At 69.8% G+C, this 54095-nt stretch carries 57 protein-coding genes and 1 tRNA gene (2 of these 58 cut by a window edge); 20 read left to right on the forward strand and 38 right to left on the reverse strand.

The window, feature by feature from the left end; translation table 11 throughout:
• The 7 genes from ACQHIV_RS20565 to ACQHIV_RS20595 form a co-directional block, all read right to left on the reverse strand.
• On the reverse strand, positions 1 to 312 hold the 5' portion of the coding sequence (locus tag ACQHIV_RS20565) for a lytic murein transglycosylase (RefSeq protein ID WP_427896328.1). 216 nt of this gene lie to the left of the window's left edge; only the first 312 of its 528 coding nucleotides appear in the window; it begins with the start codon at positions 310 to 312; its stop codon lies beyond the left edge, outside the window.
• 227 nt (positions 313 to 539) lie between these two features.
• Positions 540 to 2249: a PPC domain-containing protein gene (locus ACQHIV_RS20570; RefSeq protein ID WP_427896329.1), complete on the reverse strand. Its 1710-nt coding sequence runs from the start codon at positions 2247 to 2249 to the stop codon at positions 540 to 542.
• 73 nt (positions 2250 to 2322) lie between these two features.
• Positions 2323 to 3216, reverse strand: a complete 894-nt coding sequence (locus ACQHIV_RS20575; protein WP_427896330.1) for a sortase domain-containing protein — start codon at positions 3214 to 3216, stop codon at positions 2323 to 2325.
• Positions 3213 to 4949, reverse strand: coding sequence for a phosphate ABC transporter substrate-binding protein PstS (locus ACQHIV_RS20580; RefSeq protein ID WP_427896332.1), 1737 nt, complete (start codon positions 4947 to 4949; stop codon positions 3213 to 3215). The genes ACQHIV_RS20575 and ACQHIV_RS20580 overlap by 4 nt, the downstream gene beginning before the upstream one ends.
• An 11-nt stretch (positions 4950 to 4960) precedes the next feature.
• Complete coding sequence (gene pstA, locus ACQHIV_RS20585; protein ID WP_427896333.1) at positions 4961 to 6028, reverse strand: phosphate ABC transporter permease PstA; 1068 nt, start codon at positions 6026 to 6028, stop codon at positions 4961 to 4963.
• A complete protein-coding gene (gene pstC, locus ACQHIV_RS20590; RefSeq protein ID WP_427896335.1) occupies positions 6028 to 7014 on the reverse strand; it encodes a phosphate ABC transporter permease subunit PstC in 987 nt (328 codons plus the stop codon). The genes pstA and pstC overlap by 1 nt, the downstream gene beginning before the upstream one ends.
• The gene (locus tag ACQHIV_RS20595; RefSeq protein ID WP_427896336.1) at positions 7011 to 7358 is read right to left on the reverse strand and encodes a hypothetical protein; all 348 of its coding nucleotides are present in this window, start codon (positions 7356 to 7358) and stop codon (positions 7011 to 7013) included. The genes pstC and ACQHIV_RS20595 overlap by 4 nt, the downstream gene beginning before the upstream one ends.
• A 196-nt stretch (positions 7359 to 7554) precedes the next feature.
• On the opposite strand from ACQHIV_RS20595, the gene ACQHIV_RS20600 reads away from it, so the two are divergent.
• Positions 7555 to 8376 (forward strand): NAD(P)H-binding protein, encoded by an 822-nt coding sequence (locus tag ACQHIV_RS20600; RefSeq protein WP_427896337.1) that lies wholly within the window; start codon positions 7555 to 7557, stop codon positions 8374 to 8376.
• On the opposite strand, the gene ACQHIV_RS20605 is transcribed toward ACQHIV_RS20600, so the two are convergent.
• The 3 genes from ACQHIV_RS20605 to ACQHIV_RS20615 are packed head-to-tail and all read right to left on the reverse strand — an operon-like array spanning position 8365 to position 12499.
• A complete protein-coding gene (locus ACQHIV_RS20605; protein WP_427896338.1) occupies positions 8365 to 8844 on the reverse strand; it encodes a DinB family protein in 480 nt (159 codons plus the stop codon). The two genes, ACQHIV_RS20600 and ACQHIV_RS20605, sit on opposite strands and share 12 nt — an antisense overlap.
• Entirely contained in the window at positions 8844 to 9368 is a 525-nt protein-coding gene (locus ACQHIV_RS20610) for an isochorismatase family protein (RefSeq protein ID WP_427896339.1), read from the reverse strand. The genes ACQHIV_RS20605 and ACQHIV_RS20610 overlap by 1 nt, the downstream gene beginning before the upstream one ends.
• Positions 9365 to 12499 carry a DUF2961 domain-containing protein gene (locus tag ACQHIV_RS20615; RefSeq protein ID WP_427896341.1) on the reverse strand — a complete coding sequence of 1045 codons (3135 nt, stop codon included), beginning with the start codon at positions 12497 to 12499 and terminating at the stop codon, positions 9365 to 9367. The genes ACQHIV_RS20610 and ACQHIV_RS20615 overlap by 4 nt, the downstream gene beginning before the upstream one ends.
• A 119-nt stretch (positions 12500 to 12618) precedes the next feature.
• Here ACQHIV_RS20615 and gndA point away from each other — a divergent pair, with 119 nt between their 5' ends.
• Positions 12619 to 14058 (forward strand): NADP-dependent phosphogluconate dehydrogenase, encoded by a 1440-nt coding sequence (gndA, locus tag ACQHIV_RS20620; protein ID WP_427896343.1) that lies wholly within the window; start codon positions 12619 to 12621, stop codon positions 14056 to 14058.
• On the opposite strand, the gene ACQHIV_RS20625 is transcribed toward gndA, so the two are convergent.
• Together ACQHIV_RS20625 and ACQHIV_RS20630 are read right to left on the reverse strand one after the other, a co-directional pair.
• Positions 13986 to 15371 (reverse strand): MFS transporter, encoded by a 1386-nt coding sequence (locus tag ACQHIV_RS20625; protein WP_427896345.1) that lies wholly within the window; start codon positions 15369 to 15371, stop codon positions 13986 to 13988. The genes gndA and ACQHIV_RS20625 overlap by 73 nt on opposite strands.
• The gene (locus ACQHIV_RS20630) at positions 15371 to 15748 is read right to left on the reverse strand and encodes a nuclear transport factor 2 family protein (RefSeq protein WP_427896347.1); all 378 of its coding nucleotides are present in this window, start codon (positions 15746 to 15748) and stop codon (positions 15371 to 15373) included. The genes ACQHIV_RS20625 and ACQHIV_RS20630 overlap by 1 nt, the downstream gene beginning before the upstream one ends.
• A gap of 71 nt (positions 15749 to 15819) precedes the next feature.
• Between ACQHIV_RS20630 and ACQHIV_RS20635 the strand changes: the two genes are divergently transcribed.
• From ACQHIV_RS20635 to ACQHIV_RS20655, 5 genes are all read left to right on the forward strand, one after another.
• Entirely contained in the window at positions 15820 to 16437 is a 618-nt protein-coding gene (locus ACQHIV_RS20635; RefSeq protein WP_427896349.1) for a TetR family transcriptional regulator, read from the forward strand.
• 37 nt (positions 16438 to 16474) lie between these two features.
• Entirely contained in the window at positions 16475 to 16897 is a 423-nt protein-coding gene (locus ACQHIV_RS20640) for a DUF6319 family protein (protein WP_427896351.1), read from the forward strand.
• 540 nt (positions 16898 to 17437) lie between these two features.
• Complete coding sequence (locus tag ACQHIV_RS20645) at positions 17438 to 17974, forward strand: DUF6817 domain-containing protein (protein ID WP_427896353.1); 537 nt, start codon at positions 17438 to 17440, stop codon at positions 17972 to 17974.
• A gap of 10 nt (positions 17975 to 17984) precedes the next feature.
• Positions 17985 to 18914 (forward strand): alpha/beta fold hydrolase, encoded by a 930-nt coding sequence (locus ACQHIV_RS20650; protein ID WP_427896354.1) that lies wholly within the window; start codon positions 17985 to 17987, stop codon positions 18912 to 18914.
• A 46-nt stretch (positions 18915 to 18960) separates the two neighbouring features.
• Entirely contained in the window at positions 18961 to 19374 is a 414-nt protein-coding gene (locus ACQHIV_RS20655; protein WP_427896356.1) for a hypothetical protein, read from the forward strand.
• On the opposite strand, the gene ACQHIV_RS20660 is transcribed toward ACQHIV_RS20655, so the two are convergent.
• The 3 genes from ACQHIV_RS20660 to ACQHIV_RS20670 are packed head-to-tail and all read right to left on the reverse strand — an operon-like array spanning position 19364 to position 22533.
• Positions 19364 to 20071: a PIG-L deacetylase family protein gene (locus ACQHIV_RS20660; RefSeq protein WP_427896358.1), complete on the reverse strand. Its 708-nt coding sequence runs from the start codon at positions 20069 to 20071 to the stop codon at positions 19364 to 19366. The two genes, ACQHIV_RS20655 and ACQHIV_RS20660, sit on opposite strands and share 11 nt — an antisense overlap.
• 9 nt (positions 20072 to 20080) lie before the next feature.
• Positions 20081 to 21382, reverse strand: coding sequence for a D-arabinono-1,4-lactone oxidase (locus ACQHIV_RS20665; RefSeq protein ID WP_427896360.1), 1302 nt, complete (start codon positions 21380 to 21382; stop codon positions 20081 to 20083).
• Positions 21379 to 22533, reverse strand: coding sequence for an amino acid deaminase/aldolase (locus ACQHIV_RS20670; RefSeq protein WP_427896362.1), 1155 nt, complete (start codon positions 22531 to 22533; stop codon positions 21379 to 21381). The genes ACQHIV_RS20665 and ACQHIV_RS20670 overlap by 4 nt, the downstream gene beginning before the upstream one ends.
• Positions 22534 to 22661: 128 nt before the next feature.
• On the opposite strand from ACQHIV_RS20670, the gene ACQHIV_RS20675 reads away from it, so the two are divergent.
• Positions 22662 to 23639, forward strand: coding sequence for an alpha/beta fold hydrolase (locus ACQHIV_RS20675; RefSeq protein WP_427896363.1), 978 nt, complete (start codon positions 22662 to 22664; stop codon positions 23637 to 23639).
• On the opposite strand, the gene ACQHIV_RS20680 is transcribed toward ACQHIV_RS20675, so the two are convergent.
• The 3 genes from ACQHIV_RS20680 to dapC all read right to left on the reverse strand — a co-directional run bounded on the left by ACQHIV_RS20680 (position 23629) and on the right by dapC (position 26874).
• Positions 23629 to 24273 (reverse strand): hypothetical protein, encoded by a 645-nt coding sequence (locus tag ACQHIV_RS20680; RefSeq protein ID WP_427896364.1) that lies wholly within the window; start codon positions 24271 to 24273, stop codon positions 23629 to 23631. The two genes, ACQHIV_RS20675 and ACQHIV_RS20680, sit on opposite strands and share 11 nt — an antisense overlap.
• Before the next feature lie 128 nt (positions 24274 to 24401).
• Positions 24402 to 25691 carry a M15 family metallopeptidase gene (locus ACQHIV_RS20685; protein WP_427896367.1) on the reverse strand — a complete coding sequence of 430 codons (1290 nt, stop codon included), beginning with the start codon at positions 25689 to 25691 and terminating at the stop codon, positions 24402 to 24404.
• An 82-nt stretch (positions 25692 to 25773) separates the two neighbouring features.
• Positions 25774 to 26874, reverse strand: coding sequence for a succinyldiaminopimelate transaminase (gene dapC / locus ACQHIV_RS20690; protein ID WP_427896534.1), 1101 nt, complete (start codon positions 26872 to 26874; stop codon positions 25774 to 25776).
• Between the two features lie 45 nt (positions 26875 to 26919).
• Here dapC and ACQHIV_RS20695 point away from each other — a divergent pair, with 45 nt between their 5' ends.
• On the forward strand, positions 26920 to 27984 hold the full coding sequence (locus tag ACQHIV_RS20695) for an FAD-dependent oxidoreductase (RefSeq protein WP_427896369.1): 1065 nt from the start codon (positions 26920 to 26922) through the stop codon (positions 27982 to 27984).
• Here the strand turns inward: ACQHIV_RS20695 and ACQHIV_RS20700 are convergent.
• The 3 genes from ACQHIV_RS20700 to ACQHIV_RS20710 form a co-directional block, all read right to left on the reverse strand.
• A complete protein-coding gene (locus tag ACQHIV_RS20700; RefSeq protein WP_427896371.1) occupies positions 27975 to 28313 on the reverse strand; it encodes a GroES family chaperonin in 339 nt (112 codons plus the stop codon). The two genes, ACQHIV_RS20695 and ACQHIV_RS20700, sit on opposite strands and share 10 nt — an antisense overlap.
• The gene (locus tag ACQHIV_RS20705) at positions 28310 to 28573 is read right to left on the reverse strand and encodes a DUF3618 domain-containing protein (protein WP_380191319.1); all 264 of its coding nucleotides are present in this window, start codon (positions 28571 to 28573) and stop codon (positions 28310 to 28312) included. Before ACQHIV_RS20705 ends, ACQHIV_RS20700 begins: the two co-directional genes overlap by 4 nt.
• Before the next feature lie 66 nt (positions 28574 to 28639).
• A complete protein-coding gene (locus ACQHIV_RS20710) occupies positions 28640 to 29683 on the reverse strand; it encodes a glucose 1-dehydrogenase (RefSeq protein WP_427896373.1) in 1044 nt (347 codons plus the stop codon).
• A 61-nt stretch (positions 29684 to 29744) separates the two neighbouring features.
• Between ACQHIV_RS20710 and bcp the strand changes: the two genes are divergently transcribed.
• From bcp to ACQHIV_RS20725, 3 genes are all read left to right on the forward strand, one after another.
• Complete coding sequence (gene bcp, locus ACQHIV_RS20715; protein WP_380191323.1) at positions 29745 to 30212, forward strand: thioredoxin-dependent thiol peroxidase; 468 nt, start codon at positions 29745 to 29747, stop codon at positions 30210 to 30212.
• A gap of 302 nt (positions 30213 to 30514) precedes the next feature.
• Positions 30515 to 32146 (forward strand): substrate-binding domain-containing protein, encoded by a 1632-nt coding sequence (locus ACQHIV_RS20720; protein WP_427884619.1) that lies wholly within the window; start codon positions 30515 to 30517, stop codon positions 32144 to 32146.
• A gap of 52 nt (positions 32147 to 32198) precedes the next feature.
• Positions 32199 to 32279, forward strand: a tRNA-Leu gene (locus ACQHIV_RS20725).
• Positions 32280 to 32283: 4 nt separating this feature from the next.
• Here ACQHIV_RS20725 and ACQHIV_RS20730 read toward each other — a convergent pair.
• The 4 genes from ACQHIV_RS20730 to ACQHIV_RS20745 form a co-directional block, all read right to left on the reverse strand.
• Positions 32284 to 32679 carry an arsenate reductase ArsC gene (locus ACQHIV_RS20730; RefSeq protein ID WP_427884620.1) on the reverse strand — a complete coding sequence of 132 codons (396 nt, stop codon included), beginning with the start codon at positions 32677 to 32679 and terminating at the stop codon, positions 32284 to 32286.
• On the reverse strand, positions 32676 to 33395 hold the full coding sequence (locus ACQHIV_RS20735) for an MIP/aquaporin family protein (protein WP_427884621.1): 720 nt from the start codon (positions 33393 to 33395) through the stop codon (positions 32676 to 32678). The genes ACQHIV_RS20730 and ACQHIV_RS20735 overlap by 4 nt, the downstream gene beginning before the upstream one ends.
• Positions 33392 to 34084: a helix-turn-helix domain-containing protein gene (locus tag ACQHIV_RS20740; RefSeq protein ID WP_427884622.1), complete on the reverse strand. Its 693-nt coding sequence runs from the start codon at positions 34082 to 34084 to the stop codon at positions 33392 to 33394. The genes ACQHIV_RS20735 and ACQHIV_RS20740 overlap by 4 nt, the downstream gene beginning before the upstream one ends.
• Before the next feature lie 254 nt (positions 34085 to 34338).
• On the reverse strand, positions 34339 to 34698 hold the full coding sequence (locus ACQHIV_RS20745) for a metalloregulator ArsR/SmtB family transcription factor (RefSeq protein ID WP_427884623.1): 360 nt from the start codon (positions 34696 to 34698) through the stop codon (positions 34339 to 34341).
• Between the two features lie 78 nt (positions 34699 to 34776).
• On the opposite strand from ACQHIV_RS20745, the gene ACQHIV_RS20750 reads away from it, so the two are divergent.
• Entirely contained in the window at positions 34777 to 36315 is a 1539-nt protein-coding gene (locus ACQHIV_RS20750; RefSeq protein ID WP_427884624.1) for an FAD-dependent oxidoreductase, read from the forward strand.
• 706 nt (positions 36316 to 37021) lie between these two features.
• Here the strand turns inward: ACQHIV_RS20750 and ACQHIV_RS20755 are convergent.
• Entirely contained in the window at positions 37022 to 39193 is a 2172-nt protein-coding gene (locus tag ACQHIV_RS20755; protein WP_427884625.1) for a DUF222 domain-containing protein, read from the reverse strand.
• Positions 39194 to 39368: 175 nt separating this feature from the next.
• On the opposite strand from ACQHIV_RS20755, the gene ACQHIV_RS20760 reads away from it, so the two are divergent.
• Positions 39369 to 39536, forward strand: coding sequence for a hypothetical protein (locus tag ACQHIV_RS20760; protein WP_427884626.1), 168 nt, complete (start codon positions 39369 to 39371; stop codon positions 39534 to 39536).
• Here ACQHIV_RS20760 and ACQHIV_RS20765 read toward each other — a convergent pair.
• Positions 39514 to 40617, reverse strand: a complete 1104-nt coding sequence (locus ACQHIV_RS20765; RefSeq protein WP_427884627.1) for a PEP/pyruvate-binding domain-containing protein — start codon at positions 40615 to 40617, stop codon at positions 39514 to 39516. The genes ACQHIV_RS20760 and ACQHIV_RS20765 overlap by 23 nt on opposite strands.
• A 115-nt stretch (positions 40618 to 40732) precedes the next feature.
• Between ACQHIV_RS20765 and ACQHIV_RS20770 the strand changes: the two genes are divergently transcribed.
• Genes ACQHIV_RS20770 through ACQHIV_RS20780 form a run of 3 tightly spaced genes read left to right on the forward strand, consistent with a single transcriptional unit; the run spans position 40733 to position 42611 of the window.
• Positions 40733 to 41647, forward strand: coding sequence for a hypothetical protein (locus ACQHIV_RS20770; protein WP_427884628.1), 915 nt, complete (start codon positions 40733 to 40735; stop codon positions 41645 to 41647).
• An 11-nt stretch (positions 41648 to 41658) separates the two neighbouring features.
• Positions 41659 to 42042, forward strand: a complete 384-nt coding sequence (locus ACQHIV_RS20775; RefSeq protein ID WP_427884629.1) for a hypothetical protein — start codon at positions 41659 to 41661, stop codon at positions 42040 to 42042.
• On the forward strand, positions 42042 to 42611 hold the full coding sequence (locus tag ACQHIV_RS20780) for a transcriptional regulator (RefSeq protein WP_427884630.1): 570 nt from the start codon (positions 42042 to 42044) through the stop codon (positions 42609 to 42611). Before ACQHIV_RS20775 ends, ACQHIV_RS20780 begins: the two co-directional genes overlap by 1 nt.
• Here ACQHIV_RS20780 and ACQHIV_RS20785 read toward each other — a convergent pair.
• The 4 genes from ACQHIV_RS20785 to ACQHIV_RS20800 are packed head-to-tail and all read right to left on the reverse strand — an operon-like array spanning position 42598 to position 45388.
• Positions 42598 to 43191 carry a hypothetical protein gene (locus tag ACQHIV_RS20785; protein ID WP_427884631.1) on the reverse strand — a complete coding sequence of 198 codons (594 nt, stop codon included), beginning with the start codon at positions 43189 to 43191 and terminating at the stop codon, positions 42598 to 42600. The genes ACQHIV_RS20780 and ACQHIV_RS20785 overlap by 14 nt on opposite strands.
• A gap of 2 nt (positions 43192 to 43193) precedes the next feature.
• A complete protein-coding gene (rdgB, locus tag ACQHIV_RS20790) occupies positions 43194 to 43799 on the reverse strand; it encodes an RdgB/HAM1 family non-canonical purine NTP pyrophosphatase (protein ID WP_427884632.1) in 606 nt (201 codons plus the stop codon).
• Positions 43796 to 44512 carry a ribonuclease PH gene (gene rph / locus ACQHIV_RS20795; RefSeq protein WP_427884633.1) on the reverse strand — a complete coding sequence of 239 codons (717 nt, stop codon included), beginning with the start codon at positions 44510 to 44512 and terminating at the stop codon, positions 43796 to 43798. The genes rdgB and rph overlap by 4 nt, the downstream gene beginning before the upstream one ends.
• A gap of 9 nt (positions 44513 to 44521) precedes the next feature.
• The gene (locus tag ACQHIV_RS20800; protein ID WP_427884634.1) at positions 44522 to 45388 is read right to left on the reverse strand and encodes an SGNH/GDSL hydrolase family protein; all 867 of its coding nucleotides are present in this window, start codon (positions 45386 to 45388) and stop codon (positions 44522 to 44524) included.
• Positions 45389 to 45534: 146 nt separating this feature from the next.
• Here ACQHIV_RS20800 and ACQHIV_RS20805 point away from each other — a divergent pair, with 146 nt between their 5' ends.
• Together ACQHIV_RS20805 and ACQHIV_RS20810 are read left to right on the forward strand one after the other, a co-directional pair.
• Positions 45535 to 46707 carry a Gfo/Idh/MocA family protein gene (locus ACQHIV_RS20805; protein ID WP_427884635.1) on the forward strand — a complete coding sequence of 391 codons (1173 nt, stop codon included), beginning with the start codon at positions 45535 to 45537 and terminating at the stop codon, positions 46705 to 46707.
• Between the two features lie 172 nt (positions 46708 to 46879).
• Positions 46880 to 47698, forward strand: a complete 819-nt coding sequence (locus ACQHIV_RS20810; protein WP_427884636.1) for a hypothetical protein — start codon at positions 46880 to 46882, stop codon at positions 47696 to 47698.
• On the opposite strand, the gene ACQHIV_RS20815 is transcribed toward ACQHIV_RS20810, so the two are convergent.
• The 5 genes from ACQHIV_RS20815 to murI are packed head-to-tail and all read right to left on the reverse strand — an operon-like array spanning position 47686 to position 52245.
• A complete protein-coding gene (locus ACQHIV_RS20815; protein ID WP_427884637.1) occupies positions 47686 to 48279 on the reverse strand; it encodes a TetR family transcriptional regulator in 594 nt (197 codons plus the stop codon). The genes ACQHIV_RS20810 and ACQHIV_RS20815 overlap by 13 nt on opposite strands.
• Positions 48276 to 49772, reverse strand: coding sequence for a DHA2 family efflux MFS transporter permease subunit (locus tag ACQHIV_RS20820; RefSeq protein ID WP_427884638.1), 1497 nt, complete (start codon positions 49770 to 49772; stop codon positions 48276 to 48278). Before ACQHIV_RS20820 ends, ACQHIV_RS20815 begins: the two co-directional genes overlap by 4 nt.
• Before the next feature lie 60 nt (positions 49773 to 49832).
• Positions 49833 to 50660, reverse strand: a complete 828-nt coding sequence (locus tag ACQHIV_RS20825; protein ID WP_427884639.1) for an alpha/beta fold hydrolase — start codon at positions 50658 to 50660, stop codon at positions 49833 to 49835.
• On the reverse strand, positions 50641 to 51387 hold the full coding sequence (locus ACQHIV_RS20830; protein WP_427884640.1) for an MBL fold metallo-hydrolase: 747 nt from the start codon (positions 51385 to 51387) through the stop codon (positions 50641 to 50643). Before ACQHIV_RS20830 ends, ACQHIV_RS20825 begins: the two co-directional genes overlap by 20 nt.
• Positions 51388 to 51441: 54 nt before the next feature.
• Positions 51442 to 52245, reverse strand: a complete 804-nt coding sequence (gene murI / locus ACQHIV_RS20835; RefSeq protein ID WP_427884641.1) for a glutamate racemase — start codon at positions 52243 to 52245, stop codon at positions 51442 to 51444.
• Between the two features lie 167 nt (positions 52246 to 52412).
• Between murI and ACQHIV_RS20840 the strand changes: the two genes are divergently transcribed.
• Positions 52413 to 52775 carry a hypothetical protein gene (locus tag ACQHIV_RS20840; protein WP_427884642.1) on the forward strand — a complete coding sequence of 121 codons (363 nt, stop codon included), beginning with the start codon at positions 52413 to 52415 and terminating at the stop codon, positions 52773 to 52775.
• Positions 52776 to 52871: 96 nt separating this feature from the next.
• On the opposite strand, the gene ACQHIV_RS20845 is transcribed toward ACQHIV_RS20840, so the two are convergent.
• Both ACQHIV_RS20845 and ACQHIV_RS20850 read right to left on the reverse strand, forming a co-directional pair.
• On the reverse strand, positions 52872 to 53819 hold the full coding sequence (locus ACQHIV_RS20845) for a PLP-dependent cysteine synthase family protein (RefSeq protein ID WP_427884643.1): 948 nt from the start codon (positions 53817 to 53819) through the stop codon (positions 52872 to 52874).
• On the reverse strand, positions 53819 to 54095 hold the 3' portion of the coding sequence (locus ACQHIV_RS20850) for a MoaD/ThiS family protein (RefSeq protein WP_427884644.1). It continues 8 nt past the right edge of the window; 277 of the gene's 285 nt are visible here — the last part of the coding sequence; the start codon falls outside the window, past its right edge — the gene reads right to left on this strand; its stop codon occupies positions 53819 to 53821. Before ACQHIV_RS20850 ends, ACQHIV_RS20845 begins: the two co-directional genes overlap by 1 nt.

Below are 54095 nucleotides of genomic sequence, written 5' to 3' on the forward strand. Positions count from 1 at the left end.
CCGCCAGGTGCTCGGCAGGAACTGCATCGGCCCGACGGCACGGTCCCAGACCCGGTCGCGGTCGTACTGACCGTCGTCGGTGTCCGGAATCGCTTGTACGCCGGGACTCCCGTCGAGGGGTGGTCCAACGATGGCCGGCGTACTCGTCCCGTCGTCGCCGACGACCGCGCCGCGGAACGAGCCGTGCGCGGACTCGACCGCGCCGATCGCGGCGAGCGTCACCCAGCTCACGCCGCAGGACGGTGGGGCGGACTGTTCCCCGAGTGCGTACGCCGCGAGTACGCGCGGGGCGATCGGGATGCGCAGGCTCATCCGCGTGGCCCACGCGCGATATCGGCCGGCCAGGCCCCACGGGTCGGAGGCTGCCGGCGCACCGGGTTCAGTCGGAGGCCTGGCGGCCGTCGGCGGGGCGGCGGGCGGGGTGCCTCCGGAGACGACCAGTGGTCCGTCCGTGGCGCGCCCGGAGGGTGAGCGCGCCACGGTGGTCGCCACGGCCGTGATCAGCAAGAGTGCTGCCGCGGCCGTGGCGAGTTTCGCTTTCAGTTGCACGGCTCCGTGAGGCCCCAGGCCGCGACGTTCAGGGTGTCCTGGGTGCCGGTGAGGCCGAGGGCCGGGTTGTACGCGTCCTTGCCGAAGTCCACGTCGACGTCGTCGGCGGTGCCACCGATCCCGTCCGCGCCGACGCCGTACAGGCCGGGGAAGTTGCCGTCGGCATCCATCAGGTTCGCGGCCGGGCTCGCCGGGTCGGTGTCGTAGGCGCCGGCCAGGTGGCCGAGCTCGCGGGACACCAGGTTGCCGATCGCCTGGCCGACGAACGCGACCCGGTTGCTGTCCGCGGTCAGGTACCGGTTGAGGCTGACCACACCGCCCGCGGCGCTGATCCGGTCGAGCTGTACGAGCGCGGTCTCCTCCTGGGCGAAGTTGCCCGGGTCGATCGACTCCGCCGACCCGATCCGGCCGATGCCGGACTGTGCCGTACCGCCGCCGATCACGATGCGCGAAACGCCCGTACTGCCGAAGGTGTCGGCGTCGTCCCGGCTGTTCCGGATCCGTACGTCGACGTTCGGGTTGCTGCTGCGAGCCTTCAGGTCGGACTTCACGTTCTCGGTGACGACGGCAACGACCTTGTCGATCACCGCCGACTCGTCGGCGTCCGTGAGACCCCAGTTCGGCAGGTACGCCGCCAGCCCGGACAGCTGCTTGACCCCGGATCCGCCGAGCGGCGTGGTGTCGACCTGGCCGCCGTCGAAGTCCAGGAAGAACGTCTGCGGAGCGGCCGCCGACTCGGTTCCCGGCCGGAAGGCGCCGAGCGACAGGTCGTACGGGCCGAAGCCGTCGGTCACCGACACCGAGTACCAGCCGGACCGGTCGGCGACGTACGCGAAGTCGACCGCGCCGCGCGGCAGCGGTGACGAGGCCGGCAGCTTCGTGCTGGTGACCAGGCCGGAGCTCACCGCGGCTGTCCCGTCCGGCTTCACCACCGTCAGCCGCTTGCCACCGGTCGCGAGGCTGCCGCCGAGTACGTCGCCCTTCGCGAGCTGGACGGCGTAGAAGTCCTTGTCGACCGGGGCCGAGGCGATCAGCAGCTGGTACGCACCGGTGTCGGCGCCACCGTGGCCGCTGCCCGAGTCGTGCGGATCCGCGGGCAGGCTGCCGGCCGCGCTCTCGCCGGCGACCACCGCGTAGTACTCCCCGGTGGCGGTCAGTGTGTAGGTGAGCTTGCCGGCCAGGCCGCCGCCGCTGTTGTCGTCGGAGGCGAGCAGTACGCCGGACCCGTCGTACAGGCCGACCACGGTGTTGGTGCTGGCGGCCGAGCCGGTGGTGCTGACGGTCACGGTCTGCCCCGCCGTACCGGAGAGCTTGTAGAAGTCGATGTCGCCGGTCTTGTCGCCGAGGTTGCCGTGCGGGCCGTCGCCGAGCTGCCCGGATGCGGTGATCGCGTTGGCCCCGGACCCGATCCCGGTCGCGGTCGCGAGGTCGATCGAACCGTTGTCCTCGGCACCGGTCGTGAGGGTGACCGGCGTCGGGGAGAGCGTGCCGTGCACGGTCGCGGTGGACTGCTGCCAGCCGGCGGTCCCCAGCGCGTAGAGCCGCTGGGCGGCGGCCGGGCTGTCGTTGCGGCCGACGGCGGTGGCCGGCTCGGACTCGGTGTACGAGAGTCCGGCGGCCGAGGCGGCCGGTACCCAGATGAGCGAGGCGAAGGTGACCGCCGATACGGCGACCAGCCCGCGGCGAATCATCGAATTCATGACGCATTTCCTCCCAGAAAGCTCCACAGCCGCCGGCGGAATTGCCTGCGGCCCACCGCTCCCCCGAGCCATTTCAGATCAGGTTCGGCAACATTCCCGCCACCAGTTCGAAGATCCGCCAGACCAGCGCGAGCAGGATCGGCGCGCCGACCAGGTACGACTCCCAGCGGCCGATCCGGCTGCGGAACCAGATCACGCCGGCGCCGGCCGCGAGCAACGCCTCGAGCCAGAGCACCAGCGGCCAGATCGCGGACAGGTCGTCCCCGAACGCCTTCTGGCTGCCGGGTACCTGCGCGCGGCCGCCCGGGTCGGGCTGCACCTGACCGTCGGCGAGGTCCGCGTCGACGTACACCGTTGTGCTCGGCAACAGCTTGCCCTCGGCCGTGACCAGGGTCAGCCGGGAGGTACCGTCGGCGGGCGCCGCCGGCAGCGGATCGCCGCCCCGGCGGATGCCGATCACCCGGTAGGAGAAGGTGCCCTGGCCGGTGACGACCTGGAACTGGGTGCCGACGTTGAGCCTCGGCACACTCCGGAACGGCGCGCCGAAGGTCAGCCCGCGTCCGTAGATCACCGAGATGCCGGCCTGGCCCGGCAGCACCGTGTCGGACCGGTGGCCGGGCCCGTCGCGAAGGATCGCGCCCGTGGTCCCTTCCTTGATCACCTGCCGCAACTGCAGACCCGGTACGTCGAGCACCGCGACCGGATCCCCCGGCGTGATGCCGGGACCCAGCGGGGCGGTCGCTTCGGCGAGTTCGCCGCGGATCTTGTCGTAGGCCACGTCCTGCGCACGGTTGAACTGGAGCGCCCCGAGCAGCGTCACGTAGACCAGGAAGCTCAGGATGCCGAGCGCGAACAGCCGCAGCGCGTCCGCGGTGAGCTGTGGGCGCAGGTTCAGCTCGGCCTCGACACGGGCCTTGACCTTCGCCGGAGCGGTCCGCAGCGCGGGCGCCGTACCGATTGCCGTCACTTGCCTGCCCGCTTCTGCTGCAGGTAGCGGGAGACGAGCGTCGGGACGAGCAGGATCAGCAGGACCTCGACCGCGGTCAGGATGCCGAGGTTGCGGAGCATGCTGCCGCCGCCGCGGTTGCCGTTCAGCTCGGTGACGCTGCCGGTCGGCGTGTACGTGTTGTTGTTGCCCGAGGCATTGACCACCTGACCGGTCTCCGGATCGATCGACTGCCCGGACGTCGGGCCGCCGCTGGGCAGGACCGCGCCGGGCGTGGTGCTCGTCGTACCGGCTCCCGGCTGGTTCGGGTTGCCGGTGTTTTGATTCCCGGTGTTGTTGTTGGAGCCGTTGTTGTTGGTCCCATTGTTGTTCGACCCCGTGTTGTTGTTGGACCCGGTGTTGTTCCCGCCGTTGTTGTTGCCGGTGTTGTTGTTCGACCCGTTGTTGTTGCCCCCGTTGTTCCCCGGCTTGTTCGGCTGGTTCGGGCCGGTCGGGCACTGGCCGTTGACGGAAGGGCCGGCGCCGTCCTTGTCGCACGGCAGCGGCTGCGGCGCCTGCTCGGCGAGCAGGTTGCGGCTGAGGTTCTTGCCGTCGAACGTCGGGTTGCCGCACTTCTTGATGTCGGTCGCCGACGACGGGCTGCCCGGAACCTTCGCCACCTGGCTGAAGGCGGCCTGCACCAGGTTCAGTGGCAGCGGCGAGTACCCCAGCGCCTGGGCCTTCTGCTGACCTTGGCAGAGGAAGTACGACGCGAAGTCGGCGAGCGTCTGGCCCTTGTCCGCACTCAGATTCGTGGTCGGCAGGATCATGTACGAGTACGACGACAGCGGGTAGGTCCGCGGATCCGGGTTGTTGTAGACCCCGGTGAGCTTCTGGGTCAGGTACAGCGGCCCGGGCTTGGTCTCGATCTGTGCCTTGGTCAGCGCAACCGCGGTGTTGAACGCGGTCGGCGCCGTGTAGTAGCCGTTGCTGTTCTTGACCTTGACCACCGGGTAGTTCTTGCCCAGCGCGTACGAGTACTCGACGTACCCGATCGCGCCGTCGGCGTAGCTCGCGGAGATGTACCCGGCCATCTGGCTCGAGCCGCCCTGGGACTTCACCCCGGGGAAGTTCGTCGTCGGATAGTACGACGTCTGTCCGCACTTGCGGCCCTGCGTCGACTGGCAGAAGCCGTCCCAGAGCGCCTTGTACTGGGTCGCCATCCAGAGCGTGAACTGCGCCGTCGTACCGGAGCCGTCCGAGCGCACCACCGGGATGATCTTCTTGCTCGGCAGCACCTTGCCGTTGTTGTCCCTGGTGATCTGCGCGTCGTTCCAGTTGGTGATCTTGCCGGTGAAGATCTTCGTGATCGTGTCGCCGGACAGCCGCAGGTCCTTGTACAGCTGGCCGCCGACCCTGATCTGGTACATGAACGACGTACCGCCGGCGACGATCGGCATGTACGCGTACGGCCGGTTCGAGGTGTCGTTGGCACCGGTCAGCGGATCGGTGCCCTGGTACGGGATCTCGCTGATCGCGAAGTCCACCAGGTTGAACGCGAAGTCCTGCCGGCCGCGGGACGATCCGCCGCCGCCGTACTCGACCCGCATGCCGCGCGGTTCGACGTCCCGGATCCACTGGTCCAGGGCGTTCTGCGACCAGGTGGACCCCGTCCCGTAGATCGGCACGTACGCCGTACTCCGCGCGCCGGCCGGCAGTGCGGCGAACGCGCAGGACAGCAGCAGGGCGAGCACGAAGGCGCTGAGCCGTCGCATCAGGGATCCTCTCATCGGGTTCCGGACCGGCCACGGGCGGCGATCCAGCGGGAGAACACGAACAGCAGCAGGACCAGGACGAGCAGCAGCGCCGCGGCACCGAACGCGCGGCTGATGTAGTTGCCCTCGGGCGACTGCGACATCTTGAAGGTGAACAGCGGCAGCGAGACCATCGGCCCGGAGAACGGGTTCAGGTTCATGTACGTCGTGAAGCCCGCGGTCAGCAGCACCGGCGACGTCTCGCCGACGCCCCGCGCCGTACCGAGGACGAGCGCGGTCGCGAGACCGGGGCGGGCCGTGGGCAGCACCACCGACCAGACCGTGCGCCACTGGGTCGCGCCGAGGGCGAGCGACGCCTCCCGCAACCCGCTCGGGACGAGCCGCAGGACGACCTCCGACGAGCGCGCGATGATCGGCAGCATCATCACCGAGATCGCCATCGCGGCGACGAAGCCGGACAGCCGGAACCCGAGCCCGATCAGCAGGACGACGTACGCGAACAAACCGGCCACGATCGACGGCAGCGCGGTCATCGCCTCGACCACCGAACGGACCAGGCGCGAGCCGCGGCCGCCGATCTCGGTCAGGTAGACCGCGCAGAGGATGCCGAGCGGCAGCGTGACCGCGATCGCCATCGAGATCTGGATCACCGTACCGGCCAGAGCGTGCAGGGCGCCGCCGGTGGTGAGCGGTTCGAGGGGTCCCGCCGTCCGCAGGTCCTGGGTGAAGAAGTTCTTGTGCACCAGGGACTTCGAGCCGCGGGCGAGCGTGTAGCCGATGACGGTCGCGAGCGCGAAGCCGACCAGGCTCGCGGCGCTGTGGGCGAGCAGTACGGCGAGCCGGTCGGCAAGTGCCACGCGGCCGCGGCGCAGGCCGGTCAGCAGCAGGTAGAGGGCCGTGAACGACAGCCACCAGCACACGACGAAGCCGAGCGTTCCCTCGGTGGGCAGGATCCGGCTGTAGAGCACCCAGGTCAGCGACAGGCCGGCGACGGCGGCACCGAACAGGCACGCGCGGTCCTCGACGTCGACGACCCGCAGCTTGCGGCGTTCGGGTTCCGGCAGGGCGGCAGTAGTCATCAGATCTCCGTTCCGGCGCCGCTGCGGCTGCGGGCGACCACGAAGCCCGCGATCAGGTTGACGATCAGCGTGATCACGAACAGCACCAGGCCGGCCGCCATCAGCGCGTTCAGCTGGGAGCCCGAGGCCTCGCCGTACCGGAGCGCGATCATCGACGAGATCGTGATCGATCCGGACTGCACCACGTGCCAGTTGATCTCGAACAACGGCGACACGATCATCACCACCGCGATCGTCTCGCCGAGCGCGCGGCCGAGGCCGAGCATCGTGCCGCCGATGATGCCGCCGCGGCCGAACGGCAGCACGACCGCCTGGACCACGCCCCAACTGGTCGACCCCAGCGCCAGCGCGGCCTCGCGTTCGCCCTGCGGGGTCTGGTCGAACACCTCGCGCATCACCGCGCAGGCGATCGGCATCACCATCATCGCGACCACGATCCCGGCGATGAAGGCCGAGGACGCGTACGTCGCGCCGTCGAAGACCGCCGCCCGCGGGTCGGTGTCGACCTTGAAGACCGGGATCCAGCCGAACCAGGTGGTGATCCACCTCGACAGGTGGATGACCCACGGCTGCAGCAGGAAGAACCCCCACAGCCCGTAGACGATCGACGGCACCGCGACCATCAGGTCGACCACGGCGACGAGCGTCTTCTTCAGCCCGCGCGGCGCCCATTCGCTGATGTACAGCGCGGTCCCGAGCGCGAGCGGGAACGCGATCAGGATCGCGATCGTCGCGATCACCACGGTCCCGAACAGCACCGCGGCGACGCCGATCCGGTTCGCCTCCGGGTTCCAGGCCTGCTCGGTGAAGAACTTCCAGCCGTAGCGCTGCAGGGTCGGCTTCGCCTGGTAGGCGAGGAAGACGCCGATGCCGCCGGTGATCAGCAGCACCAGCCCGCCGCCACTTCGGGCGATCACCCGGAACGCGAAGTCGGACGGGGACAACGACGACCGGAGCCGTCTCGGGGTGAGGGTCTGTTCGCTCACTGCTCCGGCTCTCGCTGGACGATGACTGGGGACAGGTACGCCGTCGTGACGACGGCGTGCTCAACCGCTTGCGTGAATCGATGGAAAGCACGCCGCGCGTCGATCCGGCGGGCGAACACGACCGGGCACTGGACGTCGGTCCCGTCGGCGGTGATCTCCCACCGCCAGCGGCCGTCCGGATCCCGGCGCAGCGTCGGCTCGGCCTCCCGGGCCAGCCGGCGGACGGCAGCCAGCACCTCGAGCGGGGACCGGAGGTCGCCACGGCCGATCGCCAACGGGCGGTTGTTCCCGGACAGCAGCCGCCAGATCCGGTCGCCACCTCGTGGGTCCTCGAGGAACTGCATGCGCACCCCCACCGATTTCCTCCAACCTCTCCCCCAGCGCGGTCGGTATGGAGCGTCACCAGATGCGGACAACGCGTAGTGAACTAGACCGAAGCGGGACATGAACACGATCGATAACGGATCGACATTCCGCTGTAATGTACGGACAAAAGATTCCTGCTATTACCGGTCCGGCTTTTTGTGTCAGGGTTGGGCAATGACGATCCTGATTACGGGCGCGACCGGAAACGCCGGCGGCGCGGTGGCGCGATCGCTGGCCGCACAGGGCATCCCGGGCCGCGGGTTGGTCCGGACCACGACACAGCTCCCGCCCGGGATCGAGCCGGTGACGGGCGACCTCAACCGGCCGGAATCCTTCGCCGGCGCATTAGCCGGGGCCACCGGGATTTTCCTGCTCAGCGGTTACGAACGGCTCGCCGAATTACTCGCGAACGCGGTGCGGGCCGGGGTCCGGAAGGTCGTCGTACTGTCCAGCAGCTCGCTCGACGGCGAGCTGACGAACGCGGTCGCGGCGTACCACCACGCCACCGAGGAGGCCGTCCGGGCGTCCGGGCTGGCGTGGACGTTCCTGCGGCCGAACTCGTTCATGTCGAACACGCTGCGCTGGCGCGACCAGCTCCGCGCGGGCGACGAGATCCGCGTGCAGTTCCCCGGCGTACCGGTGTCGACGATCCATCCGCTCGACATCGGGGACGTCGCGGTCCGGGCGCTGCACGGGGCGCACGATTCGGAGGTACTGCGGCTCACCGGGCCGGTCGCGCTGACGCCGGTCGAGCAGGTCGCGGTCCTCGCGGAGGGCCTCGGCCGGCCGTTGACGGCGTACCCGATGAGTCGTGCGGAGACGCACGCGGAGCTGCGGGCCACGATGCCCGGGCCGTACGCCGCCGCGATCGAGTCGTTCTTCGGCGACGGCACGATCGACGAGACCTCGGTGACCACGACCGTTGCCGACGTCACCGGTCACCCGGGCCGCACGTTGCAGGAATGGGTGCGGGAGAACGGTCGGCTATTCGGCTAGGAGTTGTTCGCGCAGGATGTCGGCGTGGCCGCGGTGCTGGGCGAACTCGCGCAGGACCTGCAGGTACACCCAGCGGAGGGTGCGCGGGCCTCTCGGGTGCCCGGTGACGACCGTGTCCAGCGGCAAGCCGGCGGCGATCTCCCGCGCGGTCGCGCACGCCTGCTGGTGCGCGGCCGTCAGCGACGCGATCGTCTCGTCGTCGGCCAGCCGGAACGAGCCGTCCGGGTTCTGCCCCATCCCGAGCTCCCGCCGAGACTTGCCGCCGACGCACTCCTCGAACCACACCCGCTGCATCCACGTGAGGTGCTTCAGCAGCCCGAGCAGCGTCGTCGCCGACGGCACCAGCCGGCGGCGGACCTGCTCCTCGGTCAGCCCGTCCAGCGTCGCCTCGATCGCACTGCGATGCTCCTCGAGGAACGCCTCCAGCTGGGTCCGTTCGTCGTCCAGCAGTACGTCGAACGAACTCATCAGACTCCCAACGCTTCCAGATACTCCGCCGCGGTACAGGTGCTGCCCAACCGGGGGAAAGCGTAGCTGACCGCGAAAGCGTGCGCGTCGCCGTCGAGACCGGTCATCGCGTCGGTGAGGAAGACTGTCTCGTAGCCGAGGTCGGACGCCGCGCGCCCGGTCGACTCGACGCCGAAGTTCGTGGCGATCCCGGCCAGGACGACGTTCGCGATGCCGCGGGACTGGAGCTCGGCGTCGAGCGCCGTCCGGCCGAAGGCGCCGATCGTGCGTTTCACGATCTCCAGGTCACCCGGCCGCGGCTCGGCGCCGGGCGCGAAGCCGCTGCCGTCGGGCTGGACCTCGACGCCCGGGCGTTCGACCCGGACGTTCACCACCAGCCCGCCGGCTTCCCGGGTCGCCGCGGCCAGCGCCACGGACCGTTCCAGTACGTCGGGACCGCTCAGCGGCGCGGTCTCCAACCCGACGATCCGTGGCATCAGGTCGATCAGGACGAGCGCGGTACGGCGTCCTTCCAAAGGGTTCACGCGCCGAGCTTAAGGTTGAGCACGTCGACCCCGGCGAGGTAGCCGATAGCTGCCGCGTTCTTGCCGGTAACTGTCACGGTGAACTGGTGCGTGCCCGCGTTCAGCTGAACGGTGCCGAAGTCAACGGTCTGCGTACCGACACCCGAGGCCTGGTACCCGTCGAACGACACCGGACTGCCGCCGTCCACCTGGACGTCGACGGTGGCGTAGTCCGCGGCCTTCGTCAGTACGGTCGACAACTGGTAGCTGCCGGTCGTCGGGACGGTGAACGCGAACACGGCCTTGTCGCCGGCCTTCGCCCCGTGGATCCACGCCTGCGCGCCGCCCGACCAGCTGACGCCACAACAGTTCCCCTGCGGGTCAACGGCAACCGTCGAGGACACGGGCGGCAGCATCGACTCGCCTTCGACCCGCAAGGTCCGCCCGCTGGTCCCAGCTACAGCGGCCGACTTGACCCCCACATTCCCCGCCAGATCAACAGCCGCCACCCGATAGCTCCAGCTCTCACCCAGTCCTAGGCCTCGGTGCAGGAAGCCGGGTAGCGGACTCGTCCCCAGCAACTTCTCGGTCCCGCCTGCCTTCGTCCCGTACACGGTGTAGTACGCGATCCCACTCTCGTCCGGCACGTCCGACCACGTCACGTTGATCGCGTTGTCGGGTCGGCCGGTGGCGGTGAGCCCGGAGACGGCCGCTGGGGCTTTGTGGTCGGCGTACGGCTGGGTGAGGGACTGGACGACGTACGACGACGCCGTCCACGCCGGGCCGGTGGGTCGGAGTTCGATGTCCAGGTGGTCGCGGCCGGCCGTGAGTGCTGCCGGGAGCTGGTAGTTGTCGTCGAGCCAACGTTGGTGGGTGTTGCCGAGCGGTTGCAGCCAGGTGCCCGAATCCTTGCCGTTGACAAGCACCTGTACTGATTGCCCAGGACTGCTCTGGTCACTGGTTCGGCGCAGGGTGACGCCGCGGTTGGCTGGGTCCGTGTGGACGGTGAAGTGGATCGGTTGGGTGGTGGAGCGGACCTGGTCGGTGAGGGTGATGTCGTCGTGGTCGCCTTCGTAGACCGAGGTGAGGTCGGCTTGCGTGGCGTTGTCGGTGTAAGCGTGCTGATCGCGGCTTGTGGCGGAGCCTACGTCGATGCGGTCGGTCTCGCGGGCGCCGAAGCCGGCGGCCTTGTAGAGGAACGCGGTCGAGCCGTAGATCGCCGGATGGTCGTCCTGCTGACCGTGTTCGATGCCGAAGTCGAGCTGGTTCTCGAACGCGACCGAGTCGGTGATGTGCAGCCGCCACGCGCCGTCGCACTCGTTCGTGCAGAACCCGGCCCGGACCTCGTGCGCGGAGTTCCCGTGGAACGGCGTCGAGTACGTGCCCGCGTTGAAGTACCAGCCGGACTCGTAGAAGTCCTCGGTCCCGGTGCCGTGGATGGCCGGCGTCCGCTCGCCGTCGGCGTACACCCGCTCGTCACCCTCGAGGTACCCGCGGGTGTTGCCGTCGGCAAGCAAACCCTCCATGGTCTGCGAGACGCCGACGAACTTCCCGCGGCCGGCCACGTCCGCGAACGTCCAGTCGCTGCCCTGGGTGGTCTCGCCGCGCTTCGAGATCGCGGTGAAGTACCCGATCTTCCCGGTCGCCAGCTCGGCCGCCTTGCTCCCGTCGCGTGCGGCGGTCACCTCGGCCTGGCCCTTCAGCGGGTACGCCGTCGGGTTCACCAGCGTCACGGTCGCGCGGGCGGCGTACGGCATCGGCCACCAGGAGGAGTACCAGCCGTTCGGGTCCATCGCGAAGAAGAGCGCGCGGACCGGGTTCTCGCCTAGGCCGGAGCCGAAGAACTCGCCGAGCGGGGCGTCGACGCGCAGCTGGCCGTCGATCGTGACCTGGACGCGGACGCCGGCGAGCAGCGTGTCGGAGGGCTTCACGCGGGCCGCGTCGGCGTCGGTCGCGGCGTACGTCATCGCGTGCTCGCCGCTCCAGTTCTGCTGGGTGATCGTGTAGTTGTGGGCCTGCTCGTCGGCGACGTGGTTGGGGCCGACGTCCAGCTTGTCGCCGGAGTCCACCCAGTAGGCGAACTCGTTGAAGTCCAGGTCGGACGAGACGAACTGGTTGGTGATCGTGATCTGCGACTTGCCCGCGGTCAGCGCGGCCGGCAGGTCGACGGTCTGGTCGTACCACTGCGCGCCCTGTGCCTTCAGCGGCGCCCACTCTCCGGCCGGTGCGCCGTCGACGAGGATCTTCGCGCGCTGGTTGCCGATCCGGAGGTCCATCCGCCGGGTCAGCCTCACGCCGGTGTTGTTCGGGTCGATCTTCATCGTGAACGAGCTGCCGCCGAGGAACGCCCGGCCGTCGTCCGCGAGGCTCTTCAGGTCCAGGCCGACGATGTCGGGCAGCTTCAGCCGGAGCGCGCTCAGCTCACCGGGACCGTACGTGTCGGCCAGTGTCACTTGCTTGCCCGGGGCAAGGTTCAGCGGGGTGGCGGTGGCCCGCGCGCCGGGCTGGGCCGGCTTCGGGTCCTTCGTGCCGGCGGCGTTCAGCAGGCTGAGGACGTCCGCGGCCTTGTCGGTCGGGTCGAACGTCCGGATGCCGTTCGCGTCCGGGAACTGGCGGTAGTCGACGTGGTAGAAGAGCGGGTTGTTCTGGGTGGTGATCCGCATCGAGGACCGGTACGGCATCGGCACCCGGATGTACACACCGCCGCTGGACTGCACGCCGTTCGCGACCAGCGGGTAGCTGAACGGGGCGCCGAGCTTGCCGTCGACGATGTCCTGCAGCGAACCGTGCAGCACCTGCTTCCCGTCCAGCTCGACCGTGATCGTCCCGGTCTTCGTCACGTTGCCGTCGTCGCGGGTGAACCAGATCGACGCGACCTCGCCGGCGCCGCTCGCCTCGGCGATCACGCAGCCGGCGGACGTCGTACGCAGGCAGGAGTAGGTGCCGTCGAAGCCGTCGTTGTTGGTGCCGTCGCGGCCGAAGCTGGAGAACTGCTTGGTGCGGACGCCGGTCTGCAGCTCGGGCAACCGGTCCAGATTCCGGTACACGTCCCAGCCGACCGGGCCGTTGTCGTTTCCCGGTGGAGCTGCCGACGCGGTGGTGGGCAAGGCCAGCAGTGCGCAGGCGATGAGGGCGATGGCACGACGGAGCATGGGCGGGTTCCTTCGTGATGGGAAATCGATTTCTGAGATGTTTACCACCGATGTTTCCCGATGAGAAGGCCTCAGGCAGACTGGACCCCGCACACAACTTCAGACTTGCGGGAGATTCGATGAGCTCTGCCAAAGCCCAGATCGGCGTCACCGGCCTCGCGGTGATGGGCCGGAACCTGGCCCGGAACCTCGCGCGCAACGGGTTCCGTGTCGCCCTGCACAACCGGTCCCAGGCGCGGACCGACTCGCTGGTCGCGGAGTTCGGCTCCGAGGGCGAGTTCGTCCCGTCCACCGACCTGGCCGGCTTCGTCGAGTCGCTGGAGCCGCCGCGCCGGGTGATCGTGATGGTCAAGGCCGGCGCCCCGACCGACGCGGTCATCGACGAACTGGTGCCGCTGCTCGACGAGGGCGACATCGTCGTCGACGCCGGCAACGCGCACTTCCTGGACACCCGGCGGCGCGAGGCCGCGCTCAAGGAGAAGGGGCTGCACTTCGTCGGCTCCGGCGTCTCCGGCGGCGAGGAGGGCGCGCTGAACGGCCCGAGCATCATGCCCGGCGGCTCCCCCGAGTCGTACGCCGCGCTCGAGCCGATGCTGACCAAGATCTCCGCCCACGTGAACGGCGAGCCGTGCTGCGTGCACGTCGGCCCGGACGGCGCCGGCCACTTCGTCAAGATGCTGCACAACGGCATCGAGTACGCCGACATGCAGCTGATCGCGGAGGCGTACGACCTGCTCCGGCACGTGCTCGGGCTGTCCCCGGCCGAGCTCGCGGACGTGTTCCGGGACTGGAACACCGGCGACCTCGAGTCGTTCCTGATCGAGATCACCGCCGAGGTGCTGAGCCAGACCGACCCGGCCACCGGCGGCCCGTTCGTGGACGTCGTCCTCGACCAGGCCGAACAGAAGGGCACCGGCCGCTGGACGGTCCAGTCCGCGCTCGACCTGGGCATCCCGGTCAGTGGCATGGCCGAGGCCGTCTTCGCCCGCTCGCTGTCGGGTGACGTCGTACGGCGGGAAGCGGCCGCCGGCGTCCTGCCCGGGCCGGGTGACGTGAAGGCCGATGTCGATCGGGACCAGTTCATCGAGGACGTGCGGCACGCGCTGTACTCGTCGAAGCTGGTCGCGTACGCGCAGGGCTTCGACGCGATCCGGGCCGCCAGCGACGAGTACGGCTGGGACATCGACCTCGGCGCGATGGCGAAGATCTGGCGCGGCGGGTGCATCATCCGGGCCCGGTTCCTGGACCGGATCAAGGAGGCGTACGACCGGAACCCGGAGCTGCCGTCGCTGCTCGTCGACGACTACTTCCGGGACGCGGTCGGCAGCGGCCAGGAGGCGTGGCGCCGGGTGGTCGCGACCGCGGCCACGGTCGGCGTACCGGCTCCCGGCTTCTCCGCGGCACTGTCGTACTACGACGGCCTGCGGGCGGAGCGCCTCCCGGCCGCGCTGATCCAGGGTCTGCGCGACTTGTTCGGCGCGCACACCTACAAGCGCATCGACCGGGAGGGCAGCTTCCACCTGGAGTGGTCGGGCGACCGTTCCGAGAGCACCCAGTAGACGACGACCGCAGCAACACACAGGAAGGCCGCAGCGCCACGGCTGGCCACGTTGAACCCGTGACCGGCCGCGACGGTGCTGAGCAACGCAGTACCGAGTGATGCACCAACCTGTTGCGACGTCATCACCATGGCGCCGGCTACCGCACTGTCGGAGCCGGCGCCGAGGGTGGCGGTGCTGTTGGCGGTCACCAGCACCCAGCCGGTCCCAAGACCGACCAGCAGGAACACGGGCATCACATGGAGCCAGTAACTGCTGTCTGGTTGCAGCCACCCCAAGAGCGCGAGCCCTGCTGCGATGGTGAGCAGGCCGGGGCAGATGAGCGCTCTTACGCTGGCTTTCGCAAGCAGCCGACTCACCGCGCGTACGCCGACCATCAGGCCGACTGTCAACGGCAGGAAGCTCAGCCCGGCCTTGATCGGTGAGTAGTGGCGGACGGTCTGCAGGTAGAACGTCAGGAAGAACAACGCGGCGAACATGCCGATGGCCAGGCTGAACACGGCCAGGTACGAGCCGCCGCGCTTGCGGTCTTGTAGGACCCTCAGTGGCAACAGCGGGTTGCTCACCCGAGCCTGCACTGCCAAGAACGCCGCCAGCAGGGCAACGCCCGCGTCTAGCGACGCGTAGGTCACCTGTGCGCCCCAGCCGTCCGACTCCGCTCGGGCGAACCCGAACACGACGGCCATCAGTCCCGCGGTCGCCAGCAGTGCACCCAGTACGTCGACACGCACTCCGCTGGTGCGTGGCGCCGGGCGGACGGCGTACAGGATGCCTGCCGCCGCCAGAACGGCGATCGGGACGTTCACGTACATGGACCACCGCCAGTCCAGGTACTGCGTGAGCACGCCGCCGGCCAGGACGCCCAGGCCCGAGGCGCTGCCCATGACCGCGCCGTAGATGCCGAACGCCTTGCCACGCTCGGCCGGCAGCGGGAACGAGGCCGCCAGCGTGGCGAGCACAGCCGGGGTCAGGAGCGCGCCGAAGACGCCCTGCAACGCTCGTCCGGCCAGGAGCATGGATCCGCTCGTGGCGGCGCCGCCCAGCGCGGAAGCGGCCGCGAAACCGGTCAGTCCGATCAGGAGCGCTCGCCGCCGGCCGATCAGGTCGCTCATCCGGCCCCCGAGCAGCAGGAACCCGCCGTACCCGAGCGCGAACAGCGTGATCACCCACTGCCGTGCCGGGTCCGACATCCCCAGGTCCTGCTGCATCGACGGCAGCGCGATGTTCACGATCGTCAGGTCGATCCCGACCATCAACTGAGCGGCCGCAACCGCCCCCAACGCCCACCACCGGCGCGTGCCGGCCTGCGTCATCAGAACATTCCGTTCGGATTCGCGGAGGCGTCCGGGACGGGCTGCATGACGTCCCAGTGCTCGACGATCCGGCCGTTCGCGTCCAGCCGGAAGATGTCGACGATCGCGGTCGCCGGCTGCCCGGGCACCCGGACGCCGCGGACGTGCGCGATCACGTGGTCGCCGTCGGCGAAGATCCGCCTGACCTCCGCCGTCAGCTCCGGGAAGTCCCGGCGGAGCGTGCCGACGAACTCCTCGAACCCCTCGATCCCGTCCGCGATCCGCGGGTTGTGCTGCACGTAGTGGTCGCCGAGCAGCTCGGCGGCGGCGTGGAAGTCCTTCTGGTTCAGGCCCACCTCGTAGAAGTCGAGGACGGTCTGCTTGTTGCGTTCGCTCATCGTCGATCCTTAAGTGAACAGCTGTAGTGCTACGACTGTAGGGCAACGTGCGTTGCAATACAATCGGATTCATGGACGGTGCGACGACGCGGAGCCGGAACCGGCGTGGGCAGGGTGAGCTGCTGCGGCGCGAGATCATCGACGCGGCGCTGCGGATGCTGAACGAGCTCGGCGACGACGAGGCACTGTCGCTGCGGGCGGTCGCCCGTGAGGTCGGGATCGCGGCAACGTCGGTCTACATCCACTTCGCCGACCGCGACGAGCTGGTGTTCTCGGCGCTCGAGCGGAGCACCGTCGACCTGCTGCGCGACCTCGAACAGGCCGAGGACAGCGCCGGCGAGGATCCGGTACGGCGGCTACGCGCGCGGCTGCTGTTCCTCGGCAGCTGGACGCGGGAGTACGCCGGGCTCTACAAGGTGCTGCACGAGAGCACCCTGAACCGGCGCATGCACCTGATCTTCAAGGAGGAGCTGTCGGTCCGCGCGATCGCCGCCGTCCAGGCGTGCATGGACGCGGGACTCGCGCCGGCGGACGACGCGGCGGCCGTGGCGCTCGACCTGCGCTCGGCGGTGCACGGAGCGGTGTCGATCCGGATCAACGAGCCGGAGGCCTCGTTGCCGCCACTGGACGAGCAGGTCGATCGCTTCCTTCGCAAGCTGGTTGGCGTGCCTGTCGAACATATGTTCTAATAGGCGTCCAGCCAGTCAGAAGGAGATCGCCGCAACGATGACTGTAGACACCTTTGCAGTAGAAGCGCCCTCGGACCTCGCCGACACTCCCGAGATTGCCGAGACTCCGGTCGAGACCCCCGTCGAAACCGCCGAGATCACCGAGGCGCCGAAGCCGAGGAAGGCTCCGGCGAAGAAGGCGGCCGGCAAGAAGACCAAGACCATCGAGCTCACGCTGACCGTCACCGGTACGGCCGACGGCGAGTGGCACGCCGAGCTCAAGCAGGGCACGACGTACCTGGCGCGTGACCTGGCCGTCGCCGCGGCCGCGGTGTCGCGGGCCGCCAAGGAGCTGCACGAGGACCTGTCGACCCCGATCGACGAGGTGATCGAGGAGGCCCGCTCGCAGCAGGCCGCCAAGGTCGCCGCGCTCGAGGCGGAGCTCGAGGCGGCCCGCAAGGCCCTCGCCGACCTGGACTGACCTCAGCACCCTCCCGACAAGAAGACTCCCCGTGGTAGTCACCTTCCCTGACCACTACGGGGGATGCTGGGTACAGGACCCGTCCGCAACTGTGTGAGGTGGTTGCGGGCGGGTTCTGGGACCACTTACCGGGCCTGGGGTGGTCAGCACGCTCCGTAGGTTCGTCTCGGGCTGGCGACGCGCTTGAGCCCGGACGTGCGGACGCGGCGTTCCTGTAGCCGCAGATCGGGGACGACTCGCAGGCGATACGCCCGAGGAGCGCCTGCACCGGGAGCGTGTTCTCGACCCACTCGGCGCGGCTCCTGGTCGCGGCCGGTCACGGCTGCTGGATCGCGTCCGCGTCCGCGGCACGCGGCGAACCTGATGCTCCTCGAGCGGACCCGTCGTACCCTCGCTCCTTGCCGACGGCAACGACTGGGGAACGGGGCATGAACACGGTGTGACCGGAACGGCACGCCGAAGTGGTGGGCAGGGCGCGGGCGGAGGCCTTACCGTAGGTGACCTGCGGGATTTGGCCGCTCCGGGGTGAGAAGGGGTCAGATGGGCACTCTCGAGGACCTGGGTTCGCTGCTGCTGGTGCGCGGCGCCGACGAGCTCGACCATGCGGGCGGCACGCTGTACGTGCACCTGCACCGGGTTGCCAAGCGCCTCGGGTCGCTCGGCGCCTCCGACACGCTGGCGCTGGCCGGGCTGGCGCACGCGGCGTACGGCACCGACGGCTACCCGACACACCTGTTCGACTGGCAGACCGAGCGGCCGGTGCTGGAGTCCGTGATCGGCCCGGAGGCCGAGGCGATCGTCTATCGGTACGGCGCCTGCGACCGGGAGACGACCTGGCGGGACCTCGCCGAGCACCGCACGGTCACCGACCGTTTCACCGGCACGTCGGAGGAGCTCGGCGCCGCGGACCTGCGGGACTTCGTCGACCTGACCATCGTCAACGAGCTCGACGTCCTCGACAACGACGCGAAACGCGCCGTGACGCTGCGCCCCTTCCTCCAGGAACAACTCCCCCGCTGGCAGTCCCTGGCCTCCCCCACGGTATTCGCCGAGGCCGGACGGATCGTGCACCTGTAACACTGGGGCGGTGAAACGGTTCCTGTGGCGGGGGTTTCTGGGACTCCTGGGGCTCTGGCTGATCGTCACCGTCGCGTCGTTCGGCTACAACTTCGCCACCAACGGAACGGCCGCGCCTCCGCCTGGGCTGAAGTACGTCGAGGCCGGCGGCATCAACACCCGGTACGAGACCTGGGGTACGTCGGGCTCGCCCGTGGTGCTCGTCCACGGTGCCGCGGAGTCCGTCGACACGTGGTCACGACTGGTGCCGCTGCTCGCGAAGACCCACCGCGTGTACGCGTACGACATCACCGGCTACGGGTACTCCGAGCGCAAGGCGCCGTACACGATCGAGCATCTCGCGGGGCAGCTGCTCGGGTTCCTGGACGCGATGCACCTCGGCGGGCCCGGTGAGCCGCGGCCGATCCTGGTCGGGCACTCGCTCGGCGCCGGGGTCGCGGCCGAGGCGACGCTGGAGGCGCCGGGCCGGGTCGGCGGGATCATGTTCCTGGACGGCGACGGCCTGCCGCTGCCGGGCGGGAAGGCAGGACCGCCACGCTGGCTGATCATCCCGCCGTACCGGACGTCGCTCTTCCGGCTGGTGCTCGACCAGGGCTGGCTGTTGCAGAAGATCTACAACAGCGTCTGCTCCCCGAACTGCCCGCGGATGGACGTCGACGAGTGGACCCGTCCGTTCCGGCAGCCCGGTGCCGAGCAGGCCGTCTGGCAGATGACCGCGAACGGGATCCCCGCGGTCGCGCCCGACCGGCTGGCCAAGCTGAAGGACCTGAAGCTCCCCAAGTCGGTGGTGTTCGGCGCGAACGACACCAACGGCGGCAACGCGGCCGAGACCGCGACCCGGATCGGCGCACCCGCCCCGACGCTGATCCCGAACGCGAACCATCTGACGCCGATTTCCGACCCGGAACAGGTCGCGGCGGCGATCGACGCACTTCGCTGACGGCAGATTCCTGGAAATCCCGGCGCTGCCGACGGATGATCGGGACATGGCCCGATACGAAGTGGTGGCGCGTGCGAAGCCTGATCGGCGACTCTCCAACGCCGACTACGTCAACCTGGCCCTGCACTCCTGGTCGCTGGACAAGGGGATGCGGTTCCAGCGGATCGAGGACCTGCCGGACGGCTCGATCGCGATCGTCCTGCAGCAGAAGCTGTCGCCGCGCAAGCACGACGCGGCCTGCGCGATGGCGAACCGCAGCCTCGCCCAGCTCGGCATCCCGGCCGGCCAGGTCCAGCGGATCGACCTGGTCCGGATGACCCGCAAGGGCGGCCGGGAGCTGGTCCGCTCCTGGGCCGGCCCGAACAACCCACCCGGCCCGGGCACCGCCGGCGACCGCGAGCCGCGCCGGCCGAAGCCGACGCCGCCGCACCTGCAGGAGCACCGGCCGCTCACAGACTGAAGACCTCGAACCGCGCCGCGTACTTCGTGCCGAGCAGCGTGCCGGCCGGACGCGCGGCGCCTTCGAGGAACTCCTCCGGATCGAAGGTCTGGTCGAGCCCGTCGATGTAAGCCCGGTGCGCCTCGAGCGACCGCAGCCCGAGGTCGAACGTCGCGGTCGTGTCCACCCCGTGCCGCGCGTCGGGCGAGCCGGCCGCCCAGACCTGCCGTACGCCGCCCCACTTCTCGCCGGCGTCCGGGAAGATCCACCGGTTCGCGGCGTCCCGGGCCGCGTCCAGCGTCGCCCGGCCGGTGGTGATGTGGTCGGCCTGGTTCAGCACCGCGTCGCCGTCCCAGGTGTCGCGGAAGTTGTTCGTGATGACGATCTCCGGCTGGTGCCGGCGGATCGCCGCGGTGATCACGCGGCGGAGCGCGACGCCGTACTCGAGGGTGCCGTCCGGCTGTCCGAGGAACTCGACCGCGGACACCCCGACGATCCGGGACGACTCGAGCTGCTCGGCCTCCCGGAGCGGGCCGCACTCGGCCGGGTCGACGCCGTCGATGCCGGCCTCGCCCGAGGTGAGCAGGCTGTACACGACCTGCTTGCCCTGCTGGGTCCAGCGCGCGATCGCCGCCGCGAACCCCCACTCCAGGTCGTCCGGGTGCGCGACGACCGCGAGCGCCTGCTGCCAATCCTCGACCACCGGTGCGAGCTCCATGCCCGCAGGTTAAGCGCCGAAGACCTGCCTCGTGTAGGCGTTCTCGAAGACCCGGTTCGGGTCGAGGCGGTCGCGGACGGCGAGGAAGTCGTCGAAGTGCGGGTACCGGGCGCGCAGGTCGTCGGCGGTGAGCGTGTGCAGCTTGCCCCAGTGCGGGCGGCCGCCGTAGTCGGCGACGATGTTCTCGAAGGCCTTGAAGTACGGGTCGTGCGGCAGCCGGTGGTACTGGTGGATGGCGATGTACGCCGTCGCCCGGCCGGACGCGGTGGACAGCCAGATGTCGTCCGGCGCCGCCACCCGGACCTCGATCGGGAACGGGATCCGCTCGCCGGACGCGTCGATCCAGTCCCGCAGACGGCGCAGCACCTCGACCACGTGCTCCCGCGGTACGGCGTACTCCGACTCGCGGAACACCACGTTCCGCTCGGAACAGAACACCTTGTACGACGCGTCGACGTACTCCCGGGCGGACAGGGCGCGGGACGCGAGCTGGTTGATCCGCGGCACCGTCGCGGGCCGCCGTACCGCGAGCCGGTTGGTCAGCTCGAAGACCTTGTTGGACAGCAGTTCGTCGTCGACCCAGCCGCGGACCCGGCCGACCGGCGCCGCCGCGACGTCCGCGCCGACCCGGTTGTTCCGCTTGGTGAGCGCGATCTCCGTGTGCGGGAACCAGTAGAACTCGAAGTGATCGTTGCCGTCGGCAAATTCGTCGAACCCGTCGAGTACGTCGGCCAGCGGCAGCGGCATCTCCTGGGCGCGGAGCAGGAACGCGGGCACGCACTGCAGGGTCAGCGCGCTGATCACGCCGAGCGCGCCGACCGAGATCCGGGCCGCCGCGAACACGTCCGGGTGCTCCTCGGCCGAGCAGTGCAGGACCGAGCCGTCCGCGGTGACCAGGTCGAGCCCCACGATCTGGGTGGCCAGGCCGCCGAGCCGCGCGCCGGTTCCGTGGGTGCCGGTGGAGACCGCGCCGGAGATGGTCTGCTTGTCGATGTCGCCGAGGTTTGCCATCGCCAGGTCGAACGCGGCCAGGCCGGCGTTGAGCTTGCGCAGACCGGTACCGGCGCCGACCGTGACGCGGCCGGAGGACTGATCCGCGTGCAGGATCGAGGACAGGCCGTCCAGCTGGATCATCACCTGCTCCGGCACCGAACACCCGGTGAACGAGTGCCCGGAGCCGATCGCCTTCAGCTTCTTGCCCTGTTCGGCCGCGGTCTTCACGGCCGCCGCGAGCTCGTCGACCGATCCGGGGCGCAGGGTCTCGATGCCGGTCGCCGACTCGGTGCCGGACCAGTTCCGCCAGGTGCTCATCCGAAGTTCTTCCCCTCGCCCCGGTAGGTCTTCAGCTCTTGGACGTCCTCGCCCTCGACGGCATGCACGACGTCGAACCGCTCCAGCATCTCGCCTGCCTTCGCGTAGCGCATCCACACCCGGTCGCCGATCCGCAGCCGGTCGGCCTCCGCGCCCTGCACGGGGGTCTGCACCTCGCCGGCTCCCTCGGTGCCGAGCAGCTTCAATCCGGCCGGCGCGGCGGGCGACGGCAGCCGGGACTTCTTGGCGGGGCCGGAGGCGACATACCCGCCGCCGAAGAGGGTGGCGATCCGCGGCGCGGGCCGGCGGACGACGTCCAGCGCGTACGCCATCGCGTGCTCGGGCTGGAAGACGTCGTACTTGTCGAACAGGGTCGGGCCGTACAGGCCGGAGCCGGCGGTGACCTCGGTGACGACCGGGTCGGCGCTGCTGATCTCCAGGCTGCCGGTACCGCCGCTGTTCACGATCCGCAGCGGCGCGACCTGCTTGACCGCGTCGACGACCGCGCCGCGCCGGTCGGCGAGTTCGGCGGCCGAGCGGCGCTTCACCCAGCGGACGGCCGGTGAGGTGTCCGGCAGCCCGGCGATCTGCGCCTCGTAGAACATCACGCCGGTCAGCTCGAACCGGTCGTCGGCGGCGACGGTCCGGGCCAGCGTCGCGACCTCGGCCGGGGTCCGCAGCGGCGACCGGCGGACGCCGAGGTGCTGGCCGAAGATCCGCAGCGAGGCGTCGACGTCCAGGCAGACCTGGAGCCGGGCGGTGCCGGTCGCGGTCGCCCGGAGATAGCCAAGGTGCTCGGGCGAGTCGATCATCAGCGTGATCCGGGCCGCCGACTCGGGGTCCTCGGAGAGCTCGCGGAGCGCCGTCCGGTGCGTGGTCGGGTATCCGAGCAGGATGTCATCGACGCCGTTCCGGGCCAGCCAGAGCGCCTCAGGCAGCGCGTAGCTCATCACACCGTGGAACCCGGGCCGCTCCAGCGCGGCGGCGATCAGCGGACGGCAGCGGACCGACTTCGAGGCGATCCGGATCGGCGTCCCGGCGGCCCGGCGGACCAGGTCGTCGGCGTTCCGGCCGAACGCGGCCAGGTCGATCACGGCGTACGGCGCGTCGAGCCGCGCGGTCAGGCGGGCATACCGGTCGAAGTCACCCATAACCGGAGTGTAGGTCACGAAATACTGAAAGGTAATACATCTTTGATCACTGACCAGGGATTCTCACGGGCGCGACCCGTGGCGGTCCCGGGCGAGGGTGAGTACGAACCCACTCGGAAAGGTCTCTGATGAACATCAGCCGTCGCACCCTCCTCAAGACCACCGGCGCTGCCGCCGTGGTGACCCCGCTGCTCGGCAGCGCCGCGCCCGTCCACCCGTTCGGGCCGGTCCGGCAGCTCGACGCCGGCGTCCTGAACGTCGGCTACGTCGAACTCGGCCCGTCGACCGGCACCCCGGTCCTCCTGCTGCACGGCTTCCCGTACGACATCCACAGCTTCGAAGAGGTCGCCCCGCTGCTCGCCCGCCGCGGCTACCGCGTCGTCGTCCCGTACCTCCGCGGCCACGGCAGTACGACGTTCCGCTCGGCCTCGACGCCCCGGAACGTGGACCAGGCCGCGTTCGCGCTCGACATCCTCGCGCTGATGGACGCCCTGCACATCCGGCGCGCCGTACTCGCCGGCTTCGACTGGGGCTCGCGGACCGCGGACATCATCGCGGCGCTGTGGCCGGAGCGGGTGCAGGCACTGGTATCGGTCACCGGGTACCTGATCACCAACCTGGAGTTCAACAAGCAGCCGCTGCCGCCCGCGTCCGAGAACGCCTGGTGGTACCAGTACTACTTCGCCACCGAGCGCGGCGTTCAGGGGCTGCACGAGTACAAACGCGAGCTCGGCGAATTCATCTGGAAGTTCAACTCGCCGACCTGGAAGTACGACGCGGCGACGTACGCCCGGACCGCGGCGGCGTTCGGCAACCCGGACTACGAGGCGATCGTGATCGGGAACTACCGGTGGCGGCAGAGCCTGATCCCGGCCGAACCGGAGTACGCCGAGCTCGAGTCCGTGCTGCAGAAGACGCCGAAGATCGCGGTGCCGACGATCACGATCGACGGGAAGTACGACCCGTTCACGCCGGCCGGGAACGGGTCGTCGTACCGGGACCACTTCGTCGGGCGGTACGAGCACCGGACGTTCGACGTCGGGCACAACGTGCCGCAGGAGGCGCCAGGGGAGTTCGCCCGGGCGGTGATGGACGCTAGTCGATGACGGCTTCCAAAGCGGCTGCTGCCGTGTGGGCCCAGTCGGACTGCTGGGTTGCGGTTGCTGAGGTGGTTGCCAGGAGGGCTACTGTCGCGCCCTTCAGGACGGACACGTCGACATAGGACTCCGCTGCAGCGTACGACCGTACTGCGGTCGCGGCTGTGGTGGTGGCCCAGAGCTGCTGGACGGAGAGGTCGCCGCCTTGGCCGCACGCTTGCATGCGGGTTTGGTAGCCCCTGTAGTAGGCGCCCGCACTGGTTGCATCTTTGAAGCGGAGGATCAGGGCTGTGGCCGGGAGGGCGTTGTTAGTGCGGTAACTGCCGGTCAGGGCATAGGCGGGGACCGGTAGGGAGCCGTTGACCGGTTGGCCGGAGCAGCCGGATGGTAGGGCTTCGTACGAGGCCTGGTGTGGGTCACGGCGGCGGGTCCAGGTGTTGTTGCCGATAAAGCCGGCCTCTGCGCCGCCCGGGTCGGCGTAGGTCTTCCAACCGGTGCCCAGCTTGTCCGGTGCTGGGAGGTTGTCGGCGGTGAGCGGGCCGGCGTTGGGCGGCGGCGGAGCTGTCGCCTGTTCCGGGAGCTGTGGCGGGACGGCTGCGTCCGTTGGCTCGTCGGTGGGCAGCGTGTTGGTCGGGACAGGCACCGTGCCGCTGACCGTACTCGGGATCGCCTGTGACGGAGTCGCCTGTGACGGAGTCGGCTGCACAGCAACGGGTTTGGAGCTGCAACCCGTCAGCACGAGCGTGAGCGCACCCGCGGCTACCAGGGCCTTCATTTCGGCTCGAAGTGCTGGTAGTCGGGCTTGGCCCAGCCGGCGCCCCAGAAGTAGCCCTGGCCGATCAGCGCCTTCGTTGCCACGCTGTTCGCGAACAGCATGCCCGGCCGCACCACCGCCCGGTTGCGGTACGCGAGCCCGTTCGACGGGTACCAGACGCCGTTCGCGGCCAGGTACGGGTTCTCGACGGTGTTGATGTCGATCGCCCAGCCGTACGAGTGCGGCGACAGCGAGTACGGATCACCCGTGACCCGGCGGCAGTTGAACGCCGACGTGTTGTCGGCCGCCATCGACCGGACGTCGTTGCCGCCGTACACGTCCACCCGGCGCATCTGCCGGATCGGGAACTTCGCCGCGAACGTCGACGTCCAGACCGTGATCATCTTCGCGACCGCGGCGTCCCGGAGGATCAGCTCGCCGCGGTGCACGCGGCCGTCGAAGCCCCAGTAGTTCAGCTGCAGCAGACGCAGCGACGACGGCGTCACGGGGCAGCCGGCCCGGTACGTGTTCGGCACCATCGCCGCGGAGACGGCGTACACCTTGGGGTTGAGGGCCGCCTTGACCACGATCTTCGCGAGCGGGGAGTACTCCATCGCGGCCTGGGTGACGCCGCGGGTGACGACGCGGACGGTGCGGGTGGACGGCAGGTCGTCCGGGACCCGGAGCCGGAAGTTGCCCTTGGCATCCATTGTCGCGATGTTCAGGAGTTGCCACTTGCCGCTGCCGAGGTACTGCTGGAGCGCGAGTTCCTTGCCCGGTTCGGCCGGGACGAGCTTCCCGGTCACCGAGACACCGGTGAGGGTCGCGTACCAGGCCGCCGGGGTGTTGAGGACGATCTTGCGGTCCTGGATCGGGACGGTCCGGTAGTCGGAGATCGCGAGCGCCGTCTCGGCCTTGACGCCGATCATCGTCCGGAACGCCCAGGAGCCGGTGGCGGCGGAGACGTAGCTGAACCGGTAGGCACCGCCGGTCGTCGTGCGGGTCGAGCCGCGGAGCACCCAGGCGCCGGGGACGCGCTGCCAGAGCGTGACGTACGAGCCCGTGATCGGCTTGCTGATCTTGCCGGTGAAGACGGTCGGCTTGTCCTCCCAGGACGCGGCCGGCTGGTCCAGCGTGATCGACCATTCCGGCGTCGGCGTCGGCGTGACGGCCGCGGGGGTTGGCGTTGGAGACGGTGTTGCTGTTGGCGTTGGCGTTGGCGTTGCGGTTGGCGTTGGTGTTGGTGTCGGCGTTGGTGTGACACCGGCCAGCAGTACCGCCACGACCCCGAGCAGATGCAAACGCATGCGCCCTCCCCTCCCTTGACATCACCTACCCCTGTTAGAGGCGGTCACACCAGGAAGACGTCACACGGAACCGCGAAGTTTTCTATTCCGAGAGCCGTTTCACCGCCGCGTCGACCCGCTCGTCGGTCCCGGTGAGCGCCACCCGCACGTGCCGCTCCCCCGCAGCCCCGTAGAACGCGCCCGGCGCGACCAGGATCCCCTTGTCCGCGAGCGCCCCGACCGACCCGTACGCGTCGTACGACGGATGCGACGCCCACAGGTACAACCCGCCGTTCGACAGCGTGATCTCCCAGCCCGCCTCGGTCAGGGCGTCCCGCAGTACCGCACGGCGACGCAGGTACCGGGCGCGCTGCTCCTCCACGTGCGCGTCGTCCGCGAACGCCGCCGCCATCGCGGCCTGGATCGGGGACGGCACCATCAGCCCGGCGTGCTTCCGGACGGCGAGCAGCTCGGCCACGACCGTCGGGTCACCGGCGACGAAGCCGCCGCGGTACCCGGCCAGGTTGGACCGCTTCGAGAGCGAGTGCACCGCCAGCAGGTTGTCGTGGCTGCCGCCGGACACGTCCGGATGCAGCACGGACACCGGCTTCTCGTCCCAGCCGAACTCGGTGTAGCACTCGTCGCTGACCAGCAGGACGTCGTTCGCCCGCGCCCACTCGACCGCGCGCCGCAGGTCCGCCGCCGGGGTGATCTCACCGGACGGGTTGCGCGGCGAGTTCAGGTACGCGACCCGCACCGGCCCGTCGTACGCCGCCGGGTCCGCGACCGGCACGCTGGTCGCCCGGGCGAGCGCGGCACCGGCCTCGTACGTCGGGTAGGCCAGGTCCGGGATCAGGACCGTGTCGCCGGCGCCGATGCCGAGCAGCGTCGGCAGCATCATGATCAGCTCCTTGGTGCCGATCACGGGCAGCACGCCGCTCGTCGGGTCGACCCCGGTGACGCCGAGCCGCCGCTCCATCCAGTCCACCGCGGCCTGCCGCGCCGCCGGCGTACCGATCGTCGTCGGGTACGACGGGGCGTCCGCCGCGTCGGCCAGCGCCTGCTTCACCAGGTCCGGCACCGGGTCCACCGGGCTGCCCACGGACAGGTCCACGATCCCGTCCGGATGCGCGGCCGCCTTCTGCTGGTAGGGGGCGAGCTTGTCCCACGGGAAGTCGGGCAGGCGGCTGGAGGTCTCGAAGATCACCGGCTCAGTCTAGGCTTACCCCTCTGGGCCAAGGGGGGTCGGATGACGTACGACGTAGCCGTGGTGGGCGCCGGAGCGATGGGATCCGCTGCCGCCTGGGCGCTGGCCGCCGAGGGCCGCGAGGTCGTCGTACTGGAGCAGTTCACCCTGGGGCACGAGCGGGGCGGGTCCCACGGCGCGACCAGGTTGTACCGGGCCGCCGTTGACGACGCCGAGATTGCTGAGCTGACAGAACGCGCCAGGCCGTTGTGGCGGCAGCTGGAAGCGGAGTCCGGCGAGACCCTGCTCGAGGAAACAGGTGGGATCGACCACGGCGTCGGTGAAGACATGGTGGAGGTCTTCCGGTCGTTGCATGGGGCAACCGGGACGGTGCTGTCGGCGGCGGAAGCGGCAGAACGGTGGCCTGGGTTCCGTTTTGAGACGCCTGTGCTCTTCCAGCCCGGTTCTGGGCGCTTGTACGCCGAGAGGGCAGTTCACGCGCTACAGGTCGTGGCCGGTCGCACGGGCGTCGAGTTCCGCGTGCAGTCGCCAGTACGGGCGCTACGGACCCGTGACGGTCTGGTCGAGCTCGACGTACCAGGTGGTGCTGTGCGGGCGCGGCACGTGGTGGTGACGGCCGGACCCTGGACCCCCAAGCTGGTGCAAGGGCTGGTGTCGTTGCCGCCGTTCACGGTCACACAGGAACAGCCACGCTTCTTCGCGCCACGGTCGGCCGGGTTGGAGTGGCCGAGCTTCGTACACCACGGGCCGACCAGCTACGGCCTCTACGAGCCAGGGTCCGGCGTGAAGGTCGGGCTGCACGCAACAGGCCCTGTGGTGGATCCCGACACCCGTGACTTCCAGCCGGAGCCTGTGCGGGACGAACAGCTGCTCCGGTACGTCGAAGAGTGGTACCCAGGGCTCGACGCGACCCGTTCCACGCCGATCAGTTGCCTGTACGACAACACGCCCACGGCGGACTTCGTGATCGACCGCGCCGGGCCGGTCACGGTGGCCGCCGGGTTCTCCGGCCAGGGCTTCAAGTTCGTGCCGCTGGTCGGGCAGTTCGTCCGTGACCTGGTGACCGGTGGCCGCGAGACCCCGGCCCGGTTCGGCTTTCAGAGATAGAGGCCGGTCTGGCCGTCCTCGAGGCGGCCGGCCGCGACCGCGTGCAGGTCGCGCTCGCGCAGCAGCACGTAGTCGTCGCCGCGGACCTCCACCTCGGCCCGGTCCTCCGGGTCGAACAGCACCCGGTCGCCGACCTCCACGGTGCGCACGTTGGCGCCGACCGCGACCACCTTCGCCCAGGCGAGGCGGCGGCCCATCTGGGCGGTGGCGGGGATCAGGATGCCCGCCGACGACTTGCGCTCGCCCTCCTGCTCGAGGGAGACCAGGACCCGGTCGTGCAGCATCCGGATCGGCAGCTTGTCGTCGGAGAGCCGCTTGCGAGGAGTCACCGGCGGCCCACCAGCCGGCGGATCACCAGCAGGACGCCGACCACGCCGACGACCGCACCGGCGACCGCGACGATCTTCTGGGTGCGCAGCTGCCCGTCCTCGTCGAAGACCTGCGACTTGGCCTGCTCGACCTGACGCTCGAGCACGGCCTTCGGGTTCGCCCGGTCGACCAGCTCGTCCACGGTGGAGGCCAGGCGCTCCCGGGTGGCGGCGATGTCCGCCTCGATCTGCTCGGCGGTCCGAGCCTTCGTGTCCGACACGTGTCGGCTCCCTTCCGTCGGCGGGGCATGCCCCGATCTGCCCCTGGTCACACCCATCCTCGCAGGTCAGCTCCGCAAGTCCACGACCACCTTGATGTCTGTCGCTTCCCGGACGAGCGCTTTCGGCCATTCGGACAGCGGTACGGTCCGGGTGACCAGCCGCTCCAGCCAGGACCTGTCGGCTCTGGTCAGCACGTCCACAGCGTCCGCGTAGTGCCTCTTGCCGGCGTTGACCGTGCCTACGAGGGCGGCGTTCCGCACGACCAGCTGCCGTACGAGCGCGTCCAGCTGTACGTCGACAGTCGCGGGGCCAGGGTGGATCCCAGCGAGGCACATGACGCCTGCAGGTGGCAGGAGCGCTGCACAGTCGTACACGAGCTGCCCGACACCCGTTGCCTCGATCACCACATCCGGTACGACGTCCAGCTGCTGCAGATCCGTCAGGTACGTCGCGCCGAGCTCTCGTACCAGCTCCGGCTTGGGCCCGTCGTCGACCCGATCCAGCACGTGTACGTCGTACCCGCGCTGCCGTGCGATCAAAGCGGCCAGTAGGCCGATCGGCCCGGCGCCCGTGACCAGCACGTGCTGCGGTGCGTACCAAGAGCGCTGCCCTACCCGATCCACCTGCTCCCACGCCTTCGTGAGGATGCTGGCCGGCTCCACGAGTACGCCGAGGTTCCCGAGCGCGGCAGGCACCGGTACGGCGAAGTACGGGTCGACCCGCCAGCGCTCGGCGCCGTACCCGTCCATGTCCTTGATACCCCGCTCGGTGTACTTCCCGTTGCGGCAGAAATCCCACTCGCCCCGCGCGCACGCGGGGCAGGGCTCCGGGTCAGGCCGGCGTACCACTCCCGCCACCAGGTCCCCGGTGGCGAAGCCCGAGCCCGCGGGCGCTTCCAGCACCCGTCCGAGCGACTCGTGCCCGATGACGAGCCGGTCCGTCCCGGGCCGGCCGCTGCCGAACGCCCCGGTCACCAGCTCGAGGTCGGTCCCGCAGATGCCTGTCAGCAGGCCTTCCACCAGGATCGACCCGTCGACCACCGGCGGCTCCGGTACGTCGCCCACTGCCGCCGAGTCGCTCTTGCCCGGCGTGACTGTCATGGCCCGCATCGCCTCAGGCTAACCGCACGTACCATGGCGGCAGTCGATCCGTACCCGTGGGAGGGACCTCATGTCCGAACGTCTGTCCGTCGGCGACACCGCACCCGACTTCACGCTGCCCGATGCCGACGGCAACGACGTGGCGCTCGCGGACCTGCGCGGCAAGAACGTGATCGTCTACTTCTACCCGGCCGCAATGACCCCGGGCTGCACCAAGCAGGCCTGCGACTTCCGCGACTCGCTCGACTCCCTGCAGGCCGCCGGGTACGCGGTGCTCGGCATCTCCCCCGACAAGCCGGCCAAGCTGGCGAAGTTCCGCGAGCGCGACGCGGTGACGTTCCCGCTGCTCAGCGACCCGGACAAGGAGGTGCTGACGGCGTACGGCGCGTTCGGCGAGAAGACCATGTACGGGAAGAAGGTGACCGGGGTGATCCGGTCCACGTTCGTCGTCGACCCGGACGGGAAGATCGCGGTCGCGCAGTACAACGTGAAGGCCACCGGGCACGTCGCCAAACTCCGCCGCGACCTGGGGTTGTAGGAAACTTTCGACCGTTTCACGGCCGTGGTCCATGGAACGGTCGTTTGAGCAAACTGCCACTGTGATTTGGATCACAGACGGATCTCAGCGGACCGCAGCAGAGTCGGCACACAGGGTGAGTTTTACAGCGTTCCTGTGAAAGAGCCGTACTCCGGAGACGGTTCCGGTTCGGCGACGGGTGTGTCACGACAGTTCCCGCCGCCACCGTGACGTGCGGAAATTCGGTAATCTGCGCGCGCAGTCAGCCTCTGGCAGCATCTGGGAGGGAGGGACGTGCCGCGATGGGAAAACACTCCTCTGCGGTGACGGGACGTAACAGCAACCGCCGTACGGTGTACCTCACCGCGGTCGGGCTGCTCGTGTTGTCACTCGGTGCGGTCTTCGTGGTCCGGTCCTTCGGTGCCGGCTCCGGGACCGACGGCCTGCTCGGCGGCGGGAAGGCCTGTTCCGACCCGACCCAGATCCGGCTGTCCACCACGCCGGAGATGCAGGGCCCGCTCGAGGCCGCTGCCAAGTCGCTGTCCTCGAAGGGCGGCAAGGACGGCAACGCCTGCTACCAGGTCACGATCACCGCGGTGCCGTCGTCGACGGTCGCCCGGGACGTCGCGCACGGCAGCGACAGCCGGCCGGACCTCTGGGTGCCGGACTCCTCGCTGTGGGTCTCGCAGGCCGACGACGGGCAGAGCGTCCCGAGCATCGCGATCCCCTCGATCGCCGCCTCACCGCTGGTGCTGGTCGGCCGGGACGCGAACTTCGCCGACACCTCCAGCTGGCTGCGGCTGCTCGGCGCCACCGAACCGGCGCTGCTCGATCCGCTGAACACTTCGCCGGGCGCGCTCACGCTGCTCGCGGTGCAGTCCGAGCGGCAGAAGACTTCGGCGTCGGACACCCAGGTGTCGCAGGTCGTCGTACCGCTGGCACAGAAGCTCGGCTCGATGGCCAAGCCGTACACGGACGTGAACGCGCTGTTCGGCCGGGCGGACCAGGACGGCAGCAAGACCGTCGTACCGGCGTCCGAGCAGAGCTTCGTGAAGTACCAGGAGGCGCACCCGGACGCCCAGCTGAAGGCGATCCTGCCTGCCACGGGCACGCTGACGCTGGACTACCCGATCGTCGTCACCGCGAAGTCCGACAGCCAGCAGGCGGGCGACGCCGCGCAGGCGCTGGCCACCGAACTGCTGACCGACTCGGCTGCGCAGGCCCGCGACCAGGCCGGCTTCCGCGACACCACGCTCAGCCCGCTGAGCGGCGGCCGCGGCGTCGGCGACGTCACCCAGCTGACCAAGCCGACCAGCTCCGCGATCGAGACCACGCTGCAGAACTGGACCCGGCTGTCGCTGTCCACGCACTCGCTGGCCGTCATCGACGTCTCCGGCTCGATGGCCGAGAAGGTCGGCAACAAGACCCGCTGGCAGCTCACCGTCGAGGCGGCGTCGAGCGGCCTGAACCTGTTCCCGGACAGCGCCGAGCTCGGCCTCTGGACGTTCTCGACCAAGATCGGCTCGGACAACGCCGACTACAAGCCGCTGGTGCCGATCGCGCCGCTGACCAAGGCCCAGCGCGCGACCATCGTCAGCCAGCTGACCAGCCAGAAGCCGATCATCGGCGGCGGCACCGGCCTGTTCGACACCGCGATCGCGGCCGTCCGCCAGGTCCGCCAGACGTACAAGTCGAGCGCCGTCAACACGATCCTGCTGTTCACCGACGGCAAGAACGACGACCCCGGCAGCCCGACCCTGGCCCAGGCCGTCCAGACCCTCCAGGGCCTCCAGGACCCGTCCCGTCCCGTCCGCATCATCGCCCTCGGTATGGGCCCCGAAGCGAACGCGAACGAGCTCACCGCCCTCGCCCAGGCCACCGGCGGCCAGGCGTACGTCGCGAAGAACCCCAGCGACCTGAAGAGCGTCTTCATCGACGCCCTCCAGAGCCGCTGACCCGGCAGCCTCCCCTAGGATGTACGTCCAGGGGAGGCGCCACGCCTCCTCAGCCAGAGTGGTGGAACGGCAGACACACCGGCTTTAGGTGCCGGCGCCCCCGGGCGTGCGGGTTCAACTCCCGCCTCTGGCACAACTCAACTCAGTTCGGCCAGCAGCGCGACGACGCGGCTCCGGATCTCGTCGCGCACCTGGCGGACCACCTCGATGGGCTGACCGGCGGGGTCGGTCAGCTTCCAGTCCTCGTACCGCTTGCCCGGGTAGAACGGACAGGCATCGCCGCAGCCCATCGTGACGACCACATCGCTGTCCTGCACGACGTCCGCTTCGAGCAGCCGGGGTACGGCCTGGGTGATGTCGATCCCCACCTCACGCATGGCCTCGACCGCCACGGGGTTGAGCTGACCGGCGGGTTCGGAACCTGCGGACCGTACGTCGACCGCGTCACCGGCAAGGTGGCGCAGCCAGCCCGCGGCCATCTGCGAGCGCCCGGCGTTGTGGACACAGACGAAGAGGACGCTGGGTTTGCTCATGAGGGTGCTCCCGCTGTGGTTTCGGTCTTAGGTACGACGACCTCGGGGTGAAGGACCACGACCAGGGCGACGCCGATCGTTGCGCCGACGAACTGGAACGCGACGAAGCCGGGGACCGAGCTGGGCGCGATGCCGGCGAACGTGTCGGTGAAGGCCCGGCCGATCGTCACGGCGGGGTTGGCGAACGAGGTGGATGAGGTGAACCAGTACGCCGCACCGATGTAGCCGCCGACGGCGATCGGCACGCTCGCGGCGCGGCCGGTGCTGGTGAGCGTGAAGATCAGCAGGACGAGTCCGGCGGTGGCGACGGTCTCGCCGAGGTACAGGTGCCCGGCGGAGCGGTGGGTGGTCGACCAGGACACGGCGGTTTCGCCGTACATCAAGTTCGCCAGGACCGCCCCGGCGATGCCGCCGACGATCTGGGCGGAGAGATAGGCGGCCACCTCCGATGCGGTGCGGCCGGTACCGGTACGCCGGCCGAGCCACCAGTCCGCGAGGGTGACGACGGGGTTGAAGTGCGCGCCGGAGACCGGGCCGAAGATGAGGATCAGCACGGCCAGCCCGAGCGCGGTCGCGAACGAGTTCTCCAGCAACTGGAGGCCGATGTCACCGGGCGAAAGCTTGGCGGCGGCGATTCCGGAGCCGACCACGACGGTGACCAGCAGGCCGGTACCGAGTGCCTCGGCGAGCACCTTGCGCCATGCGGGCGCGGTCATCGCTTGCTCCCGGTGGAGTCGGACACGGCGGGAGCCAACCGGTCGATCCGGTCGGCGATCTCGACGTACGCCGCCTCGAAAGCCGCGTCGGTATCCACCGCCGCGGGGTCCGGGATCGACCAGTGCAAGCGGGCCCGTCGGTCGGCGGCGAGGTGTTCGTGGGCGTTGTCGCAGACCGCGATCAGCAGGTCGGTTCGGCGTACGACGTCCTGCAGGCGCGACGTACGCCAACCGGCCGGATCGAGGCCGTGCCGACGGGCAACCTTCGATGCGCGCGGGTGTACCCGGTCCGCGGGTTCGGTGCCGGCCGAGACCGCGGGGACCTGGCTGCGGCGGGACCAGATCGCCTGGGCGAGCTGGGAGCGCGCCGAGTTCTGGGTGCACACGAACACGACCCGCTTCGCCGCGAGCAGGTGAGGTGTGGTGATGGCCGCCAGGGCTTCGGGCTCGAGGCGCACGTACGTACGTCGCCTGTCACCCTCGGAACGGGTCCGTACGACGAGACCGGCATCCTCGAGCACCTTCAGGTGATGAGCGACCAGGTTGGTCGGAAGATCCAACGCAACACCGAGTTCACCGGGAGCAGCGTCACCGGCCACCAGCCTGTCCACAACCGCGAGACGCACCGGATCACCGAGCGCAGCGTGAATCCGGGCCCGCTCAGTCAGCGTAAATCGCTCAACATCCATTGACTCAATAATCACTGAGCCAACCAATCCCGTCAAACACAGGCGCCACAGAGGCCCCCCTCGCGCCGGCCAGAGCAGCCGCCACCCCCTCGCCAGACCGAGCAGCCGTCACGCCTTCGCCAGGCCGAGCGCCCGTCACGCCCTTCGCCAGGCACAGCAGCCGTCACCCTCCTCTCGACGGGCGGAGCAGTTGTCGCGCCCCCGTTGCCGGGCCTGACAGGTCAGCGGTCATGACGGCCGGAGGTTCGGACAGGTCAGCGGTTGGTAGCAGGCTCCGGCACGGCCAGCAGACCTGCCACCCAGCGCAACTTCTCCGGCACCGACCAGTAGTAGACCCAGGTGCCGCGGCGCTCACAGTCGACCAGTCCAGCCGCACGAAGCACCTTCAGGTGATGAGAGATCGTCGGACCACTCACATCGAACCTCGGAGTCAGGTCGCACACGCAAACCTCACCCCCCGCCGACGTAATGATCGAAAACAGCCGCAGCCGAACCGGGTCAGCGAGCGCCTTGAACACCGTCGCCCCCTCAACAGCCCCCGCCTCGTCGAGTGCCGCATCAGAGATCGGCGCACAACAACCAACCTGGGCCACCGTGATCCCTTGTTTCGACATGGATCTATCTTGACTCCCATCTAATCAACAGGCAAGCTGACTCTTGTTTCGATGATCTTCTAGACAGGGAGTTGGATCGTGGACGACCAGACAGCACCGATCGTCGTCATCGGCGCCGGCCCGATCGGCCTGGCAGCAGCCGCACACCTCGCCGAACGCGGCCTGAACTTCGCCGTACTCGAGTCCGGCCCGACCGTCGCGTCGGCGATCGAGGAATGGCGCCACGTCAAACTGTTCAGCCCCTGGCGCTACGACATCGACCCCGCCGCCTGCCGCCTCCTCCAACAGACCGCCTGGCCCGAACCCGACCCCACCACCCTCCCCACCGGCGGCGACCTCATCGACGCCTACCTGCAACCCCTCACCAAAACCCCCGAACTGAACAACCACATCCGCTACAACACCCGCGTAGTCGCCATAACCCGCATCGGCTACGACCGCCTCCGCACCGCCGGCCGCGAAGCCGCACCCTTCCTCCTCCGCCTGGCCGACGGCACCGACCTACTGGCCTCCGCAGTAATCGACGCCTCCGGCACCTGGCACACCCCCAACGTCCTAGGCGCCTCAGGCATCCCAGCCCACGGCGAGCTCAGCCTCCCCCAGACCCCGCCCCACACACCCAGCACACAAGGCACCACCCACGCGCCACCAATCACCACCGGCACGCACCCCGCCGCACACACCTCGCAGAACCCGCTCAGCCCGGACCGCGTCACGCCTGCCTTTCCCAGCACACCCGGCTTTGGCAGTATCGCGCACGCGCTACCCGATGTGCTCGGCGCGGACCGCGACCGCTATGCCAGGCGCCGTACGGCGGTCGTCGGCGCCGGCCATTCGGCCGCAACCACGCTCATCGACCTCGGGCGACTCGCCGACGCTGAGCCCGGTACCGAGATCGCCTGGGTGGTACGCGGCGACGACCAGGCGCGCACGTACGGCGGCGGCGACGCGGACGAGTTGCCCGCGCGCGGCGCCCTCGGCTCGCGCTTGAAGGAACTGGTCCGGTCCGGGAGGGTCGAGCTCATCAGCTCGTTCCGGATCGAGTCCGTGGGTACAGCCAACGGTCGCGTCGTACTCACCGCCGGCGAACGAACCGTCGTCGCCGACACCGTGGTGAACTCCACCGGCTTCCGCCCCGACCACACCATCGTCTCCGAACTACGCCTGGACCTCGACCCGATCCTGGGTTCGACCCGCGCACTGGCCCCACTGATCGACCCCAACCAGCACTCCTGCGGCACGGTCCCGCCACACGGAGTCGACGAGCTCACACACCCGGAGCCCGGGTACTACGCCATCGGCGCGAAGTCATACGGCCGCGCCCCCACCTTCCTGCTCGCCACCGGCTACGAACAGGCCCGCTCGGTCGTCGCCGCCCTGGCCGGCGACTGGAGGGCCGCCCGCGACGTCCAACTCAACCTCCCCCAGACCGGCGTCTGCTCCTCCAACCTCGCATACGGCAACAGCACAACCGAATCCACCACCTGCTGCGCCCCCACACCCCAACCCGCCAACACCACCACCCCCACGCCCCACACCCCAGCAACCAACCTCAGCGTCGCCGGCCTACTACCCCTCATCAACAACACCCCCAATCCAACAACCTGCTGCGACTAACGCCCCCACGGCAGACACCGAACGACGGACCGTGAGCGGCACACGGCGCACGGCGCACGGCGCACGGCGCACGGCGCACGGCGCGAGCGGCGAGCGGCGAGAGGCGAGCAGCGAGCAGCGGACAGCACGCGACGCGAGGCGGGCGGCGAGCAATGGACGGCGAAGTCACGGGCGGCGGACAGCACGCAATGCACGGCGAGCAGCGGGCAACGCGCAGCATGCAACGCGCAGCATGCAACGCACGGCGAGCGGCGGACAGCGAAGTGACGGGCAACGGGCGACGGGCGGCGGGCAACCGGGCAACAGGCGGCGGGCGGCGGGCGGCGGGCAACAGGCGGACAGCGGACAACACGCAACGCGGGGCGGGCGGCGAGCAGTGGACGACGCCGAGGCGGACGGTGGACAGCCGGCAGCACGCAACGCGCGGCGGGCCGCGAGCAGTGGGCAGCGAAGCGATGGACGGCGGACAGCGGACGACGAGCGACGGGCGACGCCGAGGCGCGGAGTAGCCAGCCGCACGCCCCGGGACACGGAGTGGCGAATGGCATGCGGCGGCGCCCAGGTCTCCTCCACGATGCCCGTACGTCGCAGAGCCGTCCGGCGTGAGGTCCTCGCGATCGGCACAAGCAGCCCGCCGCCCCAGCCCGCGGCCGGCGGCTGGCGGCCGGCGGCTGTGGTGAGCGCCACCGAGGCCGGGGCTGCGCCGTCAGCCGGAGCCCAACTCAGATGTTGCGAAAGACGGCGGACCGGTCGCGGGCTCGGTCGGCGCGCGCTCGCCCCACACCGCGAAGCAAGCCGCAGCAGCAAGGGTCGCTTCGTCAGCCTTCCACCGACCGGCCCGTTCAGCAGGCACGGCTGACCCACCCCAGGGCTCGCCTGATGGCTCGCCAACTCCGGCCGCTCCGGGTCTGCCGTCGGAGCCCTCAGGCCCGGCGGGCACGGCACCCGGCGTCTCAAGTGCATTCGGCACTCCGCCGGATGACTGTTCAGCTCGGTCGGACGGCTGATCAGATCGACCGACGCCTGCAGCCGTAGACCGGGTGGAGCCACCACCAGCGGGTCGTGCAGACCCAGTACGGACGGGTCGCTCGGGATCGGCACCCGCAGGTTCCGCAGAGTCCGCCTCTGCAGGTCGCGCGAGGCAGTCGGCCGCAGGTTGGACAGGCTCCGCCCCCGCAGGCCGCATGCATGCAGCCGCAGATTGGACAGGCTCCAGGCCCGCCGGTCTCGCGAGTGGTTCACCCGCAGTTCGGGCCGGGGCCGCCCCCGCAGGTCGCACGAGGCAGTCAGCCCCAGGTTGGGCAGGCTCCGCCCCCGCAGGTCGCACGAGGCGGTCAGCCGCAGGTTGGGCAGGCTTCGCCCACGCAGGCTGCAGCGGAGGTCCAGCAGTAGGTTGGGTGGGACCAGCACCTGCAGGTCGCACGCATGCAGCCGCCGGCTGGACAGGCTCCGCCGCCGGTCGCGTGAGGGATTCAGCCGCGGGTCGAGATCGCTCCGCTTCCGCCGGTCGCGTGAGGTATTCACCCGTAGGTTGGGCAGGCTTCGCCACTGCAGGTTGCAGCGGGTTTGTAGCCGCCGGTCGGGTGGAGCCGGCGCCTGCTGGTCGCGTGTATGCGGCGGCAGGTTGGGCTGAGCCCGCTTCTGCGGGTTGAGGGAGGTTCGTGTCCGGTGATTGGGCGGCACGTACGGCGGTGGTGTCGGCCCAGGCTGGGCGGGCTACCTGGACTTTGCCGTCGGTGATGGTGATGCGCCAGCGACCGTTGTGCAGGTCCACGTGATGACGACGGCACAGCAACGCCAGGTTGTTGAGGGCGGTGGGTCCGCCGTCCAGCCAGGAAGTCAGGTGGTGGGCGTCGCACATCACCGGCGGAGCCGCACACACCACACAGCCTCGGTCCCGGGCGACCAGGGCGTGGCGGATGTGTCTGGTGACCAGGCGTTCACGGCGCCCGACGTCCAGCGGTTCGGAGTTCGAACCCAGCACCAGCGGGATCACGTTCGCGTCACAGGCCAGGCGCCGGACGGTGGCCGCGGACAGGTCGTCGCCGTACACGGTCTGGCCGGTCGCGTGCGCGGTCGCCGACCTCAGGTCGTCCAGGTCGATGGTGACGGTGATGTTCGCCTTCGCGCCGTGCCCGGCGGTGTCGGTGTCCCACGCGTTCGACGCGACCGTCAACGCGGCGGTCAGCGCGTCGGCCTGACGCTTGTCCCGCGGACGGGGATCATGCTCACCGTCAACGGTCTTGTGCGGACGGGCACCAGCATGCACGATCGCGCGCAGCAGCTCGGCGTTCTCGTTGGCCAGGTAGCCGCGGAACTTCACCCCATTCTCCGCGGCACTCAACGTCAACGACTCGCGCTCGTACGCCTTCTGCTCTTCGGGTTCGGGGCCGTCCGCGTCGATCCGGTCGCACAGGTGTTTGGCGGCGGCCCGCAGTTCCTGGGGAGTGTGGGTGGGGACGAGGCCGACCAGTTGCTGTTCGGTGACGTCGAGGGTTTCGACCGGGACGCGGGCGCGGACGCGTTCGAGTTCGGTGATGATCGCGGCCGCGTGGCCGGTCTGCAGCTGGTGGACCGTGCCGTCGGTCGACTCGACACCGTCGGTGAGGGCGGTGTTCACGGCCCGGTACTTGGGCAGCGCGCGGGCCAGGCGGACGTCGCGCCAGACTTCGGCGCGGTCGCGGCGGTGGCGAAGAGTCAACAGTTCGACGGTGTCGCGGGCGCCGACTTCCTCGGCCAGGCCGTCGGTCTCGGAGCGGGCGATGAGTTGCAACTCGACGGATCGCAGGCGGACGATCTCGGCACGAACCTCATCCAGGGCAGACAGCACCTCATGGTTGCCGATAGCAACCACCGGGCGTCCGCCGAGAATGTCCATGCCGATGACTGTAGCTGGCGGCTCCGACAGTTTTCAAAGCCAGAAACCCCCTATTTTTAAGGGAATTTGTTATCCACAGATTTGGGAGCGTCCCCATCGGCTGTGGAGACGGATTCTGTGGATTCCAGTTAGCTGGGGGGGGTGTGGGTGGGGTGGATGACGGTACGATCGGGGCATGGGGAGACAGGTGCTCGCCGGGGTGTACGTGGCGGTGATGGTTGCGGTTGTGGTTGGTGTGGATGTGGGGTTCTTCCGGCACCAGTTCTGGCCGCGGCTGTTCGTCAACGTTGGGATTGTGCTGGTGTTTCTCGCGTTTTATCTCAGGTTTCTGAAGCGGGGCTGAGGTGTACGGCGCCGGTTGAGCCGTTGAGGGTGACGCCGGAGCCGGTGGGGATGCGGGCCGTTGCGTGCGGGATGGCTACGACGGCGGGGATGCCTTGTTCGCGGGCGACGATCGCGGCGTGGGAGAGCATGCCGCCGGTTTCGGTGATGACGCCGGCGGCGATCGACAGGAGGGGCGTCCAGGCCGGGTCGGTGTGTGGGCAGATGAGGATGTCGCCCGGGCATACGGACGCGAAGTCGGCGGGGCCGCGGACGATGCGTGCTGGGCCGGTCGCGGTGCCGTGACTGGCCGGGGTGCCGGTGAGGGTTGACCCGGGTTCGCTGTCGGTGGAGCTAACCGATGCAGCGGAGGCGCCTGCGAGATTGGTCGTCTCAGTGAACCGCACAGGCGGGGTGGATGGCGCCTGGCGCGTGGGTGGCGTGGATGAGGCGGGTCGTGCGGGAGGCGTGGGTGCGGTGGGGTTGTGGGTGGGGGTTGGGGGGTGGGTGGTGATGGGGCGGGATTGTAGGAGCCAGATGGTGTTGGTGGTGATGGACCATTCGATGTCTTGGGGGGTGCCGAAGGCGGTGGCGGCCTGGGTGGCGAGGGTGGATAGGTGTTGGGCGGTGGTGTTGGAGAGGGTTGGGGTACGGCGTTGGGGGGTGGGGACCGGGCGGGTGACCAGGCGGGTGCCGTCGCGGTGGAGGGCGGTGGGTTTGTCGGCGATTGTGCTGGTGACGGTGCCGTTGTGGACTTTGTAGCGGTCGGGGGTTACGCGGCCTTCTACGATGCTGGGGCCTAGGCCCCAGGAAGACTCGATGAGGGTGGAGCCGTCGGGTGAGGTGAAGAGGACGCCGGAGATGTCTGCGTCTACGTGGTGCTGGATGATGACGGCCATTGCTGGGGGTGGGGCGTCTTTGCGGTACGCCGTTGCGCGGTCGGAGCGGAGGGATGCTCGGCAGGCTTGTACGGCGGCGGCGATGGCGTCGAGTCCGTGTATGCCGAGGAAGGTGTCGTACTGACCCGCGGCTGACGCTTGGCCGGTGTCCTCGTTGGAGGCTGAGGAACGGACGGCGACTACTGGGTCCCCTGCAGCTGCCAACCAGGTTCGCAGCTCCTCCAGTTCCTCCGCCGTTAGCTCCTCACCGCCAATCTCACTGCGGGTGGGGGCGGCGGGTGGTGCGGGCGCGGCCGCACCGGGTCCGCCGGGCGAGTCGGTGCCGGCAAGTGCGGCGGCGGAGGCGGAGGCAGCAGCGGAGGCAACGCTGGAGGCGGCCGGGGTGGCCGGGCTGGCCGGGCTGGCCGGGCTGGCCGGGCTGGCCGGGCTGGGGGCAGTGGCGGCAGTGGCGGCAGTGGCGGCGGCCGGGGTTGCGGTGGTGGCCGGGGTGGGGGCGCAGGGTGGTGTGGGTGCGGCCGCACCGGGCGCACCGGGCGAGTCGGCGCCGGCAAGCGCGGTGGCGGAGGCGCCAGGGGCGGAGACGGAGGCGGGCGCGGCGGCGCTCGCGGCGGTGGAGGCGGCAGGGGCGGGCGCGGAGGCGGGCGCGGCACTGGCGGCGGAGGTGGCGGCCGGCGTGGCGGTGGTGACGGCGGCGGTGGAGGCGGTGGTGGTGGTGGAGGCGGTGGAGGCGGTGGCGGCCGGGGTGGCGGTGGCGGTGGCAGGGGCGGAGACGGAGGCCGGCGCGGCGGCGGCGCTCGCGGCAGTTGAGGCGGTGGCGCAGGCGTCAGGGGCGGCGGGCGCGGAGGCGGGCGCGGCGCTGGCGGCGGCGGTGGAGGCGGTGGTGGACGCGGTGGCCGGGGTGGCGGTGGTGACGGCGGCGGTGGAGGCGGCTGCGCTGGCGGGGGTGGCGGGGGTGGCGGGGGTGGCGGGGGTGGCGGGGGCGGCGGCGCTGGCAGTGGTGGCAGTGACGGGGATGGCAGTGGTAGTGGCGGGGGTGGCAGGGGGTTGTGGGTGGGCGGGTGGGAAGGGGATTACTACGCCGTTGGGGACTGGGAGGCCGGCTTGGAGGAGGGTGGCTAGGGAGGAGGCTTTGGGGCCGCAGGTGGTGGGGGTGGCTTGGGATAGGGGGATCAGCATGGAGGGGGCCTTCTATCAACGGGACGTTGACAATGTTTTGTTGACAACGTTTTGTTGATGATCCACTGTATGGGGGTGCGACGCAACCAGGACTCGGATCAGGTGCAGGCTGAGCGGCAGCGGGCTGCTCGCGAGCAGTTGTTGGCGAAGGGGGCCAAGGACGTGCCGGCGAGGCCTTGGCGGCCGTGGCCGGTGCCGTTGTCGGCGGTGGATCTTACGCAGTTCGCGGCGTGGCGGGCGGCGGAGTTGGGGGCGGAGGAGCTGCTGGCGGCGTTGGCGTTGTTGCCGGCGGCGCGGGCCGAGGTGGATGAGGTCGAGGCGGGGTTGTTGTTCTTGGCAAGGAGTTCGGGGCTGACGTGGGCGGAGATGGCGGAGGCGATGGGATTCAGTTCGCCGCAGGCTTGTCAGCAGCGTTTCAACCGGCTCGCGGCGCGCCAGGACGGGGTGTCGTGATGTTGCCTGTGTTGCATGCGGTGCGGTTGCTGGGGTTTGCGGATGCGCGGGCGATCGCGCGGCGCTTCGGCTTGTCGGTCAGCGAGACGCAGGACGCGCTGGCGGAGGCCGAGGCGCGCGGGTGGACGACGTACAGCAGCTTTGCGGGGAGCTCGGGGTGGTCGCTCACCGAGGAAGGGCGGGCGGAGAACGAGCGGCTTCTGAAGGCCGAGGGTCATACAAAGACTGTGCAGAAGGTGTACGACGAGTTCCTGCCGCTGAATGCGTTGCTGCAGCAGGCGTGCACCGATTGGCAGTTGAAGCCGACCGCCGACGATCCGCTGGCGGCGAACGACCACTCGGATCCCGCGTGGGACGCCGGCGTACTACATGAGCTGAAAGCCCTGGAGCGTGCGCTCGTCCCGCTCAACGCGAAGCTGCCGCTCCCCCGGTTCCGCGGGTACGACGTGAGGTTCGCACACGCCCTCCAGAACGGCTGGGTCGACCGGAGTGACGTGGACTCCTGTCACCGCGTCTGGTTCGAACTGCACGAGGATCTGATCGCGACGCTCGGGCTCACTCGCTCCTAGTCGCGTCCAGGTACGCCGCGCCCCGCGGCGAGATCCGGTACCCGACCTCGAGACTGTAGGTCAGCCCAAGGTTCTTCAGCTTCCGTACGTCGAGCTTGAACGGCGCCGTCTCCCGCCCGACCGACGCGGCCAGGTCCCCCGCCCGGACGGCCGGCGTGTTCTCGATCAGCTGCAGCGTCTGCAACGTCCAGGGACCATGGTTGCTGAGGGCATCGAAACGCGCCAGCCGTTCCTGCAGGTCGGCCAGGTCGGCCGACGACAGCTCCGACTGCGACGCGAGCTCCTCGCGCGGATCCGGCCCCGAGACCAGATGGAACCGGATCAGGAACGTCGGCAGCGACTCGTCGCCGCGCAGCCGGCGGCGGACGTCGCGGGCGTTCTGCCGGTCGGCCAGCCGTACGTCGGCGTCCGTGTCGGCGATCAACTCCGGATTCACCTCGCGGATGCTGTCGATCTCGATCCGTCCGGCGTTCGTGCGGTACACCCGTCCCTCGACGACCCGCGGCTCGGCCCACCGCCGGTACGCGACGGTGATCCGCCCGTCGGCAACCCCGTCCCGGTCAGAACCCGCGAACAACATGCCTAACTCCCCAATGCCTTCGCGACGATCGGGGCCAGCGAGCGCAGCGCCTTGCCCCGGTGGCTGATCGCGTCCTTCTCCTCGATCGACAGCTCGGCCGTCGTCCGGTCGTACCCGTCCGCCTGGAAGAGTACGTCGTACCCGAACCCACCGGTCCCCCGCAACGAGCGGATCACCGACCCGCGCATCTCGCCGAGGACGATCTCGTCCGGCCCGTCCGGCCGGACGAACGCGACCGCCGCCACGAACGACGCCCCGCGCCGCTCGTCCGGGACGTCCTCCAACTGCCCGAGCAGCAGCACGTTGTTCGCGTGGTTGTCCTTCGCCGGACCCGACCAGCGCGCCGACAGTACGCCGGGCATCCCGTTCAGCGCGTCGACGCAGATGCCGCTGTCGTCCGCGATCGACGGGAGGCCGGTCGCCTTCAGCGCCGCGTGCGCCTTCAGCAGCGCGTTCCCCTCGAACGTCGGCTCGGTCTCGGCCGGTTCGTCGTACGGCGGGACGTCGCCGAGTCCGAGCACCTCGATGCCGGGCACGATCGGGGTGAGGATCCGGCGCAGTTCCTCGAGCTTCTTCTTGTTGTTCGAGGCCAGCAGGACCTTCGTCACGCGAGCGCCTCCTGCTGCACCTTGGCCAGGTCCGCGCAGCCCGCCAGCCCCAGCGACAGCAGGCTGTCCAGCTCCGCGCGGTCGAACGGCGCGCCCTCCGCGGTGCCCTGCACCTCGATGAACTTCCCGTCGCCGGTGATCACCAGGTTCATGTCGGTCTCGGCCCGGACATCCTCCTCGTAGCAGAGGTCGAGCATCGGCGTACCGTCGATGATCCCCACCGAAACCGCGGAGACGGTGCCGGTCAGCGGCTCGCTCTTCAGCAGCTTCCGCTCGCGCAGCCAGGAGACGGCGTCGGCGAGCGCGACGTACGCGCCGGTGATCGCCGCGGTCCGGGTGCCGCCGTCGGCCTGGAGTACGTCGCAGTCCAGCAGGATGGTGTTCTCGCCGAGCGCCTTGTAGTCGATCACGGCCCGCAGCGAGCGGCCGATCAGCCGGGAGATCTCGTGGGTACGGCCACCGATCTTGCCCTTCACGGACTCGCGGTCCGAGCGGGTGTTGGTGGCGCGCGGGAGCATCGCGTACTCCGCGCTCACCCAGCCGAGCCCGGAGCCCTTGCGCCAGCGCGGCACGCCCTCCGTCACACTCGCCGCGCACAGCACCCGGGTCCGCCCGAACTCGACCAGCACCGAGCCCTCGGCGTGGTCGAGCCACTTCCGGGTGATCTGCACCGGGCGGAGCTGGTCGGCATTACGTCCATCGATACGGGCCATGCCCCGACCCTATGCCTCCAGGCGCTGGACCTCCGCATTGGTGGCGGGTGGAAGGGGGACGCCGGAGGAGCGGATCGCGGCCGGCCGCGCGAACTGGGCGACTGCCATCCGGGCCGCCCACGGCAGCAGGTCGTGCGCCCGCCGGCCCAGCCACGGAGCACCCTCGCGGACCATCCACACCGCGTCGGCCCACCTGCTCGGCGGCCGGTACGCGCAGTCCAGGTCCGGCGGTACGTCGATGGGCACGCCGCGGACCGCCAGCTCGTCCGCGAACACCCGCGCGAGCTTGCGATGCCCGCGCTCGCCCGGATGCAGCCGGTCGATGCTCCAGAAGTCGCGCCGGTAGACCTCCGGGTAGTCGGCCATGTCCAGGCGGATCCCGCCGTACCGGGCATGCAGGTCGTCGAAGATCAGGTTCACCTGCTCGATTCGCCGCCACAGTGGCCGGCGCAGCCACTTCGGCAGGCCGAAGACCTGCCCGTGGTCGTGGAACCGGACCGTGAGCAGCAGGGCGCCACGCGCCGTCAGCCGGCCGGCGATCAGGTCCAGGTCGTCGCGGATCCGGTCCGCGTCGAACGTGGATCGCAGGGTGTCGTTCACCCCGACGATCAGGGAGGCGAGGTCGATCGGCGCGTCGCCGGTCTCGGGAAGCTGTTCGGTCGCGACGACCGGCACGGTGGCGCCGCTGGTCGCGAAGTTGGAGAAGGTCACACGGTGGGAGCTGGCCAGGGAGTCGGCGAGCAGCGAGGCCCAGCCCCGCCACCCCTCGCCCGGGCGCGCGCCGGCACCGGACAGGTCGGTCGTACTGCTGCCGTTCAGCGGGTCCCCGACCCCTACGGTGGTCGAGTCCCCCAGTGCCACGTAGTGGAGGCTCACATTCCGCCATGGTGACGGCACGGAGCGATACCTCGATGTGCGGCGGGTGACGGGCAGCCCAATTCCAGAGAGAGGATCGGTGATTGATTGACAGAATTGCTCGGAGTTAGGCTGTTGCAAACAACTATGTGCAGGAGTTGCCTGGTATGACTGATCTTCGGTTTGGCGTCGTGGGCCTCGGTGCCCGCAGCCGCATCGCGCAGTACGCGCACCGTCCCGGCGAGGGCTCCGAGGTCGTGGCCCTGGCCGACCCGTCCGCGCCGCAGCGGGATGCGGCCCTCGAGCTGTACCCGGAGGCGACCGCGTACGCCGACCACACCGAACTGCTCGACCAGAAACTCGATGGGGTCTTCCTGACCACGCCCGACGACCTGCACGAGGGTCCGGCCGTCGACTTCCTGACGGCCGGCGTGAACGTCTTCGTGGAGAAGCCGCTGGCGATCACCACCGAGGGCTGCGACCGCGTGCTGCAGGCGGCGTACGACTCCGGCGCGCGGCTGTACGTCGGCCACAACATGCGCCACATGCCCGTCGTCCTGACGATGCGGAAGCTGATCCAGGACGGCGCGATCGGCGACGTGAAGGCGATCTGGTGCCGGCACTTCGTCGGCCACGGCGGCGACTTCTACTTCAAGGACTGGCACGCCGACCGCAGCCGGACCACGGGCCTGCTGCTGCAGAAGGGTGCCCACGACATCGACGTGATGCACTGGCTGGCCGGCGGGTACACGACCCGGGTCAACGCGATGGGCGCGCTCACGCTGTACGGCGGGATCACCGACCGGCAGGACCGCTCCGGGCAGCGGTTCAAGGACTTCGTGTCCACCGACAACTGGCCGCCGCTGGAGCAGAAGGGGCTGGCGCCGGTGATGGACGTCGAGGACATCTCGCAGGTCAACCTGCTGCTCGACAACGGCGTCCTGATGAACTACGAGCAGTGCCACTACACGCCGGACTACTGGCGCAACTACACGGTGATCGGCACCCACGGCCGACTGGAGAACTTCGGCGACGGGCCGGGCGGCGTGGTGAAGGTGTGGAACAGCAAGCGCTCCGGCTACCGCGAGGACGCCGACCAGGTCGTCGAGATCGAGGGCGACACCGAGAACCACGGCGGCGCCGACCCGCACCTGGTCGCGGAGTTCGTGAACTTCGTCCGCGACGGCGGCGCGACGCTGACCTCCCCGGTCGCGGCCCGCGCCGCGGTGGCCGCCGGGTACGCCGCGACCCAGTCGCTGCGCGCGGACGGCGTACCGCAGGACGTCCCTCCGCTGGACCCGGCCCTGGTCAGCTACTTCGACAACGGGCAGTCCCGCTGAGGGTGCTACTCTCGTCGACGTGACCAGGTACGCCGCGATGCGAATGCTGAGCCCTCGATGCGGGAGGACCTCAGCGGCGTAGGCACATGTGCTTGCAGCGAGAGGCCCCCGATGTCGGGGGCCTCTTTCGTTTTCGAGACCGAGACAGCTGCAGACCACCTTGGAGTGCCACATGATCACGTACATCACCGACTGTCACGACGGTAACGCCCGCGCCAGACTCAGCACCCGGATCGGCGCGCTCTTCGGCCAGGCCCCGACGATCGTCGCCGCCGACGGGCCCGATCCGGAGTCGTTCGCCGCCCTCACGCTGCTCGACTGCCTGATATCCCTGGACCTCCTCGGCGAAGCGGGTCATCCGACGATCACGCTGCTCAACATCGCGCCGCGGGACGGCGTCTGGCCGAACGGCGTACCGTTCTGCTACTTCCACTACGGCAAGCACCTGGTCGTCAGCACCTTCAACGCCCGCGTGCTGTCGCTCGTACGGCGGGAGCTCGGCATCGAGAAGGTCCACGTCACGGACATCCGCGAGGCGGTGACCGCGGCCGGGTTCGACCAGGCCGACGTCGACAAGATCGCCGGCACCCAGTTCCGCAGCCTCTGGTACGTGCCGTTGCTGGCGAAATGGGTCGCGGACGGGCGGCCGGTGCCCGCGACCGACACCGCCGTACCGGAGCTCGCCGACGCCGAGCCGGTGGTCGCACACGTCGACAACTTCGGCAACTGCAAGCTCGACCGCGGCCTCGACCTGGTGATCGGCGGCACGCTCCCCGTTGCCCGGCGCAACGATGACGGCAGTACGACGGTGGTCGACGTGCCGGTCTACCCGCACCTCACCGCCGTACCGCGGAACTCCCCCGGCCTCGTCCCGGGCAGCTCCGGCACCGGCTTCACCGAGCTGGTCATCCGCGGCGCCTCGGCCGCGGCCGCCTTCGGACTCCGCCCCGGCGACACGGTACTGGAGCCCGTCAGCGCTCAGGTGGCGTGAGGCTCCAGCGTCAGGCCGGCGAGTTGGTCGAAGGCGTCGTCCATCGTCTTCAAGTACTCCGGCAGCGGCGCGTCGACGGCCAGGAACTGGTACGTCGCCATCACCACGCCCACGACCGCGCCCGCCCAGGCGCGGACCGCGAAGTCGTCGGCGGCGCGGCCGGTGCGCTCGGCGGCGAGGCCGGCCAGCAGGTCGATGCCGCCGTACAGCTGGTCGAGCATCCGGACCCGCAGTTCGGGGACGCTCATCACCAGCCGCTGGCGCTCGGACTCGAGCGCCCACTCGTCGTCGCTCAACACCTCCAGGCTCTGCCGGATCGCGGCCCGGAGCGCCTCGGTCGGGGGCAGCTCGGCCGGCTGGCCGCGGAACAGCTCGATCATCAGCGGGTCCAGCCGGTCGAAGACGATCGTGTCCTCCTTGGTCGGGAAGTACCGGAAGAACGTGGCCGGCGACACCTCGGCCGCGGCGGCGATCTCCTGGACCGTCGTCTCGGCGTACCCCTGGTCCCGGAACAGCCGCAGCGCGTGCTCCTGGATCGAGGCCCTGGTCTTCGCCTTCTTCCGCTCCCGCAAACCACTCATACCTTGATTGTGACTGCTTCCTTCACGACGTCGGTGGTACGGCGTGGCAGGAACGCCAATGCCAGCACGATCGACACGGCCGCGAGACCACTGCACGCCCAAAGGGTGACGTCCATGCCGTTCACAAAGGCCGACCGGGCGGACCGGGTCAGTTCAGGCGAGCCGATGGCGATCGCGGCCGACGCGCTGTCCCGGGCGACATGGGCTGCCGCGGGCGGGAGGCCGGTCACGTCGAGGTGGCTGCGGTACGCCGCATTCAGCACCGTGCCGAGGATCGCGACGCCGAGCGTGCCGCCGACCTGCCGGGACGCCTGGATCAGCGCGGAACCCGAACCGCTCCGGTCGAGCGGCAGCGCGGCGAGCGCCAGCCCGTTCATCGGCGGCAACGTGAACCCGATGCTCAACCCGACCAGGCTGACCCAGATCGCCGTGAACCCGTACCCGTCACCCACCTTCGTGAGCGCCCCGACCGCCAGGCCGACCAGCATCAGCCCGAACCCGAACACCACCGACACCCGGGCGCCCGCCTTCTCCAGCAGGCGTTCGGCGACCTTCGCGCCGATCAGCATCCCGCCGATGATCGGCAGCAACCGCAGCCCGGCCTGGAACGCGTCGGCGCCCTGCACGGCCTGGAACAGCTGCGGCAGTACGAACAGCAGCCCCACCAGCGCGAACGACGCCAGCGTCGCGAGCACCGTGCCCCAGGTGAATCCCGCCGACCGGAACAACGACAGCTCGATCAACGGGTCCGCCGTACGCCGGGCCCACGCCCAGAACGCGACCAGGAACGCCAGCCCGCCCACGATCCCGCCGAGCGCCCACGCCGAGCCCCACCCGTGCTCCCCCGCCGCGATGAACCCGTACGTCAGCGCTACCAGCCCCGCCGCGGTCAGCAGGATCCCCGGTACGTCGATCCGCCGGGACCGGCGACCGGCCGTCCGCGGGATCAGTACGGCGACCGCGACCAGCCCGACCACGACCAGTGGCAGGTTGATCAGGAACACCGAACCCCAGCGGTAGTGGTCGAGCAGCCAGCCGCCGAGCAGCGGGCCGAGTGGGATGCCGATCGAGTTCGCCATCAGCCAGATCGTCATCGCCCGCTGCCGTTCCGCGGGCGCGAACAGCAGGTTCAGCAGCGACATCGAGAGCGGGATCAGGAACGCGGACCCGATGCCGAGCGCCGCCCGGCCCGCGATCAGCTGACCCGGCGTCCGCGCGAACGCACAGGCCGCCGACGCCAGCCCGAACACCACGAGCGCCCCGAGCATCAGCCGTTTCGGCCCGAACCGGTCACCGAGCAGCCCGGCCGGCAGCAGCAGCGACGCGAGCACCAGCGTGTACGCGTTCGCGAACCACTGCAGCTGACTCGTGGACGCCTTCAGATCGGTCGCGAGCGTCGGCAACGCGACGTTCAGCACGGTCAGATCCAGCCCGATCACGATCAGGCTGACCGACATCGCCCCCAGGGCCCACCACCGGCGCGGATCCAGCATGACGAACACCTCTCTGAGATCAACTCTAATTTGAGAGTAGATCTCAGAATTGCGATCTGTCTAGCGCACGGCGCCGCGGAGTACCTCCCGGACCAGGTCGGGCTGCTCGAGCCACGGCGAGTGACCGGCGTCCGGGATCAGGTGGAACATGCGGTTCGGGACGTGCTCGGCAAGGTCCCGGACGGCCCAGGACGGGCGCGGGTCGCCCTCGCCGTGGACGAACGTGACCGGCGCCTGGATCGTCGCCGCCCGCGCCTTCAGCTCGTCGTCCGACACGCGCCCCACTGCCCCGAGCGCGCGGTTGGCAGCGAAGTTGATCGGCAGGTCGACGGACGCGCTCGCGTACGCCCACTCCATCGCCCGCTCCCGGTCCGCGTGGTCGGTAAACCAGGACAGCGCCCGGAACTCGATCTCCTCGGCCTGCGACCGCGGCCGTCCGGACAGCTCCTCCAGCCGGGCGTCCTGCTCCGGCGTGATCCGGCGCGCGCGTTCCTCGTGGTACGCCGTCCGCCAGTCGCCGACGCCGACCCCGTCGAGGTACCCGACGCCGGCCACGTGATCGCCGTACGACGCGGCGTACGCCATCGCGAGCGAGGCGCCGAACGAGTGGCCGAGGACAACGATCCGTTCGTGCCCGAAGTACGCGCGGAGCTCGTCGATGTCCTGCGCGCTACGGTCCATCGACTGCGTGTCGGACGGACCCGAGCGACCGCAGCCGCGCTGGTCGAAGCGGTGCACGACGGTGAGGTCGTCGAGCATCTCCGCCAGTACCTCGTGGTCGTCCCACAGTCCCGGCCCGCCGTGCAGGATCACGACCGCCGGGCGCGCCGTCGCCGTACCGGTCGTTGCGGTCCACAACCGCACGCCGTCAGATGTCGAAAACGGCATGCGGGGTAGCGATCTCGACGGGTCCGGAGAACGTGCGGCGGGCGTGCTCGGCCTGGGTCTCGCGGTCGTACCACGGCGGCACGTGCGTGATCACGAGCCGCTTCACGCCGGCCTTCTTCGCGTGCTCCCCGGCGTCCGACGGGGTCAGGTGCAGGTCCACCGGGTTGGCCGGGTCGTTGTCCTGCAGGGCTGCTTCGGACAGCAGCACATCAGCGCCCCGGGCAAGCTCCACGAGCGCGTCGTTCGGGCCGGTGTCGCCGGTGTAGACGAGCGACTTGTCGCCGTACTCGACCCGGATCGCGTAGGCCGGCACCGGGTGCACCATCGGCGCGGTGCGGATCGTGAACGGCCCGACCTGCTGGACTTCCTGCCAGGCATGGAATTCCAGCTCCTCCCGCATCCCGGGGTCGAGCGGCAGGTCGTACGCCAGCGCCATCCGCTCCGCCGTACCGGGCGGGCCGAAGACGGGGATCCGCGGGATCGGCGACCCGGGCGCGTAGCGGGCCGCGACGTACAGGCCGCAGAGGTCCATGCAGTGGTCAGGATGCAGGTGGGACAGGCCGATCGCGCCGATCTCCGGGACCCGGAGATGCCGCTGCAGCGAACCGAGCGCGCCACTGCCGAGGTCGAGAACCAGGTGGAACCCGTCGGCGGTGACCAGATAGCTCGAGGCGGCCGAGTCCGGTCCGGGTACGGACCCGGAGCAACCGATCACGGTGAGCTTCATACCTGGAACCCTACCGGCGAGTCGCCTCCGGCGCAGGACGATTCAGGTCACACCTCAACGCACCCAGGCGAACTGGTCGACGTTGGCCAGCGCCGGGCCGAGGAAGCGCGAGCCGATCGCGGCGAACTCGGCCGGGTTGCCGGTGGTCACGAACCGGTGCTCCGGCGCCGGCAGGTGGTCGGGGCGCAACAGGTTCGTCTTGGTGAGCACGGAGTACACGTCCTTCGCGCACTCCTCGGCGCTGCTGACCAGCGTGACGTTGTCGCCCATCACGTACGAGATCACGCCGGTGAGCAACGGATAGTGGGTGCACCCGAGGATCAGCGTGTCGACGCCGGCCTCGACCAGCGGGTCCAGGTACTCGTGCGCGGCCTCCAGCAACTCCGGCCCGGACGTCACACCCGACTCGACGAAGTCCACGAACCGCGGGCAGGCGCGGGTGAACAGCTCCACCTGCGGCGCGGCCGCGAACCCGTCCTCGTACGCCAGCGACTGCGCGGTCGCCTTCGTGCAGATCACGCCGACGCGCTGATTGCGCGTCGCGGCAACGGCCCGGCGCGCGGCCGGCAGGATCACCTCGACCACCGGTACGTCGTACCGCTCGCGGGCGTCCCGCAGCATCGCGGCGCTCGCCGAGTTGCAGGCGATCACCAGCATCTTCACGCCGGCGTCGACCAGGTGGTCGAGACACTCGAGCGCGTACTCGCGGACCTCGGCGATCGGCTTCGGGCCGTACGGCTGCCGGGCCGTGTCGCCGAGATACAGGATCGGTTCGTGCGGCAACTGGTCCAGCACCGCGCGGGCGACGGTGAGTCCCCCGAAGCCAGAGTCGAAGATCCCCACCGGTGCGTCAGCCACGCGAAAAGCTTATACGTGTCCGGTGGCGGGCAGACCGGAAGCCAGCCTTACCTAAGCTTTGCGGACGACACGCCGGGGTTGTCCACATCTTTACGTTATGGAATTGCCTTTTCGCGTGATGCACGCCACTCTGGAGCGATGTTTGTTCGACCGCCCCTCGTGATGCCATGAACCTGCTGCATCACCTCGCGGTGGCCCTGAATACCACCGCCGCACCAACTCCGCAGCCCGACCACGTCGCTGTCGCAGGACAGGCGGCGAGCCAGAGTGCGGAGTCGAACAACGGCACGGCAGCCGACGTCGCGTCCTCGATCGGACCGGCCGGCCTGCTGCTGTTGCTGCTGATGGCGACCGTCGTTGTGTACGTCGTCTCGCTGTCGCTGCACCCGAATGCCAAGTGCAACAGGTGCAAAGGTGCCGGCCGGCACCACGGCAGCATCTTCAGCTACGCCCAGCGCCCCTGCAGCAGTTGCAAGGGCCGCGGGGTCCACCCACGACTCGGCCGCCGGGTCCTGTTCAAAGAACCGTAGGATGACCTAACCCCTGCAAAAGATGCCCTGAGCAACAAACAGGGCAGCGAGCCTGGTCCGGCACTCCGCCCGCCGGTCCGGCTCACGCCCAGAGAATCAGGCCCAGAGCTGGCCTTCGAGGCGGTCCTCGGCCTCGTCGATCGTGCCCTCGTACGCGCCGGTGGACAGGTACTTCCAGCCGCCGTCCGCGACCACGAAGGCGATGTCCGCCTGCTCGCCGTCCCGCACGCACCTGGCCGCCTGGCCGAGCGCCGCGTGCAGGATCGCGCCGGTGGAGATCCCGGCGAAGACGCCCTCGTTGTCGAGCAGTTCACGCACCCGGCGTACCGCGTCCCGCGGTCCGACCGAGAAGCGCGCGTCGATCAGCGTCTTGTCGTACAGCTCCGGGACGAAGCCCTCGTCCAGGTTGCGCAGGCCGTAGACAAGTTCGCCGTACCGCGGCTCGGCGGCGACGATCTTCACCTCGGGCTTGTGCTCGCGGAAGAACCGGCCGGCGCCCATCAGCGTGCCGGTGGTGCCGAGGCCGGCGACGAAGTGCGTCACCGACGGCAGGTCCTCGAGGATCTCGCGCGCGGTGCCGTCGTAGTGCGCGAGCGCGTTCGACGGGTTGCCGTACTGGTAGAGCATCACCCAGTCCGGGTGCTCCTCGGCCACCTGCTTCGCGACCCGGACCGCCTCGTTGGAGCCGCCCGCGGCCGGCGACGAGATGATCTCGGCGCCCCACATCCGCAGGATCTGCCGGCGTTCCTCGGAGGTGTTCTCCGGCAGCACGCAGACCATCCGGTAGCCGCGCAGCTTCGCGGCCATCGCGAGCGAGATACCGGTGTTGCCCGACGTCGGCTCGAGGATCGTGTTGCCCGGGCGCAGCCGGCCGTCCTTCTCGGCGTCCAGCAGCATCCGCAGCGCCGCCCGGTCCTTGATCGAACCGGTCGGGTTGTGGTCCTCCAGCTTCGCCCACAACCGCACGTCGGCCGACGGCGACAGCTTGGGCAGCCCGACCAGCGGCGTACCGCCGACCGAGTCGAGCAGGCTGTCGAAACGCATCAGACCGCGCCGCCGGCGACTGCCGGGAGCACTACCACGACGTCGCCGTCCTTCACCTCGGTCTTCAGGCCGCCGGTGAAGCGGACGTCCTCGTCGTTCACGTAGACGTTCACGAACCGGCGCAGCTCCTCCGGGTCGCCCTCCACGATCCGCTCCTTGAGGCCCGGGTGGTTGCCGTTCACGTCGTCGATGAACGCGGCCAGGTCGGACCCGTCACCGGTGACCGCCTTCGCCCCGCCGGTGTAGGTGCGCAGGATCGTCGGCACGCGCAGCTCG

This window comes from Kribbella polygonati (genome assembly GCF_050320105.1).
Lineage (GTDB): Bacteria > Actinomycetota > Actinomycetes > Propionibacteriales > Kribbellaceae > Kribbella.

Bases quoted from the DNA above. Each gene is read 5' to 3' on its own strand.
- ACQHIV_RS20570 (WP_427896329.1), bottom strand. From the start codon at position 2,249: ATGAATTCGATGATTCGCCGCGGGCTGGTCGCCGTATCGGCGGTCACC.
- ACQHIV_RS20580 (WP_427896332.1), bottom strand. From the start codon at position 4,949: ATGCGACGGCTCAGCGCCTTCGTGCTCGCCCTGCTGCTGTCCTGCGCG.
- pstA (WP_427896333.1), bottom strand. From the start codon at position 6,028: ATGACTACTGCCGCCCTGCCGGAACCCGAACGCCGCAAGCTGCGGGTC.
- ACQHIV_RS20595 (WP_427896336.1), bottom strand. From the start codon at position 7,358: ATGCAGTTCCTCGAGGACCCACGAGGTGGCGACCGGATCTGGCGGCTG.
- ACQHIV_RS20600 (WP_427896337.1), top strand. From the start codon at position 7,555: ATGACGATCCTGATTACGGGCGCGACCGGAAACGCCGGCGGCGCGGTG.
- ACQHIV_RS20605 (WP_427896338.1), bottom strand. From the start codon at position 8,844: ATGAGTTCGTTCGACGTACTGCTGGACGACGAACGGACCCAGCTGGAG.
- ACQHIV_RS20615 (WP_427896341.1), bottom strand. From the start codon at position 12,499: ATGCTCCGTCGTGCCATCGCCCTCATCGCCTGCGCACTGCTGGCCTTG.
- gndA (WP_427896343.1), top strand. From the start codon at position 12,619: ATGAGCTCTGCCAAAGCCCAGATCGGCGTCACCGGCCTCGCGGTGATG.
- ACQHIV_RS20625 (WP_427896345.1), bottom strand. From the start codon at position 15,371: ATGACGCAGGCCGGCACGCGCCGGTGGTGGGCGTTGGGGGCGGTTGCG.
- ACQHIV_RS20630 (WP_427896347.1), bottom strand. From the start codon at position 15,748: ATGAGCGAACGCAACAAGCAGACCGTCCTCGACTTCTACGAGGTGGGC.
- ACQHIV_RS20635 (WP_427896349.1), top strand. From the start codon at position 15,820: ATGGACGGTGCGACGACGCGGAGCCGGAACCGGCGTGGGCAGGGTGAG.
- ACQHIV_RS20640 (WP_427896351.1), top strand. From the start codon at position 16,475: ATGACTGTAGACACCTTTGCAGTAGAAGCGCCCTCGGACCTCGCCGAC.
- ACQHIV_RS20645 (WP_427896353.1), top strand. From the start codon at position 17,438: ATGGGCACTCTCGAGGACCTGGGTTCGCTGCTGCTGGTGCGCGGCGCC.
- ACQHIV_RS20655 (WP_427896356.1), top strand. From the start codon at position 18,961: ATGGCCCGATACGAAGTGGTGGCGCGTGCGAAGCCTGATCGGCGACTC.
- ACQHIV_RS20660 (WP_427896358.1), bottom strand. From the start codon at position 20,071: ATGGAGCTCGCACCGGTGGTCGAGGATTGGCAGCAGGCGCTCGCGGTC.
- ACQHIV_RS20665 (WP_427896360.1), bottom strand. From the start codon at position 21,382: ATGAGCACCTGGCGGAACTGGTCCGGCACCGAGTCGGCGACCGGCATC.
- ACQHIV_RS20670 (WP_427896362.1), bottom strand. From the start codon at position 22,533: ATGGGTGACTTCGACCGGTATGCCCGCCTGACCGCGCGGCTCGACGCG.
- ACQHIV_RS20675 (WP_427896363.1), top strand. From the start codon at position 22,662: ATGAACATCAGCCGTCGCACCCTCCTCAAGACCACCGGCGCTGCCGCC.
- ACQHIV_RS20685 (WP_427896367.1), bottom strand. From the start codon at position 25,691: ATGCGTTTGCATCTGCTCGGGGTCGTGGCGGTACTGCTGGCCGGTGTC.
- ACQHIV_RS20695 (WP_427896369.1), top strand. From the start codon at position 26,920: ATGACGTACGACGTAGCCGTGGTGGGCGCCGGAGCGATGGGATCCGCT.
- ACQHIV_RS20710 (WP_427896373.1), bottom strand. From the start codon at position 29,683: ATGCGGGCCATGACAGTCACGCCGGGCAAGAGCGACTCGGCGGCAGTG.
- bcp (WP_380191323.1), top strand. From the start codon at position 29,745: ATGTCCGAACGTCTGTCCGTCGGCGACACCGCACCCGACTTCACGCTG.
- ACQHIV_RS20730 (WP_427884620.1), bottom strand. From the start codon at position 32,679: ATGAGCAAACCCAGCGTCCTCTTCGTCTGTGTCCACAACGCCGGGCGC.
- ACQHIV_RS20735 (WP_427884621.1), bottom strand. From the start codon at position 33,395: ATGACCGCGCCCGCATGGCGCAAGGTGCTCGCCGAGGCACTCGGTACC.
- ACQHIV_RS20740 (WP_427884622.1), bottom strand. From the start codon at position 34,084: ATGGATGTTGAGCGATTTACGCTGACTGAGCGGGCCCGGATTCACGCT.
- ACQHIV_RS20745 (WP_427884623.1), bottom strand. From the start codon at position 34,698: ATGTCGAAACAAGGGATCACGGTGGCCCAGGTTGGTTGTTGTGCGCCG.
- ACQHIV_RS20755 (WP_427884625.1), bottom strand. From the start codon at position 39,193: ATGGACATTCTCGGCGGACGCCCGGTGGTTGCTATCGGCAACCATGAG.
- ACQHIV_RS20760 (WP_427884626.1), top strand. From the start codon at position 39,369: ATGGGGAGACAGGTGCTCGCCGGGGTGTACGTGGCGGTGATGGTTGCG.
- ACQHIV_RS20775 (WP_427884629.1), top strand. From the start codon at position 41,659: ATGGGGGTGCGACGCAACCAGGACTCGGATCAGGTGCAGGCTGAGCGG.
- ACQHIV_RS20780 (WP_427884630.1), top strand. From the start codon at position 42,042: ATGTTGCCTGTGTTGCATGCGGTGCGGTTGCTGGGGTTTGCGGATGCG.
- ACQHIV_RS20785 (WP_427884631.1), bottom strand. From the start codon at position 43,191: ATGTTGTTCGCGGGTTCTGACCGGGACGGGGTTGCCGACGGGCGGATC.
- rph (WP_427884633.1), bottom strand. From the start codon at position 44,512: ATGGCCCGTATCGATGGACGTAATGCCGACCAGCTCCGCCCGGTGCAG.
- ACQHIV_RS20805 (WP_427884635.1), top strand. From the start codon at position 45,535: ATGACTGATCTTCGGTTTGGCGTCGTGGGCCTCGGTGCCCGCAGCCGC.
- ACQHIV_RS20810 (WP_427884636.1), top strand. From the start codon at position 46,880: ATGATCACGTACATCACCGACTGTCACGACGGTAACGCCCGCGCCAGA.
- ACQHIV_RS20815 (WP_427884637.1), bottom strand. From the start codon at position 48,279: ATGAGTGGTTTGCGGGAGCGGAAGAAGGCGAAGACCAGGGCCTCGATC.
- ACQHIV_RS20820 (WP_427884638.1), bottom strand. From the start codon at position 49,772: ATGCTGGATCCGCGCCGGTGGTGGGCCCTGGGGGCGATGTCGGTCAGC.
- ACQHIV_RS20825 (WP_427884639.1), bottom strand. From the start codon at position 50,660: ATGCCGTTTTCGACATCTGACGGCGTGCGGTTGTGGACCGCAACGACC.
- ACQHIV_RS20830 (WP_427884640.1), bottom strand. From the start codon at position 51,387: ATGAAGCTCACCGTGATCGGTTGCTCCGGGTCCGTACCCGGACCGGAC.
- ACQHIV_RS20840 (WP_427884642.1), top strand. From the start codon at position 52,413: ATGAACCTGCTGCATCACCTCGCGGTGGCCCTGAATACCACCGCCGCA.
- ACQHIV_RS20845 (WP_427884643.1), bottom strand. From the start codon at position 53,819: ATGCGTTTCGACAGCCTGCTCGACTCGGTCGGCGGTACGCCGCTGGTC.